The following is a 55,508-nucleotide window of genomic DNA, read 5'->3' as shown; positions in this document are numbered from 1 at the left end:
ACGGTGACGACCGCGCCGCAGCCTGCCAGGGCCACCACGGAACCGGCGCGTACGCCGGTCACACCGACCACGCCGAGCACCCCGAGCACCCCGAGCACGCAGCCGTCCGCGCCCCCGGCCACCGGAACGGGACCGTCCGACACCAGCCCCCCGCCGGCCACGACCTCCCCCACCGAGGTCTGCCTGCTCGTGGTCTGCGTCGGCCTCGGCTGACCGAGCGCGCGGCGGCTCGGGCTGTCTGGGCGGGGGGATTCATGCACCGCCGGCCGGCCGGGGCACGCACACGCGCCTGTCCGGCTGACCCGTACGGCATCCCCGTACGGCATCGGTGTGGTCGCCCTTCGAACGGCGGTCACACCGAAGGCCCGCTTACGGAGCCAGGCGGGCGAACGCCACCTCGAAGTGATCCACCGAGACCACCTGCTGGCCCTCCCGCTGGGACGACTCGTCCCTGACCCGGCCCGCCTCCTCCTCGCTCGCCACCATCGCCGCCTCGTCCTCCCACAGGGTGAGCGACCGCGCCTGCCCCGTCGCCCGGTCCACCAGGTAGTACGCGCCCCGGAAGCCCGGCAGGTTCTCGACCAGCTTGACGATCGCCTCCGACTTGGCGGTCAGGTCACCCTCCGGCGGAACCGGTGACCCCTGGTAGGTGCTCAGCCTCGCGAACATCGACGGACGTCCCTTCCTCGGCACTTCCGCGGCCTTCCCCGGCGGACAGGCGGCTCACGACCAGCGTGCGACGGCGGGCCGCGCCCCGCATGCCGGAGCGACAATGGGGGTGAGGGGGAGTGAGGGGGGCGGCGGAAGCCGGGAGGAGGCCGCGCCTTGGCGCCTTACATCGCCGTGACCGCCCTGAGCCACGCCGGGCTGCTCCGCGACCACAACGAGGACAGCCTCGTCGTCGGGCCGTGGACCCTGTGCGGGACCGTGACCGACAGCCCGCAGACCCTGCTCTTCCCGCTGGACCGGCCCCTGCTCGTCGCCGTCGCCGACGGGCTCGGCGGGCAGCCGGCCGGTGAGGTGGCCAGTTCCCTGGTCGTCCGGCGGCTCGCCGACCTCGGCCCCGCCCTCGACGGTACGGAGACGGTCGGCGAGGCGCTGGAGCTGTGCAACCAGGCCGTGTACGCCGCCGCCGACGGCCGTCCCGAGCTCGCCACCATGGGGACGACGGTCGCGGGCACCCTCGTCCTGGCCGAGTCGCTGCTGTCGTTCAACGTCGGCGACAGCAAGGTCTTCCGCGCCGCCGGCGACGGGCTCCGCCAGGTCAGCGTGGACGACAGCCCGCCGCCCGCGCCCGGCCACCGCACCACCTCCGCCGTCACCCAGACCCTCGGCGGCAGCCACGCGTACGACGCCGTCACCCCGCACGTCGCCGCCTTCCCGCTCTCCCTCGGCGACCGCTACCTCGTGTGCAGCGACGGGCTGACCGATCCCGTACCGGAGGACGCGATCGAGGAGCTGCTGCGGGTCCACGACGACGGCAAGGCGGCGTTCGAGCTGTGGAAGGCCGCCATCGAGGCCGGCGGGCCGGACAACATCACCCTCGCCCTCGTCCGCGTCGGGGAGTGAGGGGGCCCGCAGGACGGCTTCCGCTCAGGACGGCTCCCGCTCAGGACGCTTCTCCTCCTCCGCCAGGAATTCCGTCACCGCCAGTGCGAGCAGCAACAGCAGCGCCATGACCAGGACCACCCAGCCCGTCGGATGGTCCCAGAGGACGTACGCCACGACCGCCGCCGCCACCAGGATCCAGGTGATCCACCCCCGGTGCCGCTGGACGAACGGGCCGACCGGGCCCGTGCGCATGCCCACCCGGTCGGCCGTCGCGCGGGTCGCCGCGATGCCCGAGTGCCACAGCTCGCGCACCACCGTGGCCGACCGGCCCGGCCCGGTCAGCCAGGCCGCCAGCGCGAGCACCACCCCGAGGACCACGACCATCCTGATCGTCGTCCGCAGGAGCCGGACCATGGCGTCGTAGAGGGAGCCGGCGGCGGCCTGCGAGACGGTGTCGGGCAGGGCGTTGAGATAGACCGTACGGAACACGGTCAGGCCGATCCCGAGGATCACCGCCGCCACCGCGAAGCCGAGCGCAGCCGCGATCAGGGACCGGCGGCGATGCGCGGAGAGCAGGACCCCGGCGGCGGCGAGCAGGACGGCGAGCACCGGCAGCCAGAAGCCCATGATCTGGAGCAGCCGGAAGCCGGTCTTCACCTTCCCGATGTCGTCGGCCTTGAGGACCGTGAAGTCGGTGTGCACCTCGGGGATCTTCTCGGCGACCGTGAGACCGGACTCGACCAGGCGTTGCTTGACCCGCTCGATGACCGGGGCGAGGTCGAGCGTCACCGTGTCGTTCTTGATCTCCACGGCGCCTTCGCCGCTGCCGGTCAGGGCGCGGACGACCGAGGTGTGGATGGCGCGGTTGGCGTCGGTCCAGACCGTCTCGAAGGCGTCCGAGGCGACGATCTCCTCCGCCTTGTCGTGGACGAAGCTCTGGACCGCGCTCTCCAGGGAGCTGCCGAGCCGGCCCAGGGCCTTGGCCAGCAACGGGCGTTGGTCGGGGGCGACGCCCTCCAGGAGGTCGGTCAGGTCGATGTGTTCCATGACCGCGCCGGTGACCCGGTTGGCGACGGCGGCCTGGATGTCCGGGTCGGAGGCGAGCGGGGCGACCGTGGCGACGTACCGGTCGGTGTCGCCGATCTCGTCGGCCGTCCAGGCGGCGATGACGCCCAGCGGGGCGAGGACGCAGCCGAGGACGATCAGCAGCGCGGCGAGGAAGGACCGCAGCCGGTGGCGCGGCGGCTTCGCCTTCGCCTCCGCTTCCAGTGCGGCGATCCGGGTCCGCAGCGCCTCCAGCTCTGCCGAGGAATCGGCGCCTGAGGAGTCCGAGGGATCCGAGGGATCCGAGGGTCCTGGCGCGCTCATACGTTCTCCCTCATCAGTCCCTCTCCGGTCACACTCCGGTGCAAATAAGGGCAATCCTCCGGCCGGACCGCGGGTTTGTCGCTCCGGGCTGCGCCACCCGCAGGGCCGGTCGCCGGCTGTCACCCGCCTGCCGCAGCACCACGCCGCACGCCCGCCGCCCCTGTCGTACGATCAACGGCCGCGCGATCATGAGGGCATGAAGCCCCGCTGCGCCGTACTCGACGACTATCAGGGCGTCGCCCTCGCCTCCGCCGACTGGAGCCCGCTCGCCGACCGCGTCGACGTACGCGTCCTGCGCGAGCACCTGACCGACCGGGACGCGCTCGTCGCCGCCGTCGAGGACTGCGAGATCCTCGTCGTCATGCGGGAGCGGACCCCGCTCGACGCCGAGCTGCTGCGGCGGCTGCCCCGGCTGCGGCTCGTGGTCACCTCCGGGATGCGCAACGCCTCCATCGACGTGGCGGGCGCGACCGCGCTCGGCATCACCGTCTGCGGTACGGCCAGCGCCTCCGAGCCGCCCGCCGAGCTGACCTGGGCGCTGCTCCTGGGCCTCGCCCGGCACGTACCGGCCGAGGCGCGGGCGGTGCGCGAGGGCGGGCCCTGGCAGTCGACGGTCGGCACGGACCTGGCCGGGCGGACGCTCGGGCTCGTCGGCCTCGGCAAGATCGGCGGCCGGGTCGCCCGGGTCGGGCTCGCCTTCGGCATGGACGTCGTCGCCTGGAGCCCTAACCTGACGGACGAGCGGGCGGCGGAGCACGGCGTCGCGCGGGCGGCGGACCTGCAGGAGCTCATGGAACGCGCGGACTTCGTCTCCCTGCACATGGTGCTCTCGGAGCGGACCCGCCACCTGATCGGGGAGGCCGAGCTGCGGACGATGCGCCCGTCGGCGTACCTCGTCAACACCTCACGGGCGGGCCTGGTGGACGGCGCGGCGCTGCTGCGGGCGCTGCGGGAGGGCTGGATCGCGGGGGCGGGCCTCGACGTCTTCACCACCGAACCGCTGCCGGCCGACGACCCCCAGCGCACCCTGCCGAACGTCCTGGCGCTGCCGCACCTGGGGTACGTGACGCGGGGCAACTACGGCCGCTACTTCGGGCAGGCGGTGGAGAACATCGAGGCGTTCCTGGCGGGGGCGCCGGTGCGGACGCTGGGGTAGAAGCCGGTGTGGTTGTCCGCGGACAAGGGGTACCGCACGGCGCGTGACCGGCACGCGGCGCAGGCAGGACTGGCGCTGGGTCAGCGGGCGCGCGCAGCACATCTACGGCGGTACGGCGGGCCTCTTCAGGATCGACGAAGGCACCGGCGACATCGCCGAGTGGAAGCGGTCCAAGAAGCGCTGGGACGTCGTCGGCAGCCCGGGGTACCAGTTCGCGGTCGGGGAGCGGGTGTACGGGGTGTCCCCGAACTAAGGGAGAAGTCAGGGGGCGTAACGAACCTTGGGCTCGTGACCTCGGGGGTGGCCGTGTGGGACCGTGGAGGTATGCCCGTACCCGTGATCCTCGACTGCGATCCCGGTCACGACGACGCGTTCAACATCCTGCTGGCCGCCGCCCATCCGGCCGTCGAGCTGCTTGCCGTCACCACCGTGGCGGGCAATCAGACGGTCGAGAAGACCACCCTCAACGCGCGCCGCGTCTGCGCCGTCGCCGGGATCCGCGACGTGCCGATCGCGGCCGGCCGGGACCGGCCGCTGCGCGGCGGCCCGGACCGCGAGCAGCGCGTCGCCGAGGACATCCCCGGCGGGTCGGGGCTCGACGGCCCCGGCTTCGGCGAGGGCGAACCGGACGTCCCGCAGGACCCGCGCGACGCCCGCACCCTGATCCGGGACACCCTCCTCGCGCACGCCGCGCCCGTGACGCTCGTCCCGACCGGGCCCCTGACCAACATCGCCACCTTCCTGCTCGCCCACCCGGAGCTGACCCCCCGGATCGAGCGGATCGTGCTCATGGGCGGCTCGACCGGGCCCGGGAACACCACCCCGGCCGCCGAGTTCAACATCCTCTGCGACCCGGAGGCGGCGGACATCGTCTTCTCCAGCGGGCTGCCGATCACGATGTTCGGGCTGAACGCCACCCACCAGGCCCGGGCGACCCCCGAGGTCGTCTCCCGGATCGCGGCGTTCGGCACCCCGCTCTCCCGGCTCTGCGTCGAGCTGCTCACCTACTTCGCCTCGACCTACCGCGAGGTGTACGGCTTCGACGCGCCGCCGCTGCACGATCCGCTGACCGTGGCGCATCTGATCGACCCGTCGCTGATCAGCCTGGTCAGGGCTGCGGTCACGATCGAGCTGACCGGTACGTACACCCGGGGCGCGACGGTCGTGGACCTGCTCGGGGTGACGGGCCGGCCGCCGAACGTGGACGTGGGGATGGAGGTCGACGTCCAGGGCTTCTGGGAACTGATCATCGAGGCGGTACGGGTGCTGGGCGAGCGCGCCTGACACGCGCTGGGCGAGCGCGCCTGACACGCCCGCCGAGCGCCTCAGCCCGCCAGTACGTCGTGCAGGGCCTTCGCGAACTCCGTCGGAGCGCCCTGCTGGCCGTACTCGCCGCCCAGGAAGCCGCCGTGGTGGCTGGGGAACACCACCGGCTCGCTGCCCAGGCCGACGGCGACCTCCACCCCCGCGCGGTGGGCCAGCTCGCCCTCGGACTCCTCGCCCACCGCGACGACGATGCGGGTCGACGCGGCGCGGAGCGCGGCGAAGTCGGGCCGGTAGCCGGTGCACGCGCGGATGTTCTGCCCGAGCAGCGCGTCGTCGCGCGAGCCGTCGTCCTCGGTCGGCAGGCCGAAGGTGGCGGGCGAGGGGGCGGGCTCGTCGGCCCAGTCCGCCGGGACGGGGCCCTTCCGGCTCGTCAGCGCGATGAACTTCGCCATCGCGGGCCCCATCCCGTCGCGCAGGTAGGTCGCGTGGATGTCCGCGCAGAGCGCGAGCGCCTCCTCGCGGTCCGGGAGGACCTGCGCCGTCGGCGGCTCGTGCGCGACGAGGGTCCGTACCAGGTCGCCGTTGCGTGCCACGAGGGCGAGCGCGTTGACGGCTCCGCCGCTGCTCGCGAAGACGTCGACCGGTCCGGTTCCGAGCGCCTCGATGATCCGCCGCAGGTCGTCGGCGTGCTCCTCGGGCGTCGCCTCGGCGGCGCCGTCGGTGCGGACGCTGCGGGCCACGCCCCGGGGGTCGTAGGTGACGACGGTCCGGTCGGTGAAGTGGGAGGCCAGCGTCACGAATCCGCTCGCGTCCATGGGGGAACCGATCAGGAAGAGGGGGGTGGGGCGCTCGCCGGAGCCGCCGGCCGCCGCCCGGATGTCGTAGCGCAGGGTGGCGCCGGTCGCTTCCAGCGTGCGGGTGTCGGTGTCGATCTCGGTCATGGTTCGTTCTCCTCAGGTCTCGCACGGTTCGTATGGATAGACACCCGCCGCCCTTGAAACTCATCGCGAGACGCAGCGTCTTGCGGAATCGCGCGAGGTGTCCTACAGTCATCGAACGAGACGATACGTCTCGTTTCATCGATTCACACCGCCTGTGTCGCCCACGACAGGAGATCGCCCTTGTTCCGTGTCCATCTCACCGACGTCACCAAGCGCTACGACGACCGGCTCGTCCTCGACCGGGTCTCCCTCACCGTCCGGCCCGGCGAGCGCGTCGGCGTCGTCGGCGACAACGGCTCCGGCAAGTCCACCCTCCTCCGTCTCCTCGCCGGTCCGGAGCGGCCGGACAACGGCACCGTCACCGTCGACTCCCCCGGCGGTCTCGGCCACCTCGCCCAGACCCTGGACCTCCCCGGCACGGCGAGCGTCGGCGACGCCGTCGACCTCGCGCTCGCCGACGTACGGGAGCTGGAGCGGGCCATCCGGACGGCCGAGGCGGAGCTCCGGGAGACCGGGGACCTCGACGGGTACGCCGCGCTCCTCGCCGCGTACGAGGCGCGCGGCGGGCGGGACGCCGACCGGCGGGTCGAGACCACCCTGCGGCAGCTCGGCGAGCGCGAACCGCTCGACCGCGACCGCCCGCTCGGCACGTTGTCCGGCGGGCAGCGGTCGCGCCTGGCGCTCGCCGCGACCCTCGCCGCCGACCCCGAACTCCTCCTCCTCGACGAGCCGACCAACGACCTCGACGACGAGGCGGCCGGCTGGCTGGAGGAGCGGCTGCGCGCCCACCGGGGGACGGTCGTCGCCGTCACCCACGACCGGACCTTCCTCGACCGGGTCACCACCACCGTCCTGGAGGTGAACGGCGAGCTGCACACCGTCCACAGATACGGCAACGGCTACGCCGGCTACCTCACCGGCCGCGCCGCCGAACGGGCCCGCTGGGAGCGGGAGTACGAGGAGTGGCGTACCGAGACCGCCCGGTACACCGCCCTCGCCGACACCCACATCGACCGCTTCTCGGCCATCCCGCGCAAGGCCCCGGCGTCGTTCAGCGGGGCGGGCGCCTTCCGGGCCCGGTCCCGGGCGCACGGCGCGATGAGCAGGATCCGGGCAGCCCGCGAACAGCTCCACCGGCTCACCGAGCGCCCGGTGCCCGCGCCCCCGGAACCGCTGCGGTTCACGGCGGCCGTCGAGGGCCGGGCGGCGGGCGCGGTCACCCTGACCGACGTACGGGTGGCGGGCCGGCTGCACCTGGACGCCCTGCACCTGCCCGCCGGCGAGCGGCTCCTCGTCACCGGCCCCAACGGCGCCGGAAAGACCACGCTCCTGAAGGTCCTCGCGGGCGAACTCGCCCCGGACGGCGGGACGGTGACGGCCCCGTCCCGGGTCGGCGTGCTCCGCCAGGACACCGCCCTGCCCGACGACCCCCGCACGGTGGCGGAGGCATTCGGAGCGGACCGGGCGGACGAGCTGCTACGGCTCGGGCTCTTCGCGGCGGCCGATCTGGCCATCCCCGTACGGGAGTTGTCCACCGGCCAGCGCCGCAAGCTGGAACTGGCCCGCCTGGTCACCCGCCCCGCCGACCTGCTCCTCCTCGACGAACCGACCAACCACCTCGCCCCCGGCCTGGTGGAGGAACTGGAGGCCGCCCTCGCCCACTACCCCGGCACGCTGGTGATCGTCACCCACGACCGCCGCATCCGCGCCGGCTTCCGGGGCCGCCACCTCGAACTGGCCCCGGCCCCGGCGCACGTCCCGCACGCGAGCTAGTCGTCGCCCTCCAGGTCGCCCTCCGTCTCCAGGAACACCTGGCGCAGGGCGGCCAGGGTCGCCGGGTCCGGCTTCTCCCACATGCCGCGCGACTCGGCCTCCAGCAGGCGCTCCGCGATGCCGTGCAGGGCCCAGGGGTTGGCCTCCTTCAGGAAGGCCTGGTTCTCCGGGTCGAGGACGTACGTCTCGGTGAGCTTGTCGTACATCCAGTCGGCGACCACGCCGGTCGTCGCGTCGTAGCCGAAGAGGTAGTCGACCGTCGCCGCGAGCTCGAACGCGCCCTTGTAGCCGTGGCGGCGCATCGCCTCGATCCACTTCGGGTTGACCACGCGAGCCCGGAAGACCCGCGAGGTCTCCTCGACCAGCGTCCGGGTGCGGACCGTCTCCGGGCGGGTGGAGTCGCCGATGTACGCCTCGGGGGCCGCGCCCGTGAGCGCGCGGACGGTCGCCACCATGCCGCCGTGGTACTGGAAGTAGTCGTCGGAGTCGGCGATGTCGTGCTCGCGGGTGTCCGTGTTCTTCGCGGCCACCGCGATCCGCTTGTACGCCGTCTCCATCTCGGTGCGCGCCGGACGGCCTTCGAGCCCCCGGCCGTACGCGTACCCGCCCCACACCGTGTACACCTCGGCGAGGTCCGCGTCCGTCCGCCAGTCACGGGAGTCGATCAGCTGGAGGATGCCCGCGCCGTACGTGCCCGGCCGCGAGCCGAAGATCCGGGTGGTCGCCCGCCGCTCGTCGCCGTGCTCGGCCAGGTCGGCCTGCGCGTGCGCCCGTACGTAGTTGTCCCCGGCCGGCTCGTCGAGCCCGGCGGCCAGCCGTACGGCGTCGTCCAGGAGGCCGATGACGTGCGGGAACGCGTCCCGGAAGAAGCCCGAGATGCGCAGCGTGACGTCGATGCGCGGGCGGCCCAGCTCGGCGAGCGGGATCGCCTCCAGGCCGTTCACCCGGCGCGAGGCGTCGTCCCAGGTGGGGCGGATGCCCAGCAGCGCCATGGCTTCGGCCACGTCGTCGCCGGCCGTGCGCATCGCGCTCGTACCCCAGAGGGACAGGCCCACGGACGTCGGCCACTCGCCGTTGTCGGAGCGGTAGCGCTCCAGGAGCGAGTCGGCGAGCGCCTGGCCGGTCTCCCACGCGAGGCGGGAGGGGACGGCCTTGGGGTCGACGGAGTAGAAGTTCCGGCCGGTCGGCAGCACGTTGACCAGGCCCCGGAGGGGCGAGCCGGACGGGCCCGCCGGGACGAAGCCGCCGTTCAACGCGTGGACGGCGTGGGTGAGTTCGTCGGTGGTCGCCGCCAGCCGGGGCACCACCTGCTCGCACGCGAACCGGAGGACGGCGGCGACATCGGGGCCGTACGCCTTCGCGACGGTCGCGACCGCGTCCACGGACCAGTCCGCCGCCTCCATCGCCTCGACCAGCTCGCGCGCCGTGGCCTCCGCCTCGTCGGCGGTGGTCCGGGTCGCGGCGGACTCGTCCAGGCCGAGGGCCTCGCGCAGACCCGGCAGGGCCTGCGTGCCGCCCCAGATCTGGCGGGCGCGCAGGATCGACAGGACGAGATTGACCCGCGCCTCGCCCACCGGCGCCCCGCCGAGCACGTGCAGACCGTCCCTGATCTGCGCGTCCTTGACCTCGCACAGCCAGCCGTCGACGTGCAGCAGGAAGTCGTCGAAGCCGTCGTCCGCCGGGCGGTCCGCCATGCCCAGGTCGTGGTCGAGCTTCGCCGCCTGGATCAGCGTCCAGATCTGCGCGCGGATCGCGGGCAGCTTGGACGGGTCCATGGAGGAGATCTGCGCGTACTCGTCGAGCAGCTGCTCCAGGCGCGCGATGTCGCCGTAGGAGTCGGCGCGGGCCATCGGCGGCACCAGGTGGTCGACCAGGGTCGCGTGCACGCGCCGCTTGGCCTGGGTGCCCTCGCCCGGGTCGTTGACCAGGAACGGGTAGATCAGGGGGATGTCGCCGAGCGCCGCGTCCGGGCCGCACGCGGCCGACAGGCCCGCGTTCTTGCCCGGCAGCCACTCCAGGTTGCCGTGCTTGCCGAGGTGGACCATCGCGTCCGCCCCGAAACCGCCGTCCTCGGCGCGCGCCGCGATCCAGCGGTAGGCAGCCAAGTAGTGGTGGGACGGCGGGAGATCGGGGTCGTGGTAGATCGCGATCGGGTTCTCGCCGAAGCCGCGCGGCGGCTGGATGAGGATCAGCAGGTTCCCGCGCCGCAGGGCGGCGAGGACGATGTCACCCTCGGGGTTACGGGACCGGTCGAGGAACATCTCGCCGGGCGGCGGCCCCCAGTGCCGCTCGACGCCCTCGCGCAGCTCCTCCGGGAGGGTCGCGTACCAGCGCTTGTAGTCGGCGGCCGGGATGCGGACCGGGTTGCGGGCGAGCTGCTCCTCGGTCAGCCAGTCCTGGTCGTGGCCGCCGGCCTCGATCAGGGCGTAGATCAGCTCGTCGCCGTCACCGGAGACCAGGCCGGGGATCTCCTCCACGGGACCGAAGTCGTACCCCTCCTCGCGCAGCCGCCTGAGCAGGGCCACGGCGGAGGCGGGGGTGTCCAGGCCGACCGCGTTGCCGATCCGGGAGTGCTTGGTCGGGTACGCGGAGAGGACGAGCGCGAGCTTCTTCTCGGCGTTCGGGATGTGCCGCAGCCGGGCGTGGCGCACGGCGATCCCGGCGACACGGGCGGCTCGCTCGGTGTCGGCGACGTACGCCGGGAGGCCGTCCTCGTCGATCTCCTTGAAGGAGAACGGGACGGTGATCAGCCGGCCGTCGAACTCGGGCACGGCGACCTGGCTGGCGGCGTCCAGCGGGGAGAGCCCTTCGTCGTTCTCCTCCCAGGCCGCGCGCGATCCGGTGAGGCAGAGCGCCTGCAGGATCGGTACGTCGAGGGCGGCGAGCGCCCCCGCGTCCCAGGCCTCCTCGTCGCCGCCGGCCTGCGCCTCTGCCGGCTTGGTGCCACCGGCGGCGAGCACGGTGGTGACGATCGAGTCCGCGCGCCGGAGCGTTTCGAGCAGCTCGGGCTCGGGGGCGCGCAGGGAGGCGACGTACAGCGGCAGGGCCTGGGCACCCGCGTCCTCGATCGCCTCGCAGAGGGAGTCGACGAAGGCGGTGTTCCCGCTCATGTGGTGGGCGCGGTAGTAGAGCACGGCGACGGTCGGGCCGGTCTCCGTACGCGGGGCGCGCTCCAGGGGACCCCAGGTGGGCGCGGCGGCCGGGGCCTCGAAGCCGTGGCCGGTGAGCAGCACGGTGTCGGAGAGGAACCGGGCGAGCTGCTCCAGGTTGGCCGGGCCGCCGTGCGCGAGGTACGCGTGGGCCTCGGTGGCGACGCCGACGGGGACGGTGGACGCCTCCATGAGCTGGGCGTCCGGGGCCTGTTCGCCGCTGAGCACGACGAGCGGCTTTCCGGCGGTGCGCAGCGCGTCGAGCCCGTCCTCCCAGGCCCGCAGCCCGCCGAGGAGCCGTACGAGAACGAGGTCGGCGCCGTCGAGGAGCCCGCCGAGGTCGTCCAGGGCGAGCCGGGACGGGTTGGCGAACCGGTACTCGACCGGACCGCCGGCCGCACGGGCGCTGAGCAGGTCGGTGTCGGAGTGCGACAGCAACAGAATTCGCATGCGTGCGCAGGCCTTCCTCGGGGTTGTCCGCGCCCCGGGTGGTCGTGTGGACGGCAGGAGTTCCTGACTCACCCGACCCCTCACGGGGCCTGGCTCACAGTGGCGGGACCGCGCCGGATTCTCACCGGGCTTCCTCCCCGGGGTCCTGGGACCCCATGCCGGATTGCATAGTAGATCGTGCGCCTTCCGGGCCGGGTGGGGACCGCTGACGGCGTGGGTATGCTCGCGGCCATGCCGCCCACCCCACCCACAACGCCCAACCCGGGCGAACCGCCCGTACGGGACCGTGGTGACGCCTGCCCCGGGGCGCTTCGGCTGCATGCCGCCGATGACGGACGGCTGGCCCGACTGCGGCTGCCCGCAGGGTTGTTGACGGTACGTCAGGTCATGGTTCTGGCGGCGGCCGCCGAGGATCTCGGCGACGGGTCGGTCAGTGTCACCTCGCGGGGGAACGTGGAGCTGCGCGGGCTCGGTGAGGGGTGCGGGGCGGAGCTCGCGGAGGTGCTCGCGGACGCCGGACTGCTGCCCTCCGCGACCCACGAGCGGGTCCGGAACATCGTGGCCTCGCCGACGGCCGGGCTCGACGGACTCGGCCGTGCTGACGTGCAGTTGTGGGCCCGCGAGCTGGACTCGCTGCTGTGCGGGCGGGCGTGGACGGCGGCGCTTTCCGGGCGGTTCCTCTTCGTCCTCGACGACGGGCGCGGGGACGTGGCAGGGCTCGGCGGAGATGTGACGTTGATCGCAGGAGGGCCCGGGCCGCGTTCGGTACGGCTCCGGGTGGGCGGCCAGGACTTCCTGGTCGCCGACGCCGACGCCCCCGGCGCCGCGCTCGCCGCCGCCGGGGCCTTCCTGGACACCGCCCGTACCGCCGGGAACGGCGCCTGGCGGGTGCGGGAACTGCCCGAGGACCGCGTGCCGGACCTGGCCGGCGCCCTCGGCGGAGCCGGGATCGCGGCGGAGCCCGTACCGGCGCGGGAGATGTCCCAGGGCGCCCCGCCCCTGCCCGGGCCGCTCGGTGGGACCGCCCTGCACGTCCTCGCGCCGCTCGGGCGGTTCACGGCGGCCCAGCTTCGGGCCCTCGCGGAGAGCGGCGGCGACGTACGGCTCACCCCCTGGCGGGGTGCCGTCGTCACCGGCTTCCCCGACCGGGCCGCCGCCGCGCACCGCCTGCGCGCCCTCGACACGTACGGCCTGATCACCGACCCCCGCTCCCCCTGGGTCGGCGTCGGCGCCTGCACCGGGCGCCCCGGCTGCGCGAAGTCCCTCGCCGACGTCCGCGCCGATGCCGACCCGGGCCGCGGCGGCCTCCCCGTCCACTTCTCCGGGTGCGAGCGCCGGTGCGGCCACCCGCAGGCCCCCGCGTGGGTCGACGTCGTCGCCACCGGCGAGGGCACCTACCTCGTGGACGGCCGCCCCACCCCCCGTACAGACCTTCCCGACGCCGTCGCGGCGGCCCGCACCCCCTCAGCAACCACGAGATGAGCGAGAGCAACAGGATGTTCGACTACGAGAAGGACGGCGCGGCGATCTACCGCGAGTCCTTTGCCACGATCCGCGCCGAGGCCGATCTCGCGGGGCTGCCCGCGGACCTCGCCACGGTCGCGGTCCGCATGATCCACGCCTGCGGCATGACCGACCTCGTCCGCGACCTCGCCTACTCCCCGGACGTCGTCTCCCGCGCCCGCGCCGCCCTGCGCGCCGGCGCGCCGATCCTGTGCGACGCGCAGATGGTCGCCAGCGGTGTCACACGTAAGCGGCTGCCCGCCGACAACGACGTGGTCTGCACGCTCTCCGACCCGTCCGTGCCGGCGCTCGCCGCCGAGCTCGGCACCACCCGCAGCGCCGCCGCCCTCGAACTCTGGCGCGACCGCCTCGAAGGCTCCGTCGTCGCCATCGGCAACGCGCCGACCGCGCTCTTCCACCTCCTGGAGATGATCGCCAAGGGCGCGCCCCGCCCGGCGGCCGTCCTCGGCATCCCGGTCGGCTTCGTCGGCGCCGCCGAGTCCAAGGACGCCCTGGCGGCCCAGGAACTCGGCCTCGACTACCTCGTCGTACGCGGCCGGCGCGGCGGCAGCGCGATGACCGCCGCCGCCGTCAACGCCCTCGCCCACGAAGCGGAGATCCAGGCATGAGCGGGACCACGACCGGAAAGCTGTACGGGGTCGGCCTCGGGCCCGGCGACCCGGAGCTGATGACGCTCGCCGCGGTGAAGGCGATCGAGGCCGCCGACGTCGTCGCGTACCACTCCGCCCGGCACGGCCGTTCCATCGCGCGCGCCATAGCCGCCGCGCACCTGCGCGAGGACCACATCGAGGAGCGGCTGATGTACCCGCTCACGGTGGAGACCACGGACCACCCGGGCGGCTACCGGGGCGCGCTCGACGACTTCTACGAGGAGGCCGCCGCCCGCCTCGCCGCGCACCTGGACGCCGGCCGCACGGTGGCCGTGCTCGCCGAGGGCGACCCGCTCTTCTACGGCTCGTACCAGCACATGCACAAGCGGCTCGCGCACCGCTACGACACCACCGTCATCCCCGGCGTCACCTCGGTCAGCGCCGCCGCCGCCCGGCTCGGGGAGCCGCTGTGCGAGGCGGAGGAGGTCCTGACGATCGTCCCCGGCACCCTGCCCGAGGACGAGCTGACGGCCCGTCTCGCGGGCACGGACTCGGCGGTGGTGATGAAGCTGGGCCGGACGTTCCCGACCGTGCGGCGCGCGCTCGAACGGGCGGGCCGGCTCGAGGACGCGCGGTATGTGGAGCGGGCGTTCATGGCGGGGGAGCGGACCGGGACCCTGGCGGACGTCGACCCGGAGACGGTCCCGTACTTCTCCGTCGCCGTGCTGCCCTCCCGTATCGACTCCGTGGCGCCGGAGTCCCGCGAGCGGGGCGAGGTCGTCGTCGTCGGCACCGGCCCGGCGGGCGCGCCCTGGCTGACGCCCGAGTCGCGCGGCGCGCTGGTCAACGCCGACGACCTGGTCGGCTACACCACGTACCTCGACCGGGTCCCGGCGCTCCGCCCCGACCAGCGGCGGCACGGCTCGGACAACAAGGTCGAGTCCGAGCGCGCCGAGTTCGCGCTCGACCTGGCACGGCGCGGGCGGCGGGTCGCGGTCGTCTCGGGCGGCGACCCGGGCGTCTTCGCGATGGCGACGGCGGTCCTGGAGGTGGCGTCGGAGGAGCGGTACGCGGACGTTCCCGTACGGGTCCTCCCGGGGGTGACGGCCGCGAACGCGGCGGCGGCCGCGGCGGGCGCCCCGCTCGGCCACGACTACGCCACGATCTCCCTCTCCGACCGCCTCAAGCCCTGGGAGGTCATCGCGGAACGGCTGCGCGCGGCGGCGGAGGCGGACCTGGTCCTGGCCCTCTACAACCCGGGCTCCACGTCCCGTACGCACCAGGTGGCGGCGGCCCGCGAGCTGCTGCTCGACGTCCGCTCGCCCGAGACGCCGGTGGTCGTGGCGCGGGACGTCGGCGGCCCGGAGCAGTCGGTGCGCGTGGTGACCCTGAAGACCCTGGAGCCGAGCGAGGTCGACATGCGCACGCTGCTGCTGATCGGGTCCTCCCAGACCCGGGCGGTCGAGCGCGGCGACGGCCGCACGATCACGTGGACGCCGCGGCGGTACCCGGAGGCGTAGCCCCTAGGTCACCGCCCAGGTCACCGTTTCTCTTCCACCAGCTGCTTGAAGTGCTCCAGGTCGGTCCGTACGAGCCGCTCCATCGCCTGCACCTGGGCGAAGCCCTTCGGCCCGCCGAAGGTGTCCTTGACGGTGCCCGGGTCGTACTCGACCCGCGCCTGGACCCGGGTGTGCTCCTGGTCGATGGGCAGCAGAGAGAAGGATCCCGACATATCAGGACCGCTCGTGGTCTTCCACCGCATCAGGTGTTCCTGGTCGCGGTCGGTGATCTCGGCCTGGATCTCCTTCGTCCGGCCGCCCATGTCCGTGCTCAGGCGCGCCCGGGTCTCGCCCTCCGGGCGGGCCTCGCGGACTCCTTCGAGGAACCGCGGATACGCCTCCACGCGGTGGAGGCCGTCCCATGCTGTCTGGATCGGCGCGTCGACATCGATCTGTTCTACGAGCCTGCTCATCACGCACCTCGCTGTCCGTGTGCTCGCGCTCGACTCGTGCTTCAGCCCGCCGGGGGCCTCACGCAGCCTGGGCTGGATGGGGCCCTCACCCACCATCGTAGGTTCCGCGCCACCACTTCTCCTGCTGCCGAAGGACGGCGAAGGGTCGTCCTCCCGCGGCCGACGCGCCACCGGGTCAGCGACGGAGGGCGGTCTTCCCGTCTCCGCAGAACGTGACCTCGGTCCGGCCGACGGCGTTCTCGCCGCGCGTCTCGAAGCTGAACGTGTCGCCGTCGTAGTGGGTCAGCGGGTACGTCCGGGGCCCGGGACCGATCCGGGGGCCGAGGCCGCCGTCGACTTCGGCGACCGTCGCCCGGCCGTAGTAGTCGCTGCGGTACGTGCCGGTGTAGGCGTCGGCGTCCTACGCGGGTGCCGCGTCGGCCGGCCGGCGCGAGTAGTCCGTCTCCGACCGGTCCGCGTCCACCTGCTGCTGGTAGAGGCCGTCGACCAACGGGATCCAGTCGCGGCTGGATCCCGTTCTGGGCGATGTCGAAGAAGTCGAGGGCGACGGGGTCAGCCACGCCCGCCGGGGCGCCGTTGGTGAGGACGACGATGCCGAGCCTTGAGCCGGAAGCCGGGGAGGTTCGGGGCGATGGGCTTCCCCCAGCCCTCGACGCCGACGGCCTGGGCGACGACCGTCGACGCGTCCGGCTTCGAGAGGGACGCCGGCTGGAAGACGGTGTCGCCGTCGACCTTCGCCTCCTCGCCGGCCTTCCGCACGCCGAACCCTGGAGGTGGACCACCACGTCGTCGTGGACGACGGCGACCGCGACGCCCGGAACTCCGGTACGTTCCATGGCCTGGAGCGGTCGCGCCCAACAGGGCCGTCAGCCCGGCCCTAGCCGGCCATCGGACGGTACCCACGCTTCCATTCAACGCCCGGGAGCGTCCTTATGTCGTGCGCAACTGGCGCGGTGCGGTGGTCACCCAGGCCGCCGCCTCCTCGACGGTCGTCGCCACCGGGACGCCCTCCGGGACGGGCGGACGGCGGACGATCACGACCGGGATGTTCGCCTCCCGGGCGGCCGCGAGTTTGGGGGCGGTCGCGGCCGCCCCGCTGTCCTTGGTGACGAGGACGTCGATGCGGTGGCGGGCGATCAGTTCCCGCTCGCCGGCCAGGGCGAACGGCCCCCGGTCCAGGAGGACTTCGGTGCGGGCGGGCATGGGTCCGTCCGGGGCGTCGACCGACCGTACGAGGAACCACTGCGGGCAGTCCGCGAAGGCCGCGAGGCCCATCCGCCCGGTCGTCAGGAACACCCGGTCTCCCAGCCCGTCCAGGGCCCGTGCCGCCTCCGTCAGAGAGGCGACCTGGTGCCAGTCCTCCCCCGCCGCCGGGACCCAGCCGGGGCGCCGCAGGGCCAGCAGGGGAACATGGGCGGTGGCGGCCGCCCGGGCCGCGTTGAAGCTGATGGTCTCCGCGAAGGGATGGGTGGCGTCGATGACCGCGTCCACGGCGTGCGCGCGCACCCACTCGACCAGCCCCTCGACGCCACCGAAGCCGCCGATCCGGACCTCCCCGGCCGGCAGCCGGGGCGCGGCGACCCGTCCTGCGAGCGAGCTGGTGACCCGTACCGTCGCGGCGCAGGAGCCGTGGAGACGTTCGGCGAGGGCGCGGGCCTCGCTGGTCCCGCCGAGAATGAGTACGTGCACGGGAGCCATGGGAGTCCCTTCATGAGTGCGGGCGGCGGGCGCGACGCCCAACTCAAGCACACCGGTCTGCGCCCCGGCTGGACGACCGGTGCCTGCGCGACGGCGGCGACGACGGCCGCCTACACGGCGCTGCTCGCCGGCGACTTCCCCGACCCGGTGACGATCACGCTGCCGAAGGGCCAGCGGCCGGCGTTCGCGCTCGCGGCGGAAGAGCTGTCCGGCGGGGCGGCGATGGCGGCGGTCGTGAAGGACGCGGGCGACGACCCGGACGTCACCCACGGCGCGCTGATCCGCTCGACGGTACGGCTCCTCCCGGCCGGCTCCGGCATCGTCTTCCGGGCCGGTCCCGGCGTCGGTACGGTCACCCTGCCGGGCCTGCCCCTGGAGGTCGGCGAACCGGCGATCAACCCGGTGCCGCGCCAGATGATGCGCGAGCACGTGGCGGAGGTCGCGGCGGCGCACGGCGGGAGCGGCGACGTGGAGATCACGGTCTCCGTCGACCACGGCGAGGAGATCGCCCGCTCCACCTGGAACCCCCGGATCGGCATCCTCGGCGGCCTGTCGATCCTCGGCACGACCGGCGTGGTCGTCCCCTACTCCTGCTCGGCGTGGATCGACTCCATCCGGCGGGGCGTGGACGTGGCCCGCGCGGCGGGCCTGACGCATGTGGCGGGCTGCACCGGCTCCACCTCGGAGAGGACGGTGTCCACGCTCTACGACCTCCCGGAGATCGCCCTGCTCGACATGGGCGACTTCGCGGGCGCCGTCCTCAAGTACATCCGCCGCCACCCGGTCGACCGGCTCACGGTCTGCGGCGGCTTCGCCAAGCTCTCCAAGCTCGCGGCGGGCCATCTGGACCTCCACTCCGCCCGCTCCCAGGTCGACAAGGCCTTCCTCGCCGACCTGGCCCGTACGGGCGGCGCGTCGGAGGCCCTGGCGGCGGAGATCGCGGAGGCGAACACCGGCCTGGCCGCCCTCCGCCTCTGCGAGGCGGCCGGCGTCCCGCTCGGCGACCTGGTCGCCACCCGCGCCCGCGACGAGGCCCTGGCGGTCCTGCGCGGCGCCCCGGTCGCGGTGGACGTGATCTGCATCGACCGCGCGGGCACGGTGGTGGGGCGCTCGGCGGCGGCGGGGCCGTAGCAGTACCGGCATAGCGGATGCGGCGGGTACCGCCCGAACCTAGGCTGGCCACGGCAGAACCCCTATCGAGAGGGAGTCCCATGGCGAAGCGCGGCAACAAGAAGCGGGCCCGCAAGAAGAAGAAGGCGAACCACGGCAAGCGGCCCAACGCCTGATCCGTGGTGGTGTCGCCGGCCGGACCCCTCGGCGGGGCCCGGCCGCGTCGTGTCAGAGCACGTTCAGGTCCACCGTCTCCGCCATCACCTTGTAGCCGAGCGCGTTCGGGTGGACGCCGTCGCCCACGTCGTACGCCGGGTTGAGCAGGTCCGACCGGCCCGGGGCCGGGTCGGACAGGGCCCGGTCGAAGTCGACGACCGCGTCGTACGCGCCGCTCGTCCGGATCCAGTCGTCGACCTCGTCGCGGACCGCCTCGATCGCCTCGAAGTCCGCCACCGGGAACTGCGGCGCCGCCCTGGAGCCCCTGACCGGGATCATCGTGCCGCCGACCGCCCTGATCCCCTTGGCGTGGGCCGCGCGGATCAGCGCCCGGTGGCCCTCGATGAGCTGCGCCGCCGTCACCTTGGTGTTCGGGGCGCTGCACGGGAAGACGCTCGCGTCCGCGTAACCCATCAGCAGGTCGTTGGTGCCCTCCAGGACGACGACCGTGCCCACCCGGGGCTGGTTGAGGACGTCCCGCGAGAAGCGGGCGGTGGCCTTCTCGCCGAAGCAGGCGGAGTCGTTGAGGACCCGGTTGCCGCCGATGCCGAGGTTGAGCACCGGCCGCGGGGCGCCCGCGGCGGCGAGGCGGCGGGCCAGCTGGTCGGGGTAGCGGTCGTCGGCGCCCACCGTCGCGCCGTAACCGTCGGTGATCGAGTCGCCGAAGGTCGCGACCGCCCGGCGGGTGGGCGCGCCCGCCACCTCCACGCCTTCGAGGACGTACCAGGAGTTGCTCGACTCGGTGTAGGCGCCCGCGCCGGTGTCCCGCAGGTGGTCGCCGCTCGCGCGGTACGAGAGCCCCTGGGCCAGGTCGTGGTAGGTCGCCGGGCCGGTCGCCCCGGCGAAGTACAGGGTCACCGTCAGCCGCTCGTCCGCCCGGACCGGCAGCCGGACCGCGTCGCTGACCGCCTTCGCCCCGACGAGGAGGCCGGCCAGCGCTGCGGCCGTCAGCGGGGCGCGGTGCGGAGTGCGGTGCGGGTCGCGGTGCGGGGTGGTGGTCATCGTCGTTCCTCTCTCGTTCGTCAACCCGCTGACGGAGCAAGGGAGTCGGATGTGACCGGCCGCCCGGGAGAACCTCAGCAGACGTGTCGTTCCCGCGCCGGGTCGTACAGGTGGCTGTCGCGGAACTGGGAGGCCGCCAGCGTGCGGCCGACCAGGATGACCGCCGTCTTCGTGATCCCGGCCGCCTTCGTCTGGTCCGCGATGTCCGCCAGGGTGCCCCGCAGGACGAGCTCGTCCGGGCGGCTGGCCATCGCCACGACCGCCGCCGGGCAGTCCGCGCCGTAGTGCGGTTCCAGCTCGGCGACGACCCGGTCGACGTAGCGGGCCGCCAGGTGCAGGACGAGCAGCGCGCCGCTGCGGCCGAGGGTCGCCAGGTCCTCGCCCTCCGGCATCGGGGTGGCCTGCTGGGCGATGCGGGTCAGGATGACCGTCTGGCCGACGGTCGGGACGGTCAGCTCGCGCTTCAGCGCGGCGGCCGCCGCCGCGAACGCCGGGACGCCCGGCACGACCTCGTACGGGATGTCCAGCGCGTCGAGGCGGCGCATCTGCTCCGCGACCGCGCTGAAGACGGACGGGTCGCCCGAGTGCAGCCGCGCCACGTCCTGCCCCTCCTCGTGGGCGCGGACGATCTCGGCGACGATCCGGTCCAGGTCCAGGTCCGCCGTGTCCACCAGACGCGCGTCCGGCGGGCACTCGGCCAGCAGCTCGCGCGGCACCAGGGAGCCGGCGTACAGGCAGACCCCGCAGGCGGCCAGCGTGCGGGCGCCGCGCAGCGTGATCAGGTCGGCCGCGCCCGGGCCCGCGCCGATGAAGTAGACGGTCATGCTCCAACTCCTGCCTTCGTTACGGACCACTGCGTGACCGGCATCGCCTGCCGCCAGCCGGTGAAGCCGCCCACCGGTACGGCCTGGGCCACCGCGAGTCGGACCAGCTCCCCGCCGCGCTCGCCGTACCAGCGCGCGAGCAGCGTCTCAGACTCCAGAGTCACCGTGTTGGCGACAAGGCGGCCGCCGGGCGGCAGCGCGGCCCAGCAGGCGTCGAGCAGGCCGGGGGCGGTCAGGCCGCCGCCGATGAAGATCGCGTCGGGGGTGGGGAGGGCGGCGAGACCGTCGGGGGCGGAGGCCGTGACGACCTGGAGCGCGGGGACGCCGAGGGCGGAGGCGTTGCGGGCGATGCGCTCGGCCCGTACGGCGTCCTTCTCGACGGCGACGGCCCGGCAGGACCGGTCCGTACGCATCCACTCGATGCCGATCGAGCCCGAGCCGCCGCCGATGTCCCAGAGCAGCTCCCCGGGCGCGGGCGCGAGCGCGGCGAGCGTCGCGGCGCGGACGTACCGCTTGGTGAGCTGGCCGTCGTGCTCGTACGCCTCGTCCGGCAGCCCGGGCCCGGCGCCGAGCCGCAGCGCGTCGGGGGAGCGGACGAGGTCGAGGGCGATCACGTTCAGGGCGTCCACGGGGTCGGCCGTCCAGTGCTGCGCCGTACCGTTCACGATCCGCTCGCGGTCCGAGCCGAGCTGCTCCAGGACACGCATCCGGCTCCCGCCGAAGCCCCTCTCCCGCAGCAGACCGGCGACGGCGGCGGGGGTCCGAGCGCCCTCGCTCAGGACGAGAAGCCGACGGCCGTCGTGCAGGGAGGCGGTGAGCGCCGCGAGGGCCCGGCCCACCAGCGAGACGGTCTCCACGGCCTCCACGGCCCACCCGAGCCGGGCGCAGGCGTACGAGACGGAGGAGGGGTGCGGCAGGACGTGCAGGCGCTCGGCGCCCACCGTCTCGGCGAGCGTGCGGCCGATGCCGTAGAACATCGGGTCCCCGCTCGCGAGGACGGCCACGGAGCGCCCCTCGTGGGCGGCGAGCAGTCCCGGGACGGCGGGCCGCAACGGTGACGGCCAGGCGATCCGCTCACCGGGGCACTCGGCGGCGGGCAGCAGGTCGAGCTGCCGGGGGCCGCCGATCAGGACCTCGGCGGCGCCGAGGACGCGTCGCGACCGCGCGGGAAGGCCGTCCCAGCCGTCCGCGCCGATCCCGACGACCGATATCGCGGATGTCGCAGCTGGAAGTACGGGGCTCACGTCGGCGAACTCTACGGGAGCCCTTCCCCGCCCTTACTTCTGGGCGTTCTGCCCCACGTAGAAGAGCAGCCACACGAAGCCCGCGAACGCGTGCGTGGCGAAGACGTACACGAAGACGCGCAGGGCGACGCCGCGTTCCTTCCAGCGCTCGTAGTCGGACATGGGCACAAGGGTACGGGCCGGGAAGGGCGGAACCCCGGGCCCGGGAATAGGGCGGGGGGTCGCGCCGTTGGTGGAGATAGTTTACGATTCAACCAATAGCAGCGAGGCGAGAGGCCAGAGGTGAGCACGATGCAATTCGGGATCTTCACCGTCGGTGACGTGACGACCGACCCCACGACCGGCCGCACCCGGAGCGAGCACGAGCGGATCAAGAACACCGTCGCCATCGCGCTCAAGGCGGAGGAGGTCGGGCTCGACGTCTTCGCGACCGGTGAGCACCACAACCCGCCGTTCGTGCCCTCCTCGCCGACCACCCTCCTCGGCCACATCGCGGCCCGTACGGAGCGGCTGATCCTCTCCACCTCCACGACGCTGATCACCACCAACGACCCGGTGAAGATCGCCGAGGACTACGCGACCCTCCAGCACCTCGCCGACGGCCGGGTGGACCTGATGATGGGGCGCGGCAACACCGGCCCGGTGTACCCGTGGTTCGGCCAGGACATCCGCCAGGGCATTCCGCTCGCCATCGAGAACTACGCGCTCCTCCACAGGCTGTGGAGGGAGGACGTGGTCGACTGGGAGGGCAAGTTCCGCAGCGCGCTGCAGGGCTTCACCTCGACGCCCCGCCCGCTGGACGGCGTCCCGCCGTTCGTCTGGCACGGCTCCATCCGCTCCCCCGAGATCGCCGAGCAGGCCGCGTACTACGGCGACGGCTTCTTCGCCAACCACATCTTCTGGCCCAAGCAGCACACCGAGAAGATGGTCCGCCTCTACCGCCAGCGGTACGCGCACTACGGCCACGGCACCCCCGAGCAGGCCGTCGTCGGCCTCGGCGGCCAGGTCTTCATGCGCAAGAACTCCCAGGACGCGGTACGGGAGTTCCGCCCGTACTTCGACAACGCGCCGGTCTACGGCCACGGTCCGTCCCTGGAGGAGTTCAGCCGCGAGACCCCGCTGACCGTCGGCTCCCCGCAGGAGGTGATCGAACGGACCCTGTCCTTCCGGGAGTACGCCGGCGACTACCAGCGCCAGCTCTTCCTGGTCGACCACGCCGGTCTGCCCCTGAAGACGGTCCTGGAGCAGCTCGACATCCTCGGCGAGGAGGTCGTCCCGGTGCTCCGCAAGGAGTTCGCGAACCTGCGGCCCGCCGGCGTCCCGGAGACCGCCCCGCTCCACCCCGCCGTCACCCGCACCGCCACCCCGCAGAACCAGGAGGCGTAGGTCATCATGCAGACCCTGAAGCTGGTCGCCGTGTCCGCCGGGCTCAGCGCGCCGTCCTCCACCCGGCTGCTCGCCGACCGCCTCGCCACGGCGGCCCGGGGGCGGCTGACGGAGCAGGAGTACGCGGTCGAGGTCGAGGTGGTCGAGTTGCGCGACCTCGCCGTCGACATCGCGAAGAACTTCGTGACCGGCTTCCCCTCCGGGCAGCTCCAGGCGGCGATCGACGCGGTGACCGGCGCCGACGGGGTGATCGCGGTGACGCCCGTCTTCACCGCCTCGTACAGCGGTCTGTTCAAGTCCTTCTTCGACCTGATCGACCCGGCCGCGCTGACCGGCAAGCCGGTGCTGATCGGCGCGACCGGCGGCACGGCCCGGCACTCCCTCGTCCTCGACCACGCGCTGCGCCCGCTCTTCGCCTATCTGCGGGCCCTCGTCGTGCCGACGGCCGTCTACGCGGCGTCGGAGGACTGGGGTTCGGGCGGCGACGAGACGCTTCCCATCGGTTTTGGCGGGGACGGCCTGCCGTCCCGGATAGCCCGGGCGGGACACGAGTTCGCCGACGTCGTCGCGGCCAGGGGCCCGGCCGGTGCGGCGGACGACGACGAGGTCGTGCCGTTCGAGCGGCAGCTCGCGGACCTGCGCCTGGACTAGCCGTCTCTTACGTTGGGGGCAGATGTGCCGTACAGCGAACGGAGATCGACATGGCCGGCAGGATCGTGGTGGGCGTCGACGGTTCGGAGCCGTCCCTGAAGGCGCTGCGGTGGGCGGCCGGGCAGGCCGCCCTCACCGGGGACGAGCTCCAGGCGGTGGTCGGGTGGGAGTACCCGGCGTCCTGGGCGGCAGCGCCCGGCATGCCGCCGGAGTTCAACCCCGAGCTGCTGGCCGAACAGTTCCTGGAGGAGTCCCTGACCAAGGCACTGGCCCCGGACGTGGCCGCCGGCGTCACCCGCACGGTCGTCGCCGGCAACCCGGCACAGGCCCTGGTCGACCAGGCCAGGGGCGCGTCCCTCCTCGTCGTCGGCGACCGCGGCCACGCCGGCTTCAAGGCAGCGGTCCTGGGCTCCGTCTCCACCAGGGTGACCCAGCACGCACCGTGTCCTGTGGTGGTCGTACGGGGCGAGTAGTCACGCGATCGTGGCGGCGCGCAGTCATCACGCGTTCGGGAAGCGCCCCGCGCACCGCTGGCGCATGATGCCCTCATGGACATCAAGCTCGAACTGATCGGCGTGCCCGTCACCGATGTGGACAGGGCCAAGGCCTTCTACGAGAAGGTCGGCTTCAACGCCGACCACGACGTGACCGTCAGCGACGACATCCGCTTCGTCCAGATGACCCCGCCGGGCTCGGCCTGTTCGATCGCCTTCGGCAAGGGGATCACGGAGATGACGCCGGGCTCCCTCGACAACATGCAGGTCGTCGTCAAGGACATCGAGGCGGCGCACGCCGACCTCTCCGGGCGCGGCGTCGAGGTCAGCGAGATCGACGACCAGCCCTGGGGCTCGTTCGTCTACTTCGCCGACCCGGACGGCAACCGCTGGGCGGTCCAGCAGACCACCCCGCGCGGGAAGTGATCACTTGCGGTTGTAGAGCCGCATCGTGATCGCCCCGAAGACCACCACGAACACCGCCGACCACCCCAGCGACCAGGCGATGTCCGCCGCCGGCCAGTTCCCGGCCATCAACTCCCGTACCGCCGTCGCCAGATGCGTGACCGGGCTGTTGTTGACGAAGGCCTGCAGCCAGCCGGGCATCGTGCTGGGGTCGACGAAGACGTTGGACAGGAACGTCAGCGGGAAGATCACCATCATGCTGACGCCCATGACCGACTTCTCGCTGCGCAGCATCAGACCGAACATGGTCCAGATCCACGAGAAGGCGAACGCGAACACCACCAGCAGTGCGACCCCGAGCAGTACGCCGGCCAGCCCGCCGTCCGGCCGGTAGCCGATGATGATGCCGACCGTGAGCATCACGGCGGAGGCGATCAGATAGCGCACGACGTCGCCGAGCAGATAGCCGACCATCGGCGCGGGCCGCCAGATCGGCAGCGTACGGAAGCGGTCGAAGACGCCCTTCTCGATGTCGGTGTTGACCGAGACGCCCGTGTACATCGTGATCATCACGACGCTCATCACGAGGATGCCCGGCAGCAGGAACTGGATGTACTCCGAGACCGAGCCGGCCAGCGCGCCTCCGAAGAGGTACGTGTACATCAGCACCATCATGATCGGGAACGCCGTCACGTCGAACAGCTGCTCCGGCACGTGCTTGATCTTCAGCATGGCCCGCCAGCCGAACGTCAGCGACGCGGAGAGCGCGCTGGGGCGCGGTGGGCGGGAGTGGCCGACGAACAGCGCCGCGAGCTCGTCCGCCTTCGGGGCGACGAGGTCGAGGGTGTCGGTGGACTGCGTGTCCTTGCCGGTGGTGACGGTCGTCATGCCGCCGTTCCTTTCCTGTCCGTCAGCGCCAGGAACACCTCGTCGAGGCTGGGCTGGCCGAGCGCGAAGTTGTCGACCGTGATCCCGGCCCGCGCCAGCTCCGCCAGGGCGCGGGCGGCCTGTTCGGCGGCGCCCAGGTCCGTGCCGTGACCGTTGACGGTGGCGGTGAGCGCGACCGGGTCCGCGTCGAGTTGCACGGTGGCCTTCAGCGCGCCGGCGAGGACCCGCTCGGCCTCCGGGCGCTGCTCGGCCTCCCGGAGCCGTACGTGCACCGATCCCGAGCCGACGGACGCCTTCAGCTCGCCCTTCGTACCCTCCGCGATGACCTTGCCGTGGTCGATGACGGCGATACGGGAGGCCAGCTGGTCCGCCTCGTCCAGGTACTGGGTGGTCAGCATGACCGTGGTGCCCTGGGCGACCACGGCGCGGACGATGTCCCAGACCTGGTTGCGGGAGCGCGGGTCGAGGCCGGTCGTCGGTTCGTCGAGGAAGAGCAGGTCGGGGGTGTTGAGGATGGACGCGGCGATGTCGATCCGGCGCCGCATGCCGCCCGAGTAGTTCTTGACCTGCTTGTCGGCGGCCTCCGCGAGCCCGAAGGCTTCGAGCAGCTGCGCGGAGCGCTCGCGGGCGTCGGGGCGGGTGTGGCCGAGGAGTCTGGCGAGCAGGACGAGGTTCTCGGTGCCGGTCAGGTCCTCGTCGACGGAGGCGTACTGCCCGGTGAGGCTGACGCGGCCGCGCACGGTGTCGGCGTCCTTGACGACGTCCTTGCCGAAGACGCGGGCCTCGCCGCCGTCGGGGCGCAGCAGGGTCGCGAGCATCTTGACGGCGGTGGTCTTGCCGGCGCCGTTGGGGCCGAGGACGCCGTAGACGGTCCCGGCGGGGACGCGTAGGTCGATGCCGTCGACGGCCCGGTTCGTGCCGAAGACCTTGACCAGGCCCTCGGTCTCGATGGCGAGGTCGGTCATGCGGTGTCCTCCGGGCGTCCGGGTGCGGGTCCGTATCCCAGTCTCACGCGGAGTCGGCCGGGATGCCAGGGAGAACGCCAGTGCGCGGGGACGGGGGCGGGGTGGAGCGGGCGGGAGGACCGTTTCTCCGCCGTGGGCCCACCGGCGTCCTGCCGTTGTCCTGCCGTACGGCGGAGGTGCTGCCGGTGGCGTCGCTACGCCACCGGTCCTGCCGCTACGGCGCTACGGCGCTACGGGGTTACGGGGTTACGGCGCTACGGCGCTACGGCGCTACGCGGTTACGGCGACGGGCGCGCCGGGGGCTTCGACGTGCGGCGGGCCGGCAGCGGGGGTGTGGCCGGCTCGTGGGTGTAGAAGAGGTAGAACGCGGTGACGAAGGTGCCCGCCGCCACCACCAGGCCGAGGATCGCCCCGGACAGCACGCTGGCGTCGGAGAGGCTGAACAGGAAGCCGACCGCGCCGCCCGCGAGCGCCGCCCAGGCCGCCGCGCGCAGTTCGCGCGGCAGGACGCCGCCCCACTGCCGCAGGGCGTACACCGCTCCGGCGAGCACGATGCCGGAGACCAGTCCGAGCACCACCTGACCCCAGGTGATGACGCCGCCCGAACGCTGGATGGCGGCGGCGTAGATGCCGTACGCGAGACCCAGCGTCACGGGGAGACCCCAGCCGTGGGTGCTCAGGTGCCGTCGCGTCGGTACCGCTGCGTGTGCGGCCATGGCAGGAGCTCCTTCACTCTCGCCCCCTCACCCCGATCCTCACCCTCAAGGGCACACCCGGAGCCCCCGCCCGCGCAACCGGACGGCCGATCGCACGGGGTCCTGGGCCAGGTCAGCCCGCCGGTCGTACCGCCACCGCGTCGATCTCGAAGAGCATCCCGGGCAGCGCGAGCGCGGCGACGCCGCTGAGCGTCTGCGCGGGCAGCCGGTCGCCGAACGCCCCGTTCAGCGCCTTGCCGAGCACCTCCAGCTTCGCGAGGTCGTGATCGACGATGTACGAGCCGAGGCGCACGACGTGCTCGAAGGAAGTAAGGGCCGACACCCACATGTCGGCTCAGACGTCCGCCATGCCGGCTCAGACGTTGGCGAACCAGCGGCGGATACGGTCCGGGGCCGCCGGCGCCTGCCGCTCCGCCTGCTCCCGTACGCCGTCCAGCGTCCGGGCCGCCAACTCCCGCCGCCAGGCCAGCTCCGCCGCGCCCATGGCCCCCGCGATCGCGCACTCGGCGGCGTAACCGGGCGCGGGCCCCGCACCTGGTCCCTGCTGCCGGATCTCGGTGCAGCGGAACGCCTCGTCCGGGCCCTCGATCGCCGTGACGACATCCATCAGGGTGATCCGGTCCAGCGGTCGCGCCAGCCGGAAACCCCCCTTGGGCCCGGAGGCCGAGCTGAGGATCCCGGCCCGGGTGAGCGCCTGGAGCTGCTTGTTGAGGTAGGGCGCGGGCAGCTCGTGGTACGCCGCGAGGCGCGCCGCCGTCACCGCCCGCTCCGGCCCGATCCAGGCCAGGTTGAGGCAGCTGTGCAGCGCCCATTCGACGCCCTCGTTCATCCTCATATCCTGGATACTAGACATCCAGGATAGCCAGGGCAAACCGTTTCCTCCCTACCCCTACGACTCGGCCGCCAGCTCCGCGAGCCGCGCGAGCGCTCCCTCCAGGACCCGTACGGGCGGCGACGCAAGCCCCACCCGTACCGCGTCGGCCGCCCCCCGTCCCAGCCCGAGCCCGCGCCCCGCCCCCGAGCCGGACCCCCGCCCGTCCACCGCGAACGCCGGGCCCGGGGTCAGCGCGATCCCGCGCTCCGCCGCGGCGGCCACGAAGGTCTCCGCCCGCCAGGGCGGCGGCAGCTCCCACCAGCAGTAGTACGCGTGCGGCGAGGTACGGATCCGGTACGCACCCAGGTGCCGCCGCACGACCGCGTGCCGGGCCGCCGCGTCCGCGCGCTTGGCCGCCACGACCTCCTCGACCGTGCCGTCCACCGCCCACCGCGTCGCCGCCGCCAGCGCGAGCCCGCCCACCGCCCACGCCCCGGAGCGCAGCGCCCGCGCGAGGTCCTCGGCGACACCGGCGTCCGGCGCGACGAGATACCCGGCGGTGAGGCCGGGCGCGAGGCGCTTGGAGAGGCTGTCCACGAGCACGACCCGCTCGGGGGCGTACGCGACAAGCGGTGCGGGTACGTCGGGTAGGCCCGGCACGTCCGGACCGCCCGGCACACCCGGCACGTCCGGACCGCCCGGCACACCCGGCACACCCGGTACGAGAAACGCCCACGTGGTGTCCTCGATCGCCGTGAGCCCCGACTCCCGCAGCACACCCGCGAGTTCGGCCCGTCGCCCCGAACTCGCCGTCAGGGAGAGCGGATTGTGCAGGGTCGGCTGGACGTACACGGCGGAGAGGGGGCCCGCGCGGTGGGCCGCCGCCAGCGCGTCCGGCCGCATCCCCTCCCCGTCGAGCCCGATCGGCACGAGCCGTACCCCCATCCGCTCCGCCACCGTCTTGACCAGCGGATACGTCAAGGCCTCCACGCCCAGCGCACCCCCGGGCGGTACGAGCGCGGAGAGCGCCGCCGCGATGGCCTGGCGGCCGTTGCCCGCGAAGAGGACCCGGTCGGGGTCGGGCCGCCAGCCCGGCCGGGCGAGCACCCGCGCCGCTGCGGCGCGCGCCTCCGCCGTACCGGTGGCCGCCGCAGGCCGCCCGGTCTCCTCGCCGAACACGTCGGCCCTGGCGAGGGCCGCGAGCGCCCGCGCCATCAGCTCCGACTGCCCTTCCACCACCGGGTAGTTGAGCTGGAGGTCGACCGGCGCGTCCCCGGTCGCCTCGGCGAGGGCGAGCGCGGCACCGGGCGGCGGCGGAGCCGCCCGTACGAACGTGCCCCGCCCGACCTCGCCGACGACAAGACCGCGCCGCGCCAGCTCCCCGTACACCCGGATCGCGGTCGAGTTGGCGATCCTGTGGCGGCGGGCGAGCACCCTCCCCCTACGCCCAGGGGCGTGGGGGGACCCCCAGCGGGGGCAGCCGGTCACCGGGGCGCAGCCGCCCGTCGGCGATCCGCCGGGCGATCAGATCGGCGATCCTCCGGTACTCCTCCACGCCACACCCCTCCTGCGTCATTGCACCGAGAGCAAAGGATCTCATTGCACCGAGAAGGATCACCGACCTAGCCTCTGACCATGCCTTCCGCAGAGATCAACGGACTCACGATCGGCTACGAGGACAAGGGCACGGGCACCGGCCCCGCGCTCGCCCTGGTCCACGGCCACCCCTTCGACCGCTCGATGTGGCACCACCAGATCGACCGCTTCTCCGCAACGCACCGGGTCGTCGCCCCCGACCTGCGCGGCTACGGCGCCACCACCGTCGTCCCGGGCACGACCCCGCTCTCCGCCTTCGCCGAGGACCTGGCGGCGCTCCTCGACCACCTCGGCATCGAGGAGTTCGTGCTCGGCGGCCTCTCCATGGGCGGCCAGATCGTCATGGAGTGCTACCGCCTCTTCCCGGACCGGATCCGCGGCCTGGTCCTCGCCGACACGTTCCCGGCCGCCGAGACGGAGAAGGGCAGGGCGGGCCGCCGCGCACTCGCCGAACGTCTCGTACGCGAGGGGATGACGGGCTACGCCGACGAGGTACTGGACCGGATGGTCGCCCCGTACAACACGCACGCCGCGCCCCACGTCCACCGGATGATGCGGGCCACCGACCCGGAGGGCGCGGCGGCGGCGCTGCGCGGCCGGGCCGAGCGGCCCGACTACCGCGAGCTGCTCACCACCGTCTCCGTACCGGCACTGGTGGTGGTCGGCCGGGACGACGCGTACACGCCGGTGGCGGACGCGGAGGCGATGCACGCGGCGCTGCCGGACTCGACGCTGGTGGTGGTCGAGCGGGCGGCGCACATGCCGAACCTGGAGCGCCCGGAGGAGTTCGACGCGGCGCTGTCGGCATTTCTCGAAGCCCTCTGAACTTCCTCCGACTCACTCGTTCGGCGCAGTTGAAAGTTCGGTTCCGGACAATCGCTCCGACGATGGGTCCATGAGCCAGAACACCGCACCGCCCCGTCAGCAGCCCACCGGGTCCAGCGCCGCCTGGGCCTCCGGCGGCACCCTCTTCGCCGGCATCCTGATGCTGGTCATCGGCATCATGGACATCCTGCAGGGCATCGCCGCCATCGCCGAGGACGACGTCTACGGCCGCGTCGGGGACTACGTCTTCAAGTTCGACCTGACGAGCTGGGGCTGGATCCACCTGGTCCTCGGCGTGCTCGTCACCGTCTCCGGATGGGGAATCCTCAAGGGCTCCGAGTGGGGCAGGGTCGGCGGTATCACGCTGGCCTCCCTGAACGTCATCGCCCAGTTCATGTTCCTGCCGTACCAGCCCTGGTGGGCGCTGTTCTCCATGGCCATCTCGATCTTCGTGATCTGGGCGCTGGCCACGGATGAGACCTCCTTCGGGAAGGACGAGGTGTGACCGCCCGCACCGGCGTCCTCGCGGTGTCCGCCGCGGTCCTCCTCGCCGTGACGGTCACCGGCTGCTCCGAGGAGGACCAGCAGAAGGCGAGCGACATCGTCTCCTCGGCGACGGCGGCCGCGGCCTCGGCCGCGGAGGAGAAGATGAACGAGGTCAAGGACGGGGTGAACGCGACCGGCGACGTGAAGGCCGGCCCGACGAAGACGGACGGGGACCGGACCACCGCCGAGATCACCGCCACCAACCCCCAGGACAAGAACGCCGACTACACGATCATGGTCAACTTCCGTGACGATGGCGGGAATCTGCTCGACGCCGTCGTCCTGAACATCGACGCGGTCGAGCCGGGGAAGTCCAAGACCGGTACGGCGCGCAGCAACCGCACCCTGTCGGGCACGACGACGGCCGAGGTGGCCCAGGCGCTGCGACACTGACGGAGTGGAGCAACTCCTGGCAGCTCACCCGTCATCCGTGCCCGAGCCCGCCCCGACGACCCCCCGGCCCGGACGGCGCCTCGCCGCCTGGGCCGCCGGTCTGCTCGTGGCCGCCCCGACGGTTGTCACCGGCTGCCGGCTCCTCGACGTGGACGCGCTGACTCCCGTACCGCAGGCGCTGTCGTTCCTGCCCTGGCTGGCCGTCCCGGCCGCAATGGCGGTCCTGCTCGCCCTGTCGGCGCGGCGCCGCCTCCTGGCCGCCTGGTCGCTCCTCGTCGCCCTGACCACGGCCTGGTTCACGCTGCCGTACGGCCCGGACGTCACGACGGCGCGCGGCCCGGTGGTGGAACGGCTCAGGGTGCTGGCGTCCAACGTCGAGTTCGGCGAGGCGACGGATGCCCTGGTGGAGATGGCACGGCGGGAACGGCCACACCTGATCTACGTCTCCGAGTGCGACCGAGGATGCGTCCGTACCCTCACGTCCGCCCTGGCGGGGAGCCACCCGCATCGGGCGGTGGTGGACGGCGAGGGCTCGACGGGCTCGGTGATCCTGAGCGTGTACCCGCTGGCCGCGCGGCCCCCGATCCCGGCCGCGATGGGGATGCCGGGCGCGGTCGCGCGGATCGGCGGCCGGGACGTCGAGGTGCGCCTCGCGCATCCGCTGCCACCGATCCCGCGCCAGGTCGACGCGTGGAAGCGGGAGCTGGGCCGGGTGGCGGAGTACGCGGGCACCGTGCGCCGCACCGGGGCCCCGCTCATCCTGGCCGGCGACTTCAACGCGTCCCAGGACCACGCCGCCCTCCGCGCGGTCCTCGACGCGGGCCGCCTCCACGACGCGGCCCGCCTCGCGGACGCCGCCCGCACCCCGACGTGGCCGCGCGAGCTGCCGCTGCCGCCGTACGTTCAGATCGACCATGTGCTGGTCAGCGACGACTTCCGGGTCCGCGGGGTGCGCTTCCTCGACCTGCCGGGCTCGGACCACCGGGCGGTCCTGGCCGAGCTCGACCTGCACACGGGCCGCTGATCGGCCACGCTGGATTACATGGACCACATGTACGACGACGAGCAGATCCTCGCGAACATCGGCGCCCTCGTCGAGGAGGAACGGGCCCTGCGCCAGCGCATGGGCGGCCTGCTCCCGGAGGAACGAACCCGGCTCGCCGAGCTGGAGGTCCAACTGGACCAGTGCTGGGACCTGTTGCGCCAACGCCGAGCGAAGGAGGAATTCGGCGAAGACCCCGACACAGCAGCGGTCCGCCCAGCAGCCGAAGTGGAGGGCTACCGCAACTGACCAGTACGCCCAGCCCAAGGCCCCTGCCGGGCGGCCGCGTAGGCACAGGCGCCGGGCGGCGGGGCAGAACGGGGTGAAGCCGGGCGTACCGTGAGCCCATGGCGCGACCCGGACGACGACTTGTACCGCCTCCCTGGCTGACCGCCGGGCTGCGGCCCGCGGCCGCGCCGATTCCGTGGGCCGCCGTCGCGCGGGCGTCCGTCGCACTCTCCGCGCCGCTGGCCGTGGGGTTCGCCGTGGAGCAGCCCGTGTACGGGGCGCTGGTGTCCATGGGGGCGCTCTCCGGGGTCATCGGGGACACCGCCGACGCGTACCGGATGCGGTTCTACAACATCGCCGTCCCCCAGCTCTTCGGCGCTCTCGGGGTCACGCTCGGGAGCCTCGTGTTCGGGGACGGATGGCAGGCCGTCGTCGTACTCACCCTCATCGCGCTCGTCTCCGGGATGATCTCGTCCATCGGCGCCGTCGCCTCCGTGTCCGGGCTGCTCCTGCTGCTCAACGCCGTCGTCGGCGCCGGGCTGCCCATGCCCGAGCCCTGGTGGAAGCCGCCCCTGCTGCTCGCCCTCGGCGGCGCCGTCGTCCTCGTCCTGACCCTGCTCGGCTGGCCGCTGCGCGGACTCGCCCCGGAGCGGCGTGCCGTCGCCGGCACCTACCGGGCCCTCGCCGATCTGCTCGAAGCCACCGGCACCAGCGAGTACGAGGAGAGGCGCCACGCCGTCACCACCTCCCTCAACCAGTCGTACGACCTCGTCCTCGCCCGCCGTACCCGCGAACACGGCCGCGCCCCGATCCTCGTCCGGCTGCTCGCCCAGCTCAACGCCGTCATCCCGCTCGTCGAAGCCGCGCCGGCCGCCCAGGTCGCCGCCGCCCGCTTCCACCGCCCCCTGGCGCCCGCCGTCCCCGCCGCCGTGCGCGAACTCGCCGACGCGATCGAGGAGGGCCGCACCGGCACGCCCGTCCTCGACCTCCCGCCCGCCACCCGCCCCGCCGAGAAGGCCGTCGACCACGCCCTGCGCTACGCCGCCACCGTCGTCCACCAGGCCGAACCCAACCCCTACAACGTCGACGACCGGCTCGGCCGCCCCGCCGCCCTCCGCGTCCGGGTCCGCCGCGTAGCCCGGGGCGTCCTGTTCTCCGAGGCCTCCTGGCGGTACGGGCTGCGGCTCGCGCTCTGCATCGGCCTCGCCCAGGCGCTGGTCTCGCTCATCGACGTACCGCGCTCGTACTGGGTCGCCCTCACCGTCACCTTCGTCATGAAGCCCGACTTCGGTTCCGTGTTCTCCCGCGCCGTGCTGCGCGCCTTCGGGACCGCCGTCGGGCTCGTCACCGCCGCGCTCGTCCTCGCCGAAGTGCCGCGCGGATGGTGGGACGTGCCGGTGATGATCGTGCTCGCCGCGCTGATCCCCGCCTTCTCGGCGAAGGGGTACGCCTTCCAGACCGCGGCCATCACTCCCGTCATCCTGCTGCTCTCCGACCTCCTCAACCGGCAGGGCTTCGACCTCGTCCTGCCCCGGCTCTACGACTCCCTCATCGGCTGCGGGATCGCGCTCGTCGCGGGCTATCTCCTCTGGCCCGAGTCCTGGCACAGCCGCATCGGCGACCGGCTCGCGGACGCCGTCGCCGACGCCGCCGCCTATCTCGCGCGGGCGTTCTGCTCCCCCGAGGAGGAGGACCCGGGCGCGCGCGTGCGGGCCCGGCGGAAGCTGTACCGCGATCTGTCCGCCGTACGCTCCGAGTTCCAGCGCGCCCTCACCGAACCGCCGCCGACCGGCACCGTCGCCGCCGCCTGGTGGCCGCTGGTCGTCGCCGTGGAACGGATCGTCGACGCCACGACCGCCGCCCGGGTGCGCGTCAACCACGGCGCCCCGCCCCCGGACGCGGAGGAAGTCTCCGCCGTGGAGCAGCAGTTGCGAGAGCTCGCGGACGGATTGCGGGGCGCGGAGGTACTGGTGGAGGTACGGGCCGAGCTGACCGGCGACGAGGAGAGCGTCCTCGCGCCGCTCCGCCAGGAGGTGAGCGCCGCCCGCGCGATCGCCACCCCCCGCGCGGCAGCCGCCGACTGAAAGCCCGGAACGCCACCCCTCTCCCCCTGCCGCGTCCCGCCAAACACCCCTCCGGGGGCGTACGGATGCCCTTACCGGCGGTCACTGAACGGAAGCCTCCATACCGCCGTTACCGGAATCCGTAGGTGCGACTACGATGCGCTCGATTCACCTTGATCCGTGCACGGTCCGGCGAACAACTCACTCGGCGAGCACGGTCACTCCGTCCTGCACCGCTCCCGTGCCCCCCAAGGACATCCGCCATGCGCACGACCACCGGCAGAGGGCTCCAGCCCAATGTTCTCGGGACCTTCGACACCATCGTCATGGCCGTCGCGGGCAGTGCGCCCGCCTACTCCCTGGCCGCGACCAGCGCCGTGCTGTTCGGGGCGGTCGGCCTGGCGGGGCCCGCGGCGCTGCTCTACTGCGCGATCCCGATGCTCGGCATCGTCCTCGCCTACGCGCGCCTCGGCCGGATCGACGTCAACGCGGGCGCCGGATACTCCTGGGTGGGCCGTACGCTCCACCCCTTCCTCGGCTTCCTCTCAGGCTGGGCCCTCGTCGTCTCCGCGACCGTGTTCATGGTCGCCGGTTCGCTGCCCGCCGGCGCGCTGACGCTCTCCCTCATCGACCCCGGGCTCGCCGACAACACCCCGCTCGCCGCCGCCGTCGGCGCCGGCTGGTTCCTGATGATGCTGCTCGTCGTCCTGGGCGGCGCCCGGCTCACCGTACGGGCCCAACTGCTCATGTCGGGCGTCGAGATGCTCATCCTCGTCGCGTTCGTCCTCGCCGCGCTGCTGCACCGCGGGAACGCGACCGCCTTCGACTGGTCCTGGTTCGGCTTCGGCCACTTCGACGGCCCGGCCGGCTTCGCCTCGGGCGCGCTGATCGCCGCGTTCTACTACTGGGGCTGGGACGTCACCAGCAACCTCAGCGAGGAGACCCGCGACAGCCGTCGTACGGCCGGGCTTGCCGCGCTGGTCGGCGTCGGCGTCGTCTTCCTGGTCTTCGAGGCGTTCACGATCGCGGTGAACGTACTGCTGACCTCCGACCAGATCGAGCAGGGCGGCGCGAACGTCCTCGCCGTCCTCGGTCAGGAAATCTGGCCCGGCGTCGGCGGAAAGCTGCTGGTCGCGGCCGTCCTGCTGTCGACCGTCGCCACCCTGGAGACCACCCTCATCCAGGTCACCCGCTCGCTCTTCGCGATGGGCCGGGACCGCACCATGCCGACCGCGCTCGGGACCGTGCACCGGCGCTGGAACACCCCCTGGGTCGCCATCGCCGCCGTCGGGGGCGCGGCGCTGCTGATGTTCGGCGCCGCGGCGGCCGCCGGTTCGATGGGGCGGATCCTGCGGGACGCGGTCTCCGCGATCGGCCTGCTGATCGCGTTCTACTACGCCCTCGCGGGCCTCGCCGCCGTCGTCGCGTACCGGCGGATGCTGCTGACGTCCGTCGGGAACTTCCTCGTCGGCGGGGTGTGGCCGCTGCTCGGGTCCGCGTTCATGCTGTGGGCGTTCGTGGAGTCGCTCGGCGAACTGTCCACGACGGCCCTGGTCGTCGGCCTCGGCGGGCTGCTCGTGGGCGTGGTGCCGATGCTCGTGTACTGGCGCAAGGGCAGCGCGTACTACCGGCCCGCCCGGCTCGACGCGGCGCGCGCGCTGGCCGCGGCGGAACCCTTCGCACCGAGCACACCCCGGGCCCGCCGCGCGGACGAATCGCTGTCGACGGACTTCTGACGGGGAGCACACTCTCCCCTTCCGGCTGGTGACTTCCGGCTTGTGACTTCCCGCTTCTGCTTCCGGCTTCTGTTTCTGGCTTCTGACTTCTCGCTTCTGAACTTCCGAGGGAGGACCTGGATGGCCGCACTCCGCCGCTCCGCACGCACGGCACGCTCGGCACGTTTCACCCCCGTCTTCGACCCGGATTTCGGCGACCGCGCGCTCACCGAGGCGCGGCACGACATCGTGATCGGCCGCTGGCAGGGTGTACGGGACCTGCTGCGCGAGACGGGCGAGGACTGGTCGCGCCGGACGCACCGGGTACGGCTCCTCGCGCACGCCGCCGCGGGCAGTTCGCTGGTGGAGGCGTGGCGGGCGGCGGAGCCGGACAGCCCGGACGCGGCGGTGCTGCGGGCGGCGACCGAGGTGGTACGGGTCTTCGACACGGCGATCGCGGCCGGGCGGGGCACGGCGGTGGACCGGGGGCGGGTCGACCGGACGGTCGACGCGTGTCTGCGGGCGGCGGAGGCGGCGCCCGCGGACCCGATGCCGTGGGTCTCGCTGCTCTCGGTGGTACGGCTGTACGAGGGCGGGGTGCCGCGCCGCCAACTGCGGCAGTGGTTCGACGAGCTGCGGCACCGGGACCCGTACAACACCGAGGGTCACGCCCAGGTGATGCGCTACCTGTCGGCGCGGTGGCACGGCACGCACGGGGCGATGTACGACTTCGCGCGGGACGCGGCGGGCGTGGCGCCGCCCGGCTCGCCGCTGCCGGTGCTTGTGCAGGTGGCGCGGGTGGAGGAGTACCGCTACATCGCGGACGGGGCGCTCGGGCGGGGTCCGGTGCGCGGATTCGACCAGCACTGGAAGCACGAGCTGGCGGTGGACGAGCTGCGGCGGACCTTCGAGCGCTGGATCGGCGGCCGGGAGCCGGGCGGCGCGGTGGCACCGGAGGAGGTGCCGGACCTCAACTACCTTGCTCACGCGGCCTGTTACGCGGGGCAGGCGGAGACGGCGCGGGAGCTGCTCGGGATGCTCGGCACGCGGGCGGCGTGGGTGCCGTGGGCGTACACGGGCGACCCGGAGGAGCAGTTCGTACGGTTCAGGGAGGGCCTGGGTGTGACGTGAGGGACTCCGGCTGAGATTTCGGTCTGGCCCGAGGGGGTGATGTGAGGGGCGGTGCCGCGCCCCTCACATCACGACCTCATTCGGCTCAGACGCCGATGTTGCCGCCGTCGCGACGCCAGACGGAGACGACCGACGGGCGGACGATCTTGCCGGGTCCGTCCGGCCACTCCGACTTCGGGTTCTCGACGGAGGCGCCGTCGATCTCGCCCGGGTGCTGGACGGCGACGAGGACGCGGCGGTCCTGGATGATCGGACCGCAGGTCTCGGCGCCCTTGGGGACGGTGAGGAACTGCTTCAGCTCACCGCGCCGCTCGCCCTGCGTGGCGACACCGAACAGACCGTCGTGCGAGCCGAGCTGGTTGCCGTCGGTGGCGATCCACAGGTTGCCGTGCGGGTCGAAGGCGACGTTGTCCGGGCAGGAGATCGGGGAGACCTTCTCCTTGGGGAAGCCGGCGAAGTAGGTGGCCGGGTCGTTCGGGTCGCCGGCGACGAGGAAGAGCCGCCAGGCGAAGCCGTCGTTGGCCGGGTCGTCGAAGTTCTCGGCGAGCTCCAGGATCTGGCCGTGCTTGTTCAGGTTGCGCGGGTTGGCCTCGTCGGCGCCCGGGTTGGTGCCCTTGCCGCGGTTGGTGTTGTTGGTGAGCGCGACGTAGACGCGGCCGGTGCGCGGGGACGGCTCGACGTCCTCGGGGCGGTCCATCTTGGTGGCGCCGACCTTGTCACCGGCGAGGCGGGTGAAGACGTACACCTCCTCGGCGGTCATGCCCTCGACGTGCGAGACGTTGCCGGTGGCCAGCGGGATCCAGACGCCGGAACCGTCGAACTCGCCGTCGCTCGGGTGCTTGCCGGTGCCGTCGATCTGGACGGCCGGGGAGTCGCCGGTCAGCTTGGCGACGTAGAGGGTGCCCTCGTCGAGGAGGGTGAGGTTGTGCTCGCGGGCGGCGCGCGTGTCGCCCTTCATCATCCGCTTCGAGGAGACGAACTTGTAGAAGTAGTCGAAGCGCTCGTCGTCGCCCATGTAGACGACGGGGCGGCCGTCCTCGGTGAGGCGGGGCTGCGCGGCCTCGTGCTTGAAGCGGCCGAGCGCGGTGCGCTTCTTCGGGGTCGACTCGGGGTCGTACGGGTCGAGCTCGACGACCCAGCCCTGGCGGTGGACCTCGTTGGGCTCCTGGGCGAGGTCGAAGCGCTTGTCGAACCGCTCCCACTTGCGCTCGGAGGCGCCGGTGCCGATGCCGTAGCGCTTGTCGGTGGCGCTGGAGCCGTTGGCGAAGTACTGGTTGAAGTTCTCCTCGCCGTGCAGCGTGGTGCCCCACGGGGTGGTGCCGCCGGCGCAGTTGTTGAGGGTGCCGAGGACCTTGCGGCCGGACGGGTCGGCCGAGGTCTTCAGGAGCGCGGAGCCGGCGGCCGGGCCGGTCAGCTCGAACTCGCTGGTGGTGTGGAGGCGGCGGTTGAGCTCGTGCCGGGTGACGGCCGTGAGCTTGCCGGAACGGTTCTCCTCCTGGACGACGACGACGGAGAGACCGTGGGCGGCCCAGGCGATCTCGACCTGCTCGCGGGTCGGGTCGGCGGCGTCGTAGCCCTTGAACATCAGGATTTCGTCGGTGTACTCGTGGTTGGCGACGAGCAGCTGACGGTCCCGCTCCCCGTGGAGGGGGAGGAGGCTCAGGAAGTCGTTGTTGTAGCCGAACTGACCGGCCTGCGCGGCGGCGCTGTGCTTGTCGGCGTCGAAGGCCGGGGCGCCGCGGAGGATCGGCTCGCCCCAGCGGATGACGACGCTCTGGTCGTAGCCGGTCGGGACGGTGACCTTGTCGGCGGTGTTGGGCGCGACGGGCGTGAAGCGCAGACCGCGGGCGCCGTCGCCGGGGCGGCGGCTCTTGGCGGCGGCCGCGGCGGCGCCGCTGGCGGAGCCGTTGGGGGAGCCGGCCGCGACGGCGGGCGTGGAGCCCGAACCGAGGACGGCGCCGCCGGCGGCGGCGGCGACGGTCACGACGGCGGCCGCGCGCACCATGGAGCGGCGGGAGAGGGCGCCGGCTATGACGTCGCCGACGTACTCGTTGTCGCTGGTGTTGGGCACCTCGTGGAAGCAGGCGTCACCACAACGGAACCGGCAGGTGAGGGCGGAACGGCCGCCTCCGTGCGGGTTGGTGCTCAGCAGCGGCAGCAGTTTGCGCACTTGGTCCTCCTCCGGCGCGAAGAGCGCCGCCCCTTGGTCCCGACGTGCTGTCGGGAATTGGTCCGGCGGTGACGTTATGTGCACACATCTGCACGGGGGAGGCCGTGAAGTGAACGCCGAATGAATGAGCGGGAACGGGGGTTGATGGGGGCTCGGTTGGTCGCGGCGCGGCGGTGGCGTTGGGGGTGCGTGTTGATCGCTGGGCGGGGGGGGGTGTTGCTCGCTGCACGTGACCGGCGCGCAGGGGCTGTCAGGCCCGGCACGCAGGGCTTTTGACACGCGCGCGCCCCGGCGCGTGACACAGCCCCGCGCACCTACGTGACCCACCGGGGGCGACACACCCGGGGCCGCTAACCTTACGTGTCCGCCCTGGCCAGGGATGATTCCTCCCAGTACGGACATTCACCGCACTCAACTCATGCGAAAGGCCTCGCCCATGGGCATTCGGAGCTTGCTGCGCAAGGTGTTCGGACGCGATCGTGCGGAACAGCACGCTGTTTCCCCGGCAACCTCCGTCCCGCCCCAGGCGGCCCCGACCGGTGAGGGGGACGGGGCGCGGTCGACGACGACCCCGACGGCGTCCCCGTCGGTCGTGTCGCCGGCGGCGACGACCGCGTCCCCGGCTTCGGCCACCGCTTCGGCCACCGCTTCGGGCCCGCCGGCCAGGACGGCCGCGGAGGCGGACGCGGCCCAGCGGGCGGCGGACGACCTGGTGGCAGCCGCCTTCGACAACCCGAAGGTCCCGGCGGCGAGAACGGCGAGCTCGCCCGCCCGCGCGAAGACGTCTGCGGAGCCGCAGGTCGACTCGGCCGAGCCGGTCACCGCCGAGGAGACGGTTGCCTCCGAGGCGGAGGCGGTGACCGTCACCCCGGCGACGGAGGCCGTCGCGGACGAGACCGTTGCCGAGGAGCCGGCCGCCGAGGAGGCAGTCGCCGAGCAGGTCGCGGCGCCGACGGCGGAGCCCGCCGCGGGGGGCGAGGCCGTCTCCGAGCCGGCGGAGCCGCAGGCGTCGGAGGCAGTCGCGGCGGAGCCGCAGACCGAGACGACGGACGAGCCCGAGGCTCAGGAGGCCGCCGCCCCGGCGGCCGAGGACGCCTCGCCGGCCGAGCAGATCGCGGCGGAGCCGCAGGCCGAGCAGCCCGAGGCTCAGGAGGCCGCCGCCGTGGCGGACGCGTCCGAGGTGGAGGAAGCTCCGGCCGCCGTCGAGGCCCCTGCCACGCAGGAAGCCGACGCCCCGGCCGAGGTCGAGGCCCCGCCGACGGCTGAGGCCAACGACAACGACAACGCGCCCGCCGCCGAGGTCGTGGCGGAGCCGCAGGCCGAGACCACGGACGAGCCCGCGGCCGAGGAGGCCGACACGGCGCCGGAGGCGGAGACGGTCGAGGAGCCCGCGCCGGCCGAGCAGGTCACGGCGGAGCCGTCGACCGACGAGGCCGAGCCCGAGGCCGCCCCGGCCGCCGCCGAGCCCACGGACGTCCCGGAAGCCGCCGCCCCGGCGGAGGCCACCGAGGGCACCCCGTCGGCCGAGCAGACCGAGGAGCCCGAGGCCGGGCCCGAGCCCGTTGTCGCTGCTGACGACGACGAGCCGACCGAGCCCGTCACGGCGGAGCCGGAGGCCGGCACGGCGCCCGAGCCCGTCGCCGACGAGCAGGAGGCCGACGTCCCGGCGCCCGCCGAGCCCGAGGCAACCCCGGTCGCCGCCCAGGCCGAGCCCACCCCCGCCGAACCGGCGCCCTCCACCCGCACCAGCGGCACCACCCCCCTCACGGACGACGCCCCTCAGCTGGTCGACGCGTACGCCGCCGCCGGGGCGGCGCTCACGGAGCGGGGGATCGTCGACCGGCGCGCGGCCGTGTATCTCGTCGTGGACCGGTCCGGTTCGATGCGTGGGTACTTCAAGGACGGGTCCGTGCAGCGGCTCGCCGAGCAGACCGTCGCGCTCGCCGCCCACCTCACCGAGGACGCCGCCGTCACCGCCGTCTTCTTCTCCACCGACATCGACGGCACCGCCGAACTCCGCCCGGCCGGCATCGACGGCCGCATCGACGAGATCAACGCGGGCCTCGGCCGCCTGGGCCGTACCAACTACCACCGCGCCGTCGAAGAGGTCCTCGCCCACCACGAGAAGGCCGACCCCACCCGCCCCGCCCTCGTCGTCTTCCAGACCGACGGCGCCCCCGAGTCCAAGACGGCCGCCGCCCAGGCGCTCGCCGAGGCCGCCGAGCGCCCGATCCACTGGCAGTTCGTGGCGTGGGGCGAGGAGGACAACAAGGCCTTCGACTACCTCCGTAAGCTCACCGCCCCCCGTACCGGCACCTTCCTCGCCGGCCCGACCCCCTCCGAGACCGCCCACGCCGACTTCTACCGCGGGCTGCTCGCCAGCTGGGAAGCCTGACCCGAAGGCACATCGGGCCTGGTGGTGACCGGCAACGTCACCGTCACCACCAGGCCCCCGCCCTCCCCCTCCCCCCGCGCCACCGCACCGACCGTCCCCCCGTGCGCCACCGCGATCGACCGGACGATCGACAGGCCGAGGCCCGCCCCCGGCCCCATCCGGTCGCGCCCCTCCCCCCGCCGGAACGGCTCGAACAGCCCCGGTACGTCATCGGCGGCGACCACCGGCCCCGTGTTGACGACGGTCACCACCCCACCGGCCACACGGACCTCCACCGCCCCGCCCGGCACGTTGTACGCGACCGCGTTCGCGACGAGGTTCCGTACGAGCTGCCCGAGCAGCACCTTGCTCCCTCGTACGACACCGGCGTCACCGGCGTCACACTCCACCCCGTACCCTTCGCACTCCTCCGCGACCACCGCCCCCAGCCGCACCTCCTCCCGCGCCTCAAGGCCCCGCTCGCTCCGCGCGAGCACCAGCAGCCCCTCGATGAGGCGCTCGCTGCGCCGGTTGCTGTCCAGGAGCACCTGCTTGACCTCGGTCGAGTCGTCGAGACCGATCTGGATCGCGGCGCGCTGCGTGGCGAGCGGGGTCCGCAGCTCGTGCGAGGCGTTCGCGATGAACCGCCGCTGACTGTCGAACGCCGCCTCCAGCCGACCCAGCAGCGCGTCGATCGTGTCGCCGAGCTCCTTCAGCTCGTCGTCGGGCCCACGCGCCCCGATCCGGTCATGCAGGTTCCGCTCCGAGAGCCGCCGCGCCCGCGCAGTCATCTCGTGCACCGGTCGCAGCACCCGCCCGGCCGTCCACCACCCCACCGCCACCGCGCCGAAGGCCATGACGACGAGCGCGAGGCAGGACCACATGAGCATCTGCTCGCCCGCCGCCCGGCTGACGTCGTCGCTCAGCCGGTACGCGGTGACCGTCTCGAACGGCGCCACCACCCGCACCCGCGCCGCGATCGCCTCCGCCTCCCCCTCCGTACCGGCCCGGGACAGCAGGTTCACGACGGTGAGCAGACACCCCCCGAGGACGACGAAGACACCCCCGTAGACCAGCGCGATCCGCGTACGGATGGTGGATCCGGACCCAAGCAATCCACTGCTCACAGCGCGTACCCCACTCCCTGCACCGTCCTGATCAGCCCCGGCTCCCCGAGCTTCCCGCGCAGCTTGCTCATGCAGACCCGTACCGCGCCCGTGAACGGATCGGTGTGCGCGTCCCAGGCCCGTTCCAGGAGCTCCTCGGCGGAGACGGTCGCGCCGTCCGCCTCCAGCAGGATCTGGAGTACGGAGAACTCCTTCGGCGACAGGTCGAGCGCCCGCCCGTCCCGCGTCACCTCGCGCCGTACGGTGTCCATGGCCACCCCCGCCCGCTCAAGCCTCGGCGGTACGGGCCGGGCGCTGCGCCGCCGCAGCGCGCGCACCCGGGACACCAGCTCGGGGAACTCGAAGGGCTTGCCCAGGTAGTCGTCCGCGCCGAGATCGAGCCCCTCGATCCGGTCCTCGGTGGTGGCCGACGCGGTCAGCATCAGGATCCGGGTCCGAGCCGTCCGGGCGACGAGCGCGCGGGCCACGTCGTCGCCGTGGACGCGGGGCAGGTCGCGGTCGAGGACGACGACGTCGTAGTCGTGCAGGCCCAGGTAGGCGAGGGCGGCGTCGCCGCTGTAGACGGTGTCGACGGCGAAGCCGGCCCGCCGCAGGCCGGTGGCCAGGAGCTCCGCGAGGACCTCCTCGTCCTCGGCGACAAGTACGCGCATGATCTCTTCCTCGCTGCCGGCCACGTCTCTTTCTAAGCGGGCCAACGTTTCCCGAACCTCTCCGTGCTCCCACCCCCTGGTATCGATGTGAGTGGATCTTCGTACGCCCGTTAGGATTTCGACCATGGCGGCCACTGGATCCGAGAAGCAGGGGGCGAAGGCGTTCTACGTCTCGACCCCCATCTACTACGTCAACGACGCTCCTCACCTGGGCCACGCCTACACGACCGTCGCAGGCGACGTGCTCACGCGCTGGCACCGTCAGCGCGGCGAGAAGGTGTGGTACCTCACCGGCACGGACGAGCACGGTCAGAAGATCATGCGCACGGCCGAGGCGAACAACGTCACGCCCCAGGCCTGGTGCGACAAGCTCGTCGAGGAGGCCTGGAAGCCCCTCTGGGAGCACCTGAACATCGCGAACGACGACTTCATCCGTACGACGGAGAAGCGGCACACGGATCGCGTCCAGGAGTTCGTGCAGGACCTGTACGACAAGGACGAGATCTACAAGGGCGGGTACGAAGGCCCGTACTGCGTGGGCTGTGAGGAGTACAAGCTCCCCGGCGATCTCATCGAGGCGGAGGACGGCACGAAGCTGTGCGCCGTCCACAAGAAGCCGGTGGAGATCCTCAAGGAGGAGAACTACTTCTTCAAGCTGAGCGAGTACGGCCCGAAGCTGCTGGAGTTCTACGAGGCGAACCCGGGCTTCATCCAGCCGGAGTCGGCGCGCAACGAGGTCGTGAACTTCGTCAAGCAGGGCCTTGAGGACCTGTCGATCTCGCGCTCGACGTTCGACTGGGGCGTCCCGGTGCCGTGGGACGACAAGCACGTCATCTACGTGTGGATCGACGCGCTCCTGAACTACGCGACGGCGGTCGGCTACAACGAGAACCCGGAGAAGTTCGACGAGACCTTCCCGGCCAACGTCCACCTCATCGGCAAGGACATCCTGCGCTTCCACGCGGTGATCTGGCCGGCGATGCTGATGGCGCAGGGCCTGCCTGTCCCGGGCAGGGTGGCCGCGAACGGCTGGCTGATGGTCGGCGGCGAGAAGATGTCGAAGTCGAACCTGACCGGCATCAAGCCGCAGGACCTGACCTCGCACTTCGGCGTGGACGCGTACCGCTGGTACTTCCTGCGCGCGATCGCGTTCGGCCAGGACGGCTCGTTCTCGTGGGAGGACTTCACCGCCCGCTACACGAGCGAGCTGGCGAACGACTACGGCAACCTGGCGTCGCGCGTCGCGGCGATGGTCGGCAAGTACTTCGAGGGCGCCCTGCCGGCCGCGGCGGCCGACGGTGACGCGGAGAGGGCGATCCACGAGGGCCTGGCGAAGGCCGTCGCGACGGCCGACCAGAAGATCGGCGAGGAGCTGGACTTCCAGGGCGGCATCCTGGCGATCTTCGACTTCGTGAAGCAGGTCAACGGCTACATCACGGAGCAGGAGCCGTGGAAGGTGGCGAAGGACGACTCGCCGGAGGGCCAGGCCCGTCTGGCGACGATCCTCTACACGGCGGCCGAGTCCCTCCGGGGCGTCGCGGTCCTGCTGAACGCGATCATGCCGGAGACCTCCCAGCAGCTCTGGGACTCCCTGGGCGCGGAGGCCTCCCTCGGCGCGCTGGCGGCCCAGCCGGTCCAGTCGGCCGGCGAGTGGGGCCAGCTCCCGGCGGGCGCGACGGTGACGAAGGGCGCGGTGCTGTTCCCGCGCCTGGAGGAACCGAAGAAGGACTGACGTACTGACGGTACGTACGTACGCACACGCCTGTGGCCGCCGCCTCCGTTTCCGGGGTCGGCGGCCACGGCCGTTGATCAGACCGCGTCCGGGTGGCCGAACAGGACCGGTCGCCACGGCGGTTGGCATACGGTCTAGGGCATGTCCATGCCGCCGCCCTCAGGGCCTTACGCACACCAGAGCCCCCCGCACCCGGCGTACCCGCCCCCGGCGTACCCGCAGCCGGCGTACCCGCAGCCGAATCCGTACGGGCCCGGCCCCGCGCAATCGCCGTACCACCCGCCGCAGGGTGCCTGGGGCGCGCCCCCGCCCCCACCTCCGCCGAAGAAGAACCGGACCGGTCTGATCCTCGGGATCGTCGCCGCGTCCATCGCCGGTGTGGTGACGCTTTCATGGATCGGTAACGGGGCCCTCCGGGGCGGCGCGGGCTCTGCGGCCGCCTACCCCGCCGCAACGCACCGGCTCGCCCTCCCGAAGACGCTGTTGGACGGCCGGTACACACTCGCCGACGACCGCTCGGGCCAGGCCGACGCCGGGCTCGACAACGCGAGCGAGGCAGTCATCCGCGACCCGAAGGGCGTGATGGGCCAGTACACGAGCGCCGGGGAGGGCGGGGCCGGGGTTCTGGTCGTCTCCGGCCTGTACGGGCGGATCAAGGATCCGGACCTGGCCAGGGAGAAGATCCTCAAGGGTGCCGGCGACTCGGCGGGCACCAGCGTGCTCGTCCCGCCGAAGGACGTCACCCCGTCCGGGGCGGATACGACGGTGACATGCCAGATCCTGGCCACGGAGCAGTCGGGCGGAGGCCGGGTGACCTACCCCATGTGCGCATGGGCGGACGACAACACCAACGCCGCCGTCGCCGAGATGACGGCGGAGTCCGCCGGCCTGAACCCGGAGTCCGTCGACCTGACGAAGGCGGCCCAGACCACCCTCAAGGTCCGCGAGGAGACGCGCCGCCCACTCGGCTGACCGCGGAGCCGGCGCCGGTAGCGGGCGGCGGCGAGGCCGAAGACGGCGTCAGCATGTGTACGCAGGCGGGGAGACCCGGAATCCAGAAGGCTGGGTTCCGGTTTTCTCGTGACGGCGAGGGTCAGTGCGCCCAGTCCTTGAGCGGTCCGGTGTCCAGGTCGAAGCCCACCGGGTCCGGAAGCGTGACCGTCTTGCCCGAAGGTCACGGCCGTGACCACGTCGTAGCGGCCTTCGCCGGGCTGCGAGTGGACCCTGACCTCGCCGTTCGCGCGGTCGATCAGCAGGTAGACGGGGATGCCGGCCTCGGCGTACGCGCCGAGCCTTCACCCCCGTGGGTGACACAGCCGGTTCACAAGCGGTCACGAACGGCCCAGGTCCCGGGCCTGGCGTGCCGCGCATGAGCGTGAGTCGTGAGGGACGCGGGGATTGCCTGTGCCGCCGGTTGCCGGGTTGCCGGCCGGGGGCGAGGTGGCGCTCGCGCCGGTGCCGGTGGATCGGGGGGCTTTGTGGTGGCCCGCGGAGCGGGACATGGTGCGGGCGGGTGGGGGCCAGGTCCTGGATACCCGGGCCGTGTGGCCGTTGGGGTTGCTTGTGGCGGGGGCCGCCCTCGGGGCGGGTGGGAGCGTGGAGGAGATCACCGGGCTCGCGCGGCAGATCGCGGCGCACCCGGACCGGCGGGCTTCCCGTACCCCCTCGCCCGGGCCGGCCGTCTCGGTCCGGTACGGGACCGCGGGCGCGAAAGGCGAGGCGCGGGCCGGATTTGCGCACGTACGGAGGGCGTTGGCGGCCCTGGACGCGGCACGGCGAGACGGTGACCGGGAGCCCCAGGCCCACACCAAGGCCCTGCTCGCCGTCATGACCACGCTTCAGGACACCGGGCTGCCGGCCGCGGCCCTGTCCCTGGACCGGCTCCGTGGTCAGGACGTGCCCGTGTGGGTCTCGTCCGGGTCGACGCCCATCGTCAGCGTGGCGACCACGCCCTCCGCGATCTTCCCCTTCGGGTACTTGAGGACGAGCAGACCGCCCTCGGCCCCGTTGCCCGGGTAGATGGTGTCCGCGTCGAGCGTCGTACGTTCCGTCGTGCTGGTGGAGTACGGCGCGACCTTCGCGGAGTCCAGGACGGCGGACTCGGCGAAGAAGAGCTGCCCGGTGTGAACGGTGCGCCCGCCTTCGTACCCGGAGGTGGTCATGGTGCCCCCGACATGCACCTTGGTGTGGATGTGGACGCACCGCCCGCGATACCACCCGGGGAAGACGGTCGTGAACGTCACGGACCCGTCCTTGTCGGTGAGCTGGGTCCCGCGCAGATACCGCTTGGAGTCACTGATCCCGGCGGTCCCACCGCCGCCACCGCCACCGCGGCTCTGACTCTCGTACCCGGAGTAGAGCCCGAGCGCGTCGCAGTGCCAGACGTCGACGGCGGCGTTCGGCAACGGCTTGCAGCTGACGGAGTCGATCACCGTCAGCTTCAGGGTCAACGGAATGCCGGTCCGGTCCTCGGTGATGTCCCGCCGGATCTTGTCGGCGTCGATGTAGTACGGCCCCTCGGTGGTCTCGGCGGTCAGCCGGTAACACCCCGCACCGGCAGCCGTCGTGGCCGCGCCAGTCGTCGCCCGGGCCGCACCACCGGACTCCTCACCCGCGCCGCCCGACTCCCCCGCCGAACACCCGGCGAGCGCCGCACCCCCCACACCCGCCACGAGCCCACCCCCGGCAAGCAGGACCCTGCGCCTCGACATGCCCGTCTTGTTTTCGCTCATGCCGGCAAGGCTAGAAACCCCGCCTGTGAAATCCCTGAGCCCCGCCTGTGAGTCGCCTTTCGGAAACGGCCTTTTGTTCGTTGCTCGTGGAAACGCTCGCATGACAGCATGTGTGAGTGACTCAGCAGGGGGACGACATACCGAGGCCTCAACGGGTCTCGAAGCTGACCGAATTGGCCGATGCTCCGCTTCCGGCGGCACCGGCGGCACCGGCCGCGGAACTGGTGGACGAACTCACGGCTGCGCGCCGGACGTTTGCGCGGTTGCTCGGCGAATTCCGGCGTACGGCCGTCCTGGTGCCGTTCGACGCGTACGGATCCCTGTGGACGGCGGACTTCAACGGCGTCCGGTGGATCTGCGCGTTCTCGGACGAGGAGGCGCTGGCGCGGTTCGCGGTGGCGCAGGGGGACGCGGGGCGGGAGTGGACGTACCGGACGGTCCTGGGCGCGCGGCTGCTGGATGTGATGGTGCCGATGCTGCCTGGTCCGGGCGGGGTGGCGCTGGACGCGGGCAGTGCGGACGGGATGGTGTTTCCGCCGGTGGCGGGGATCGTCCCGGATGATGTGGCGGTGGATCTCGGGGGAACGGGGACGCAGTGAGTGGGAGTGGGAGCGAGCCTGAGCTCGCGGCGCCGGCGGCGGCGCTGGCGGAGATCGTGAAGGGCATCGATCTGGCGCACGCCGAGCTGAAGGACCTCGGCATGATCGGCCAGGCGTCGACGGGTCGGGGATTCTCGGATCTGGCTTTGTCGGGGCTTGAGTTGGGGCACGGCGGTCTGACGTCGGAGTTCGAGACGTTCTGCAACCGGTGGGAGTGGGGCGTACGTGCGCTGACCCTGCGGGGAAACGGTTTTGCGCAGGGGGTCGGCCTGTCGGCGGGCTCGCTCGCGGAGCAGGAGCAGTACATCAAGGACTCGTTCAAGATCGGGGTGAACTCGCTCAACGGCAACCCGCATCTGTCCGAGGACGAGGTCAAGCAGATGCGCTGGGACACGATCCGTGACCAGCGCATGTGGGACAACGCCGACTACAGCCGGGAGTCGTTCACCGAGGCCCACCAGGAGGTCGAGCAGACCTGGAAGAACACCGCGTACGACGTCGAGGACTCGATGCTCGACTCGTTGGAGCGCTCGGGCGTACTGGACCCGCAGCGCCGTGACGCGGCGGACGAGGAGCTCAAGGACCTGCTCGATCCCGATCAGGCGACGATCGACCAGGCCGAGCAGCCGCGGTGGGGGGAGAGCCGCTGATGGTGGACTGGGACTGGGGCGGTCTGGCCGACAAGGCGGTCGACAAGATCGGCGACGGCATCGACAAGGGCAAGGAGCTTGTCGGTGAGGGCGTCGACTATGTGACCGACAAGGCCGGCCAGGGCCTGCGGCACTACGGGTACGACGGCCTTGCCGAGGAGGTCGAGGACTGGGGGGACAGGACCGCGTCCTCCCTGGGTGCGCAGGTCGGCGAGCAGCAGCTCGGGCAGACCGAGGAGGCGAACGAGCTCGTCCACGGCATGCCGGAGAAGATTGCCGGGGCGGTGCAGAACCTCCGGGACTTCCAGACGGCGTTCGACCTGGTCGGCGGCGGGATGAAGAAGCTGGACTCGGCCCACTGGAAGGGCGAGGCGGCCAACGCGTTCCGGGAGAAGTTCACGACGCTGCCGACCGACTGGCTCCATGCGGCGGACGCGATGGAGGACGCGGCCAAGGCGTTGGAGACGTACTCCAAGGCGGTGGTGACCGCGCAGGGCAAAGCGCGTGAGGCGATCGCGCTGTACAAGGAGGGGGACAAGGACTCCAAGTCGGCGGTCGACACGCACAACAAGAAGGTCGAGGCCTACAACGCGGCCCGCGGCGGCGACAGTCCGCTGCCGCACCCGGGGACGTACTCCGACCCGGGCAAGGCCAAGCGGCAACGCGCGCGGGAGATCCTGAACGACGCCCGGACCGCGCGGAACGAGGCCGGCGAGACCGCCAAGACCGCGGTGCGCGCGGCACTGGCGCACGCGCCCAAGGAGCCGACGGGCCGCGAGCGGGCCAAGCTCGAACTGATGGACTACGGCCTGGGCCAGAGCATCGAGCTCGCCCACATCGGCGGCGGCATGGTCAAGGGCACGGCAGGCCTGGTCAACTTCGTCCGCTCGGTGAACCCGGCCGACGCGTACAACCTGACCCACCCGGCCGAGTACTACAAGGGCGTCAACATGACGCTCGCCGGCCTGGTCTCCACGGCGGCGAACCCGGACCGGGCCCTGAAGAACGCCTGGGACGCGGCGAAGGGCGACCCGGCGGAGTTCTTCGGCCGGGTGGTGCTTGAGGTGCTGGGGACGAAGGGCGGCGGGGTCATCAAGGGCGGCCTACGAGCCGGCCTGGACTCCGCGAAGCGCCCGCCGGACGGGAAGGTCCAGGCGGACGGGAACAAGCCGAGCGGCAGCCGCCCGGACCAGGAGAAGGACCCGGCCACCGCCGGCAAGGAGTGCAGCAAGACGGAGTGTGCGGGCGACCCGATCGACATCGCGACGGGCCGCATGCTGCTGCCCCAGACGGACATCACCCTGCCCGGCTCACTTCCTCTCGTCTTCCGGCGCAATCACGACTCCTCACGCCGCTCGGGCCGTTGGTTCGGCCCGACGTGGTCGTCCACGGTGGACCAGCGGCTGGAGATCGACGCGGAGGGCGTCATCTTCAGCTGCGACGAGGGCAGCCTCCTCGCGTACCCCCACCCGGCCCCCGGCGTCCCGGTCATGCCCACGCACGGGCGGCAGTGGCCCCTGGACCGGGTCGAGGACGGCTATACGATCACCGACCCCGGCACAGGCAGGGTCTGGCACTTCACCGACCACAGCGCCGAGCTCGCGCTCCCGGCCCAGATCGACGACCGCAACGGCCGCTGGATCACCTTCGAACACGATGCGGCGGGCGCCCCGACGGCGATCGTCCACCACGGCGGGTACCACCTGAAACTCACCACGAGCGAAGGCCGCGTAACGGCCCTCCACCTCGCGGAGGCGGCAGCGGACGGATCCGACCAGGAGATCCTGCGCTACGGCTACACGGACGGCCACCTGACTGAGGTCACGAACTCCTCCGGCCGCCCGTTGCGCTTCGGGTGCGACGAGCACGGCCGGATCACCTCGTGGACGGACACCAACGGCAGCCACTACGACTACGTCTACGACGACAAGGACCGCTGCACCTATCAGTCGGGCACCAACGGACACCTCGAAGCCACGTTCACCTGGGACGACGTCGATCGCGCGACCGGACTCCGCCTGACGACGCTGACCAACAGTCTGGGCCACACCGAGCGTCGCCTGATCAACGACCGCGCCCAGGTCGTCGCGGAGATCGACGCACTGGGCGCGGTCACCCGCTCCGAGTACGACCGCCACAACCACCTCCTGGCGCGCACGGACCCGCTGGGCCACGTCAGCCGCGCCACGTATGACGAGCACGGCCACCTGACCCTCTGGGAGCGCCCGGACGGCCGCCAGGAACGAGCCGAGTACAACGAACTCGGCCTCCCGATCCGCATCGTCGGCACGGACGGCAATGTCACCCGCCAGACCTTCGACGAGCGCGGCAACCGCACGTCGGTGACGGACCCTTCGGGCGCGACGACGAAGTTCGCGTACGACGCGGCCGGCGGGCTCACGACGGTGACGGACCCACTCGGCGCCACCACCCATCTGGTCCTGGACCGCGCGGGCCTCCCGGTCTCGGTCACAGACCCGCTGGGCGCCACGACCCGCTACGAACGGGACGCCTTCGGCCGCCTGGTACGAATCACCGACCCCCTCGGCGCGGTGACGCGGCTGGAGTGGACGGTCGAGGGCCGGCCGTCCCGGCGCACCGCGCCCGACGGCACGGTGGAGTCCTGGACGTACGACGGCGAGGGCAACTGCCTCAGCCACACGGACGCGATGGGCGGCACGACCCGCTTCACGTACACCGACTTCGACCTGCTGACCTCCCGCACCGACCCGGACGGAGTCCGCCACGAGTTCTCCCACGACGCGAACCTGCGGCTGACCCGGGTGACCAACCCGCAGGGCCTGACGTGGGACTACGCCTACGACGCGGCGGGCCGACCGGTCACGGAGACGGACTTCGACGGCCGGGTTCTGAGCTACGCGTACGACGGCGCCGGCCGTCTGACGTCCCGTACGAACGCCCTGGACCAGACAGTCCACTTCGAGCTCAACGCGCTCAGCCAGGTGGTCCGCAAGGACGCGGCGGGCGCGGTCACGACGTTCGAGTACGACATCTTCGACGAACTCGCGGTGGCGACCGGCCCGGACGCGAAGCTGGAACGCCTCCGGGACCGCCACGGTCGGCTTGTCTCGGAGACCGTGAACGGCCGTACGCTCGCCTTCACTCATGACGCAGTGGGCCGCCGAACGGGACGGACGACGCCGGGCGGATCGACGAGCACATGGTCGTACGACGCGGCGGGCCGCCGCTCGGAACTGACCGCATCGGGCCGCACGCTGGCCTTCACCTACGATGCTCTGGGCCGTGAAACCTCCCGCCACATAGCCGATTTCGCCGAACTGACCTCCTCGTTCGACACGATGGGCCGCCTCACCGCGCAGGAGATCACGTCCCGGGGCAGCCGCCTCCAACACCGCGCCTACACCTACCGCGCGGACGGCGGCCTGGTCGGCATCATGGACGATCTCTCCGGTACCCGCGGCTTCGACCTGGATGTGGCGGGCCGTGTAACGGCCGTCCACGCGCACGACTGGACGGAGCGGTACGCCTACGACTCCGCCGGCAACCAGACGCAGGCGTCCTGGCCGTCGAGCCACCCGTCCCACGACTCGACCGGCCCGCGCGCCTACACGGGCACGCGTCTCACCCAAGCCGGGTCGGTCCGCTACGAACACGACGCCCAGGGCCGCACCGTCCTGCGCCAGAAGACCCGCCTCTCCCGGAAACCGGACACGTGGCGCTACGCGTGGGACGCGGAAGACCGCCTGACGTCGGTGACGACACCGGACGGCACGGTCTGGCGGTACGCGTACGACCCGCTGGGCCGCCGAATATCGAAACAGTCCGCCCTGGAGACGGTCCACTTCACGTGGGACGGCACGACCCTCTGCGAACAGACGACGGCCGACGTCACCCTCACCTGGGACCACGCAGGCCTACGCCCCCTGACCCAGACGGAACGCCGCACGGACTCGACCGACGACCGCTTCTTCGCCATCGTCACCGACCTGATCGGCACCCCGACGGAACTGGTCTCCGAATCGGGCGAAGTGGCCTGGCGCACCCGCACGACGCTCTGGGGCACAACCACCTGGAACAGATCGGCCTCGACCTACACCCCTCTCCGCTTCCCGGGCCAATACTTCGACCCGGAGTCAGGCCTCCACTACAACCACTTCCGCTACTACGACCCGGAATCGGCGCGCTACCTCAGCCAGGACCCCCTCGGCCTGGCCCCGGCGGACAATCCGAGAACGTACGTCCACAACCCGCACACGTGGAGCGACCCGCTGGGGCTCGTGCCATGTCCGGATCCGACGCACAAGTATTCGGAAACCAGACGTGAGGCATTCCGAGAGGCGAAGCGCGACCTGGGGATCCCGATGTCCCAGCACCCGGACGAACTCCGCAAGGTCCCCATGACCAATCGCAACGGACAACAGGTCATGACGGATGACGGCCGACCAGTTATAACCCGCGAATATATCTACACTCGAGCCGACGGAAGTCGCGTGATCATCCAAGATCACTCGGCAGGGCACTACTACCACGAAGGCGGCGTCGGGGATCAGGGTCGCCATCTCAACGTGAGACCCATCGAGAACCCCCGGAACGGTCATGTCCCTGGAACGGCGCGGCACTACGAGTATTGACAGGAAAAATCGATGACTTGGACCTCACTTCTCACAAACCCTTTGGGGATTGAGAATATCTACGGTGGCTACGTACCGGAGCTCACAGCCGTACACCTCCACGAAATCAACTTCAGCAGGGAGGGGCCGATGATGGCGCTAAGGTTTGACATGCCGTCCTATCCGGAAACGCCGCCTAAGAAATGGGCGGTCCAAGGCTTCAATACCGTTCAGGTGACCCTGACATTCGCCGGAGTGCAAGATGTTTCGCTGACCGGGTTCACATTCGACCCCGTGGTCGACATCGCCATGAGTCGGGGCGACGGAGTGAGATTGGAGATCCACTCGGCTTCAATCCGGCTTCGGGCATCTGCGGATGCCGCGCACATGGCAGAGATCTCCGCCTACAGGACGGTCGACGAAGACCCCTTGGCATGACTTGTACAGCCGGCCTGTCACCGTGATCGCCGCACCGAAACAGTGTGCCGGGCTATCTGTACCTCCTCGAGCCCGCCTATCCCAACGACAATGGGGACCTCATCGAATGGGCGAGACGCATGGCTGCGGCGAGGGCCAGGTCAGGTTCCCTGGCGCCTCACTCGAGAACCTGGAGAAGCACCTGCTGATACCCGAGGCGAGGTCCTGCTCGCCGGAGTGCTGGGAGCAGGTGCGTGACATCGCTGTAGGCGGCATGCAACGCCATGACCTCGCCGACGAAGCCAGGCTCCAATGGGGCCGTCTCGCCCTCTCCGCGATCTCGAAGAAGTACCGGGAGGATCTGCCCCAGCGGGCGATGGCCGAGTCAGCCAGCGTCCGTGCCTACATGATCAAGGAGTTCGGGCTCAGCAACGCTGACCCGGCCAGGAATCTCTCCGCTCTCTGTTCGGACGTCCTGCGGGACTTGGGGGGGTCGCTGGAGGTGGCCGCGCGGCTGGCGGGAGAGTGGCGGACAGCGCCACCGGAGCAGATGCTTCAACTGCGCCGTATCAAGAACATGCTGACCCCGTTGCTCCCAATCCGGGCGCTCTTGGAGGGCGATGACCCTGCCATGCAGGATATCCGCTTCTGGCTGGAACTCGTCCCGATGCTTCCTTGAGCGAGCGTTACACGCTGTCTAGTACTCCAGCTGTAGATCGTGATCCTGCTGGTGGGGGCGGGTTCGGGAACGGGTACGGCCACCGATGATCATC

Annotated in this window: 50 protein-coding genes, 5 pseudogenes and 1 riboswitch (1 of these 56 running past the window's edge); of the genes and pseudogenes, 32 read left to right on the top strand and 23 right to left on the bottom strand. The window is 72.3% G+C overall.

Features of this window, described 5'->3' with window-relative positions:
* On the top strand, positions 1 to 213 hold the end of the coding sequence (locus Q5762_RS22440; protein WP_315893993.1) for a hypothetical protein. Its footprint begins 585 nt before the window's first position; the window shows 213 of its 798 coding nt (coding positions 586-798); the start codon falls outside the window, past its left edge; its stop codon occupies positions 211 to 213.
* A gap of 156 nt (positions 214 to 369) precedes the next feature.
* On the opposite strand, the gene Q5762_RS22435 is transcribed toward Q5762_RS22440, so the two are convergent.
* On the bottom strand, positions 370 to 669 hold the full coding sequence (locus Q5762_RS22435) for a hypothetical protein (protein ID WP_315893992.1): 300 nt from the start codon (positions 667 to 669) through the stop codon (positions 370 to 372).
* 156 nt (positions 670 to 825) lie between these two features.
* On the opposite strand from Q5762_RS22435, the gene Q5762_RS22430 reads away from it, so the two are divergent.
* Positions 826 to 1,569 carry a PP2C family serine/threonine-protein phosphatase gene (locus Q5762_RS22430; RefSeq protein WP_315893991.1) on the top strand — a complete coding sequence of 248 codons (744 nt, stop codon included), beginning with the start codon at positions 826 to 828 and terminating at the stop codon, positions 1,567 to 1,569.
* 24 nt (positions 1,570 to 1,593) lie between these two features.
* On the opposite strand, the gene Q5762_RS22425 is transcribed toward Q5762_RS22430, so the two are convergent.
* The gene (locus Q5762_RS22425) at positions 1,594 to 2,919 is read right to left on the bottom strand and encodes a hypothetical protein (protein WP_315893990.1); all 1,326 of its coding nucleotides are present in this window, start codon (positions 2,917 to 2,919) and stop codon (positions 1,594 to 1,596) included.
* 196 nt (positions 2,920 to 3,115) lie between these two features.
* Between Q5762_RS22425 and Q5762_RS22420 the strand changes: the two genes are divergently transcribed.
* The 3 genes from Q5762_RS22420 to Q5762_RS22410 all read left to right on the top strand — a co-directional run bounded on the left by Q5762_RS22420 (position 3,116) and on the right by Q5762_RS22410 (position 5,359).
* Positions 3,116 to 4,075 (top strand): D-2-hydroxyacid dehydrogenase family protein, encoded by a 960-nt coding sequence (locus tag Q5762_RS22420; RefSeq protein ID WP_315893989.1) that lies wholly within the window; start codon positions 3,116 to 3,118, stop codon positions 4,073 to 4,075.
* A 43-nt stretch (positions 4,076 to 4,118) separates the two neighbouring features.
* On the top strand, positions 4,119 to 4,328 hold the full coding sequence (locus Q5762_RS22415) for a hypothetical protein (RefSeq protein WP_315893988.1): 210 nt from the start codon (positions 4,119 to 4,121) through the stop codon (positions 4,326 to 4,328).
* Positions 4,329 to 4,399: 71 nt separating this feature from the next.
* Positions 4,400 to 5,359 carry a nucleoside hydrolase gene (locus Q5762_RS22410; protein ID WP_315893987.1) on the top strand — a complete coding sequence of 320 codons (960 nt, stop codon included), beginning with the start codon at positions 4,400 to 4,402 and terminating at the stop codon, positions 5,357 to 5,359.
* 41 nt (positions 5,360 to 5,400) lie between these two features.
* On the opposite strand, the gene Q5762_RS22405 is transcribed toward Q5762_RS22410, so the two are convergent.
* Positions 5,401 to 6,282 carry an alpha/beta hydrolase gene (locus tag Q5762_RS22405; RefSeq protein ID WP_315893986.1) on the bottom strand — a complete coding sequence of 294 codons (882 nt, stop codon included), beginning with the start codon at positions 6,280 to 6,282 and terminating at the stop codon, positions 5,401 to 5,403.
* 141 nt (positions 6,283 to 6,423) lie between these two features.
* Between Q5762_RS22405 and abc-f the strand changes: the two genes are divergently transcribed.
* Positions 6,424 to 8,055: a ribosomal protection-like ABC-F family protein gene (gene abc-f / locus Q5762_RS22400; RefSeq protein ID WP_399495237.1), complete on the top strand. Its 1,632-nt coding sequence runs from the start codon at positions 6,424 to 6,426 to the stop codon at positions 8,053 to 8,055.
* Here the strand turns inward: abc-f and cobN are convergent.
* Complete coding sequence (cobN, locus tag Q5762_RS22395; RefSeq protein WP_315893984.1) at positions 8,052 to 11,654, bottom strand: cobaltochelatase subunit CobN; 3,603 nt, start codon at positions 11,652 to 11,654, stop codon at positions 8,052 to 8,054. The genes abc-f and cobN overlap by 4 nt on opposite strands.
* A 36-nt stretch (positions 11,655 to 11,690) precedes the next feature.
* Positions 11,691 to 11,830: riboswitch (cobalamin riboswitch) on the bottom strand.
* A gap of 43 nt (positions 11,831 to 11,873) precedes the next feature.
* Between cobN and Q5762_RS22390 the strand changes: the two genes are divergently transcribed.
* Genes Q5762_RS22390 through Q5762_RS22380 form a run of 3 tightly spaced genes read left to right on the top strand, consistent with a single transcriptional unit; the run spans position 11,874 to position 15,288 of the window.
* Positions 11,874 to 13,136, top strand: a complete 1,263-nt coding sequence (locus Q5762_RS22390; RefSeq protein ID WP_399495236.1) for a cobalamin biosynthesis protein CobG — start codon at positions 11,874 to 11,876, stop codon at positions 13,134 to 13,136.
* Between the two features lie 14 nt (positions 13,137 to 13,150).
* Entirely contained in the window at positions 13,151 to 13,786 is a 636-nt protein-coding gene (locus Q5762_RS22385; protein ID WP_315894080.1) for a precorrin-8X methylmutase, read from the top strand.
* Positions 13,783 to 15,288, top strand: a complete 1,506-nt coding sequence (locus Q5762_RS22380; RefSeq protein WP_315893982.1) for a precorrin-2 C(20)-methyltransferase — start codon at positions 13,783 to 13,785, stop codon at positions 15,286 to 15,288. The genes Q5762_RS22385 and Q5762_RS22380 overlap by 4 nt, the downstream gene beginning before the upstream one ends.
* A 20-nt stretch (positions 15,289 to 15,308) precedes the next feature.
* On the opposite strand, the gene Q5762_RS22375 is transcribed toward Q5762_RS22380, so the two are convergent.
* The 4 genes and pseudogenes from Q5762_RS22375 to Q5762_RS22360 form a co-directional block, all read right to left on the bottom strand.
* Positions 15,309 to 15,740, bottom strand: a complete 432-nt coding sequence (locus Q5762_RS22375; protein ID WP_315893981.1) for an SRPBCC family protein — start codon at positions 15,738 to 15,740, stop codon at positions 15,309 to 15,311.
* 175 nt (positions 15,741 to 15,915) lie between these two features.
* A pseudogene (locus Q5762_RS22370) lies at positions 15,916 to 16,074 on the bottom strand (hypothetical protein); the annotation flags it as partial.
* 218 nt (positions 16,075 to 16,292) lie between these two features.
* A complete protein-coding gene (locus Q5762_RS22365; protein WP_315893980.1) occupies positions 16,293 to 16,499 on the bottom strand; it encodes a hypothetical protein in 207 nt (68 codons plus the stop codon).
* Between the two features lie 171 nt (positions 16,500 to 16,670).
* Entirely contained in the window at positions 16,671 to 17,429 is a 759-nt protein-coding gene (locus Q5762_RS22360; protein WP_315893979.1) for a cobalt-precorrin-6A reductase, read from the bottom strand.
* A gap of 21 nt (positions 17,430 to 17,450) precedes the next feature.
* On the opposite strand from Q5762_RS22360, the gene Q5762_RS22355 reads away from it, so the two are divergent.
* Both Q5762_RS22355 and Q5762_RS40015 read left to right on the top strand, forming a co-directional pair.
* Entirely contained in the window at positions 17,451 to 18,569 is a 1,119-nt protein-coding gene (locus Q5762_RS22355; protein WP_315893978.1) for a cobalt-precorrin-5B (C(1))-methyltransferase, read from the top strand.
* 80 nt (positions 18,570 to 18,649) lie between these two features.
* Positions 18,650 to 18,724 carry a 50S ribosomal protein bL37 gene (locus tag Q5762_RS40015; protein ID WP_099895366.1) on the top strand — a complete coding sequence of 25 codons (75 nt, stop codon included), beginning with the start codon at positions 18,650 to 18,652 and terminating at the stop codon, positions 18,722 to 18,724.
* Positions 18,725 to 18,776: 52 nt separating this feature from the next.
* On the opposite strand, the gene Q5762_RS22350 is transcribed toward Q5762_RS40015, so the two are convergent.
* The 4 genes from Q5762_RS22350 to Q5762_RS22335 form a co-directional block, all read right to left on the bottom strand.
* Positions 18,777 to 19,766, bottom strand: a complete 990-nt coding sequence (locus tag Q5762_RS22350; protein ID WP_315893977.1) for an SGNH/GDSL hydrolase family protein — start codon at positions 19,764 to 19,766, stop codon at positions 18,777 to 18,779.
* A gap of 74 nt (positions 19,767 to 19,840) precedes the next feature.
* Complete coding sequence (gene cobM, locus Q5762_RS22345) at positions 19,841 to 20,590, bottom strand: precorrin-4 C(11)-methyltransferase (protein ID WP_315893976.1); 750 nt, start codon at positions 20,588 to 20,590, stop codon at positions 19,841 to 19,843.
* A complete protein-coding gene (gene cbiE / locus Q5762_RS22340; RefSeq protein WP_315893975.1) occupies positions 20,587 to 21,834 on the bottom strand; it encodes a precorrin-6y C5,15-methyltransferase (decarboxylating) subunit CbiE in 1,248 nt (415 codons plus the stop codon). Before cbiE ends, cobM begins: the two co-directional genes overlap by 4 nt.
* A gap of 33 nt (positions 21,835 to 21,867) precedes the next feature.
* Positions 21,868 to 21,996 carry a DUF6126 family protein gene (locus tag Q5762_RS22335; RefSeq protein ID WP_315893974.1) on the bottom strand — a complete coding sequence of 43 codons (129 nt, stop codon included), beginning with the start codon at positions 21,994 to 21,996 and terminating at the stop codon, positions 21,868 to 21,870.
* Between the two features lie 129 nt (positions 21,997 to 22,125).
* Here Q5762_RS22335 and Q5762_RS22330 point away from each other — a divergent pair, with 129 nt between their 5' ends.
* The 4 genes from Q5762_RS22330 (at position 22,126) to Q5762_RS22315 (ending at position 24,791) form a co-directional block, all read left to right on the top strand.
* Positions 22,126 to 23,220, top strand: a complete 1,095-nt coding sequence (locus Q5762_RS22330) for an LLM class flavin-dependent oxidoreductase (protein ID WP_315893973.1) — start codon at positions 22,126 to 22,128, stop codon at positions 23,218 to 23,220.
* A gap of 6 nt (positions 23,221 to 23,226) precedes the next feature.
* Entirely contained in the window at positions 23,227 to 23,871 is a 645-nt protein-coding gene (locus tag Q5762_RS22325; protein ID WP_315893972.1) for an FMN reductase, read from the top strand.
* A gap of 50 nt (positions 23,872 to 23,921) precedes the next feature.
* A complete protein-coding gene (locus Q5762_RS22320) occupies positions 23,922 to 24,344 on the top strand; it encodes a universal stress protein (RefSeq protein WP_315893971.1) in 423 nt (140 codons plus the stop codon).
* A 75-nt stretch (positions 24,345 to 24,419) separates the two neighbouring features.
* Entirely contained in the window at positions 24,420 to 24,791 is a 372-nt protein-coding gene (locus Q5762_RS22315; RefSeq protein ID WP_315893970.1) for a VOC family protein, read from the top strand.
* Here Q5762_RS22315 and Q5762_RS22310 read toward each other — a convergent pair whose 3' ends face one another.
* From Q5762_RS22310 to Q5762_RS22285, 6 genes and pseudogenes are all read right to left on the bottom strand, one after another.
* The gene (locus Q5762_RS22310; RefSeq protein WP_315893969.1) at positions 24,792 to 25,658 is read right to left on the bottom strand and encodes an ABC transporter permease; all 867 of its coding nucleotides are present in this window, start codon (positions 25,656 to 25,658) and stop codon (positions 24,792 to 24,794) included.
* Positions 25,655 to 26,623 (bottom strand): ATP-binding cassette domain-containing protein, encoded by a 969-nt coding sequence (locus tag Q5762_RS22305; RefSeq protein ID WP_315893968.1) that lies wholly within the window; start codon positions 26,621 to 26,623, stop codon positions 25,655 to 25,657. The genes Q5762_RS22310 and Q5762_RS22305 overlap by 4 nt, the downstream gene beginning before the upstream one ends.
* A 278-nt stretch (positions 26,624 to 26,901) precedes the next feature.
* Complete coding sequence (locus Q5762_RS22300) at positions 26,902 to 27,339, bottom strand: hypothetical protein (RefSeq protein ID WP_315893967.1); 438 nt, start codon at positions 27,337 to 27,339, stop codon at positions 26,902 to 26,904.
* Between the two features lie 112 nt (positions 27,340 to 27,451).
* Positions 27,452 to 27,643: pseudogene (locus tag Q5762_RS22295) on the bottom strand (RidA family protein); the annotation flags it as partial.
* Between the two features lie 51 nt (positions 27,644 to 27,694).
* Positions 27,695 to 28,168 carry an Rrf2 family transcriptional regulator gene (locus tag Q5762_RS22290; RefSeq protein ID WP_315894079.1) on the bottom strand — a complete coding sequence of 158 codons (474 nt, stop codon included), beginning with the start codon at positions 28,166 to 28,168 and terminating at the stop codon, positions 27,695 to 27,697.
* Positions 28,169 to 28,228: 60 nt separating this feature from the next.
* Positions 28,229 to 29,729 (bottom strand): annotated as a pseudogene (locus Q5762_RS22285) (PLP-dependent aminotransferase family protein).
* A gap of 59 nt (positions 29,730 to 29,788) precedes the next feature.
* On the opposite strand from Q5762_RS22285, the gene Q5762_RS22280 reads away from it, so the two are divergent.
* The 8 genes from Q5762_RS22280 (at position 29,789) to Q5762_RS22245 (ending at position 37,692) form a co-directional block, all read left to right on the top strand.
* Positions 29,789 to 30,574 (top strand): alpha/beta fold hydrolase, encoded by a 786-nt coding sequence (locus Q5762_RS22280; protein ID WP_315893966.1) that lies wholly within the window; start codon positions 29,789 to 29,791, stop codon positions 30,572 to 30,574.
* A 70-nt stretch (positions 30,575 to 30,644) separates the two neighbouring features.
* On the top strand, positions 30,645 to 31,079 hold the full coding sequence (locus Q5762_RS22275) for a hypothetical protein (RefSeq protein ID WP_315893965.1): 435 nt from the start codon (positions 30,645 to 30,647) through the stop codon (positions 31,077 to 31,079).
* Positions 31,076 to 31,513 carry a hypothetical protein gene (locus Q5762_RS22270; RefSeq protein ID WP_315893964.1) on the top strand — a complete coding sequence of 146 codons (438 nt, stop codon included), beginning with the start codon at positions 31,076 to 31,078 and terminating at the stop codon, positions 31,511 to 31,513. The genes Q5762_RS22275 and Q5762_RS22270 overlap by 4 nt, the downstream gene beginning before the upstream one ends.
* 37 nt (positions 31,514 to 31,550) lie before the next feature.
* Positions 31,551 to 32,537 (top strand): endonuclease/exonuclease/phosphatase family protein, encoded by a 987-nt coding sequence (locus tag Q5762_RS22265; protein ID WP_315893963.1) that lies wholly within the window; start codon positions 31,551 to 31,553, stop codon positions 32,535 to 32,537.
* An 18-nt stretch (positions 32,538 to 32,555) separates the two neighbouring features.
* The gene (locus Q5762_RS22260; RefSeq protein ID WP_399495231.1) at positions 32,556 to 32,804 is read left to right on the top strand and encodes a DUF2630 family protein; all 249 of its coding nucleotides are present in this window, start codon (positions 32,556 to 32,558) and stop codon (positions 32,802 to 32,804) included.
* Between the two features lie 98 nt (positions 32,805 to 32,902).
* Positions 32,903 to 34,867, top strand: a complete 1,965-nt coding sequence (locus tag Q5762_RS22255) for an FUSC family protein (RefSeq protein ID WP_315893962.1) — start codon at positions 32,903 to 32,905, stop codon at positions 34,865 to 34,867.
* 242 nt (positions 34,868 to 35,109) lie between these two features.
* Positions 35,110 to 36,582, top strand: coding sequence for an APC family permease (locus Q5762_RS22250; protein WP_315893961.1), 1,473 nt, complete (start codon positions 35,110 to 35,112; stop codon positions 36,580 to 36,582).
* A 120-nt stretch (positions 36,583 to 36,702) separates the two neighbouring features.
* Positions 36,703 to 37,692, top strand: a complete 990-nt coding sequence (locus tag Q5762_RS22245; protein WP_315893960.1) for a hypothetical protein — start codon at positions 36,703 to 36,705, stop codon at positions 37,690 to 37,692.
* An 85-nt stretch (positions 37,693 to 37,777) separates the two neighbouring features.
* Here the strand turns inward: Q5762_RS22245 and Q5762_RS22240 are convergent, their stop codons facing one another.
* Complete coding sequence (locus Q5762_RS22240; protein WP_315893959.1) at positions 37,778 to 39,862, bottom strand: PhoX family protein; 2,085 nt, start codon at positions 39,860 to 39,862, stop codon at positions 37,778 to 37,780.
* A 436-nt stretch (positions 39,863 to 40,298) separates the two neighbouring features.
* On the opposite strand from Q5762_RS22240, the gene Q5762_RS22235 reads away from it, so the two are divergent.
* A complete protein-coding gene (locus Q5762_RS22235) occupies positions 40,299 to 42,257 on the top strand; it encodes a VWA domain-containing protein (protein WP_315893958.1) in 1,959 nt (652 codons plus the stop codon).
* On the opposite strand, the gene Q5762_RS22230 is transcribed toward Q5762_RS22235, so the two are convergent.
* Together Q5762_RS22230 and Q5762_RS22225 are read right to left on the bottom strand one after the other, a co-directional pair.
* The gene (locus tag Q5762_RS22230; protein ID WP_315893957.1) at positions 42,224 to 43,363 is read right to left on the bottom strand and encodes an ATP-binding protein; all 1,140 of its coding nucleotides are present in this window, start codon (positions 43,361 to 43,363) and stop codon (positions 42,224 to 42,226) included. The genes Q5762_RS22235 and Q5762_RS22230 overlap by 34 nt on opposite strands.
* On the bottom strand, positions 43,360 to 44,013 hold the full coding sequence (locus Q5762_RS22225) for a response regulator transcription factor (protein WP_315893956.1): 654 nt from the start codon (positions 44,011 to 44,013) through the stop codon (positions 43,360 to 43,362). The genes Q5762_RS22230 and Q5762_RS22225 overlap by 4 nt, the downstream gene beginning before the upstream one ends.
* A 124-nt stretch (positions 44,014 to 44,137) precedes the next feature.
* Here Q5762_RS22225 and metG point away from each other — a divergent pair, with 124 nt between their 5' ends.
* Positions 44,138 to 45,745, top strand: a complete 1,608-nt coding sequence (metG, locus tag Q5762_RS22220) for a methionine--tRNA ligase (protein WP_315893955.1) — start codon at positions 44,138 to 44,140, stop codon at positions 45,743 to 45,745.
* A gap of 141 nt (positions 45,746 to 45,886) precedes the next feature.
* Complete coding sequence (locus tag Q5762_RS22215) at positions 45,887 to 46,717, top strand: hypothetical protein (RefSeq protein ID WP_315893954.1); 831 nt, start codon at positions 45,887 to 45,889, stop codon at positions 46,715 to 46,717.
* Between the two features lie 121 nt (positions 46,718 to 46,838).
* Here Q5762_RS22215 and Q5762_RS22210 read toward each other — a convergent pair.
* A pseudogene (locus tag Q5762_RS22210) lies at positions 46,839 to 47,031 on the bottom strand (Uma2 family endonuclease); the annotation flags it as partial.
* Between the two features lie 214 nt (positions 47,032 to 47,245).
* On the opposite strand from Q5762_RS22210, the pseudogene Q5762_RS22205 reads away from it, so the two are divergent.
* Positions 47,246 to 47,581: pseudogene (locus tag Q5762_RS22205) on the top strand (triphosphoribosyl-dephospho-CoA synthase); the annotation flags it as partial.
* Between the two features lie 53 nt (positions 47,582 to 47,634).
* Here the strand turns inward: Q5762_RS22205 and Q5762_RS22200 are convergent.
* Positions 47,635 to 48,477 (bottom strand): intradiol ring-cleavage dioxygenase, encoded by an 843-nt coding sequence (locus tag Q5762_RS22200; RefSeq protein ID WP_315893953.1) that lies wholly within the window; start codon positions 48,475 to 48,477, stop codon positions 47,635 to 47,637.
* 173 nt (positions 48,478 to 48,650) lie between these two features.
* On the opposite strand from Q5762_RS22200, the gene Q5762_RS22195 reads away from it, so the two are divergent.
* From Q5762_RS22195 to Q5762_RS22175, 5 genes are all read left to right on the top strand, one after another.
* Complete coding sequence (locus Q5762_RS22195; protein WP_399495230.1) at positions 48,651 to 49,076, top strand: SseB family protein; 426 nt, start codon at positions 48,651 to 48,653, stop codon at positions 49,074 to 49,076.
* Positions 49,073 to 49,726 carry a hypothetical protein gene (locus Q5762_RS22190; protein ID WP_315893951.1) on the top strand — a complete coding sequence of 218 codons (654 nt, stop codon included), beginning with the start codon at positions 49,073 to 49,075 and terminating at the stop codon, positions 49,724 to 49,726. Before Q5762_RS22195 ends, Q5762_RS22190 begins: the two co-directional genes overlap by 4 nt.
* The gene (locus Q5762_RS22185) at positions 49,726 to 54,339 is read left to right on the top strand and encodes a putative T7SS-secreted protein (RefSeq protein ID WP_315893950.1); all 4,614 of its coding nucleotides are present in this window, start codon (positions 49,726 to 49,728) and stop codon (positions 54,337 to 54,339) included. Before Q5762_RS22190 ends, Q5762_RS22185 begins: the two co-directional genes overlap by 1 nt.
* Before the next feature lie 12 nt (positions 54,340 to 54,351).
* Positions 54,352 to 54,756, top strand: a complete 405-nt coding sequence (locus Q5762_RS22180) for an Imm50 family immunity protein (protein WP_315893949.1) — start codon at positions 54,352 to 54,354, stop codon at positions 54,754 to 54,756.
* 106 nt (positions 54,757 to 54,862) lie between these two features.
* Positions 54,863 to 55,414, top strand: a complete 552-nt coding sequence (locus Q5762_RS22175; protein ID WP_315893948.1) for a hypothetical protein — start codon at positions 54,863 to 54,865, stop codon at positions 55,412 to 55,414.
* The last annotated feature ends 94 nt before the right edge of the window (positions 55,415 to 55,508 follow it).

The sequence above is a fragment of the Streptomyces sp. P9(2023) genome (assembly GCF_032436795.1).
In the GTDB taxonomy this organism is placed as follows: domain Bacteria; phylum Actinomycetota; class Actinomycetes; order Streptomycetales; family Streptomycetaceae; genus Streptomyces.
This window is presented reverse-complemented; position numbering and strand designations above follow the sequence as displayed.

What these genes read in the sequence shown, in the direction of transcription:
- Q5762_RS22390 (WP_399495236.1), top strand. Translation starts at nt 11,874, where the DNA reads ATGCTCGCGGCCATGCCGCCCACCCCACCCACAACGCCCAACCCGGGC.
- metG (WP_315893955.1), top strand. Translation starts at nt 44,138, where the DNA reads ATGGCGGCCACTGGATCCGAGAAGCAGGGGGCGAAGGCGTTCTACGTC.
- Q5762_RS22185 (WP_315893950.1), top strand. Translation starts at nt 49,726, where the DNA reads ATGGTGGACTGGGACTGGGGCGGTCTGGCCGACAAGGCGGTCGACAAG.
- Q5762_RS22375 (WP_315893981.1), bottom strand. Translation starts at nt 15,740, where the DNA reads ATGAGCAGGCTCGTAGAACAGATCGATGTCGACGCGCCGATCCAGACA.
- Q5762_RS22250 (WP_315893961.1), top strand. Translation starts at nt 35,110, where the DNA reads ATGCGCACGACCACCGGCAGAGGGCTCCAGCCCAATGTTCTCGGGACC.
- Q5762_RS22385 (WP_315894080.1), top strand. Translation starts at nt 13,151, where the DNA reads ATGTTCGACTACGAGAAGGACGGCGCGGCGATCTACCGCGAGTCCTTT.
- Q5762_RS22435 (WP_315893992.1), bottom strand. Translation starts at nt 669, where the DNA reads ATGTTCGCGAGGCTGAGCACCTACCAGGGGTCACCGGTTCCGCCGGAG.
- Q5762_RS22300 (WP_315893967.1), bottom strand. Translation starts at nt 27,339, where the DNA reads ATGGCCGCACACGCAGCGGTACCGACGCGACGGCACCTGAGCACCCAC.
- Q5762_RS22315 (WP_315893970.1), top strand. Translation starts at nt 24,420, where the DNA reads ATGGACATCAAGCTCGAACTGATCGGCGTGCCCGTCACCGATGTGGAC.
- Q5762_RS22175 (WP_315893948.1), top strand. Translation starts at nt 54,863, where the DNA reads ATGGGCGAGACGCATGGCTGCGGCGAGGGCCAGGTCAGGTTCCCTGGC.
- Q5762_RS22325 (WP_315893972.1), top strand. Translation starts at nt 23,227, where the DNA reads ATGCAGACCCTGAAGCTGGTCGCCGTGTCCGCCGGGCTCAGCGCGCCG.
- Q5762_RS22355 (WP_315893978.1), top strand. Translation starts at nt 17,451, where the DNA reads ATGAGTGCGGGCGGCGGGCGCGACGCCCAACTCAAGCACACCGGTCTG.
- Q5762_RS22420 (WP_315893989.1), top strand. Translation starts at nt 3,116, where the DNA reads ATGAAGCCCCGCTGCGCCGTACTCGACGACTATCAGGGCGTCGCCCTC.
- Q5762_RS22245 (WP_315893960.1), top strand. Translation starts at nt 36,703, where the DNA reads ATGGCCGCACTCCGCCGCTCCGCACGCACGGCACGCTCGGCACGTTTC.
- Q5762_RS22330 (WP_315893973.1), top strand. Translation starts at nt 22,126, where the DNA reads ATGCAATTCGGGATCTTCACCGTCGGTGACGTGACGACCGACCCCACG.
- Q5762_RS22410 (WP_315893987.1), top strand. Translation starts at nt 4,400, where the DNA reads ATGCCCGTACCCGTGATCCTCGACTGCGATCCCGGTCACGACGACGCG.
- Q5762_RS22275 (WP_315893965.1), top strand. Translation starts at nt 30,645, where the DNA reads ATGAGCCAGAACACCGCACCGCCCCGTCAGCAGCCCACCGGGTCCAGC.
- Q5762_RS22310 (WP_315893969.1), bottom strand. Translation starts at nt 25,658, where the DNA reads ATGACGACCGTCACCACCGGCAAGGACACGCAGTCCACCGACACCCTC.
- Q5762_RS22215 (WP_315893954.1), top strand. Translation starts at nt 45,887, where the DNA reads ATGTCCATGCCGCCGCCCTCAGGGCCTTACGCACACCAGAGCCCCCCG.
- Q5762_RS22180 (WP_315893949.1), top strand. Translation starts at nt 54,352, where the DNA reads ATGACTTGGACCTCACTTCTCACAAACCCTTTGGGGATTGAGAATATC.
- Q5762_RS22235 (WP_315893958.1), top strand. Translation starts at nt 40,299, where the DNA reads ATGGGCATTCGGAGCTTGCTGCGCAAGGTGTTCGGACGCGATCGTGCG.
- Q5762_RS22380 (WP_315893982.1), top strand. Translation starts at nt 13,783, where the DNA reads ATGAGCGGGACCACGACCGGAAAGCTGTACGGGGTCGGCCTCGGGCCC.
- Q5762_RS22280 (WP_315893966.1), top strand. Translation starts at nt 29,789, where the DNA reads ATGCCTTCCGCAGAGATCAACGGACTCACGATCGGCTACGAGGACAAG.
- Q5762_RS22225 (WP_315893956.1), bottom strand. Translation starts at nt 44,013, where the DNA reads ATGCGCGTACTTGTCGCCGAGGACGAGGAGGTCCTCGCGGAGCTCCTG.
- Q5762_RS22405 (WP_315893986.1), bottom strand. Translation starts at nt 6,282, where the DNA reads ATGACCGAGATCGACACCGACACCCGCACGCTGGAAGCGACCGGCGCC.
- Q5762_RS22320 (WP_315893971.1), top strand. Translation starts at nt 23,922, where the DNA reads ATGGCCGGCAGGATCGTGGTGGGCGTCGACGGTTCGGAGCCGTCCCTG.
- Q5762_RS22290 (WP_315894079.1), bottom strand. Translation starts at nt 28,168, where the DNA reads ATGAACGAGGGCGTCGAATGGGCGCTGCACAGCTGCCTCAACCTGGCC.
- Q5762_RS22255 (WP_315893962.1), top strand. Translation starts at nt 32,903, where the DNA reads ATGGCGCGACCCGGACGACGACTTGTACCGCCTCCCTGGCTGACCGCC.
- Q5762_RS22350 (WP_315893977.1), bottom strand. Translation starts at nt 19,766, where the DNA reads ATGACCACCACCCCGCACCGCGACCCGCACCGCACTCCGCACCGCGCC.
- cobM (WP_315893976.1), bottom strand. Translation starts at nt 20,590, where the DNA reads ATGACCGTCTACTTCATCGGCGCGGGCCCGGGCGCGGCCGACCTGATC.
- Q5762_RS22260 (WP_399495231.1), top strand. Translation starts at nt 32,556, where the DNA reads ATGGACCACATGTACGACGACGAGCAGATCCTCGCGAACATCGGCGCC.
- Q5762_RS22305 (WP_315893968.1), bottom strand. Translation starts at nt 26,623, where the DNA reads ATGACCGACCTCGCCATCGAGACCGAGGGCCTGGTCAAGGTCTTCGGC.
- Q5762_RS22425 (WP_315893990.1), bottom strand. Translation starts at nt 2,919, where the DNA reads ATGAGCGCGCCAGGACCCTCGGATCCCTCGGATCCCTCGGACTCCTCA.
- cobN (WP_315893984.1), bottom strand. Translation starts at nt 11,654, where the DNA reads ATGCGAATTCTGTTGCTGTCGCACTCCGACACCGACCTGCTCAGCGCC.
- Q5762_RS22335 (WP_315893974.1), bottom strand. Translation starts at nt 21,996, where the DNA reads ATGTCCGACTACGAGCGCTGGAAGGAACGCGGCGTCGCCCTGCGCGTC.
- Q5762_RS22200 (WP_315893953.1), bottom strand. Translation starts at nt 48,477, where the DNA reads ATGAGCGAAAACAAGACGGGCATGTCGAGGCGCAGGGTCCTGCTTGCC.